This window comes from Aeromicrobium sp., assembly GCF_025965075.1.
GTDB lineage: Bacteria > Actinomycetota > Actinomycetes > Propionibacteriales > Nocardioidaceae > Aeromicrobium.
This window is the reverse complement of the sequence record NZ_JAOPXQ010000098.1, coordinates 1-41,403: the sequence shown is the minus strand read 5'-3', so window position 1 is coordinate 41,403 and position 41,403 is coordinate 1. Positions and strand designations below refer to the sequence as shown.

The window sequence follows — 41,403 nt, the reverse complement described above, 5'->3', positions numbered from 1 at the left end:
ATCTCACGCTGATGGCGGGAGCCGACGCCGTCGAGCCGCTGGGTGCCGAGGAGCCGTTCGAGGCGGTCGTCAGGGCGTACGTCGTGGGGCTGCTCACGGGGGCCAAGGGCAACACCGGCGTGATCCTCTCCCAGCTGATCCGGGCGTGCTTCCGCGACCTGGACCTGCGGGGCGGTGAGATCAGCGCGACCGACGTGGCCCGCTCCTTCGTCTCGGCGTCGGACGCGGCCTGGGCCGCCGTCGGCGCGCCCGTCGAGGGCACGATCCTCTCGGTGGCCAAGGCCGCGGCCGCGGGAGCGACCGAGGCGGCCGAGGCGGGGGTCGACGGCCGGACGGTCTTCGCCAAGGCCGCCGCCGCCGCCCGCGAGGCGCTGGCGCGCACGCCCGAGCAGATGGAGGTGCTTGCCCGGGCCGGTGTCGTCGACGCGGGTGGCCGCGCGCTGGTCGTCGTGCTCGACGCGACGGAGCAGGCGCTGACCGGCCGCCTGCCCGAACGGGTCGTGGCCTCGATCCCGGTGCCGATCCGCGCCGCGGACGACGAGCTCAGCGCTGACGGTCCGTCCTACGAGGTCATGTACCTCCTCGAGGCCGACGACGACCGGATCCCGGACCTGCGCCGTGCGCTCCTGCCGCTGGGTGACTCGCTGGTCGTCGTCGGTGGCGACCGGCTCTGGAACGTCCACGTCCACGTCGACGACGTCGGGGCGGCGATCGAGGTCGGCATCGCCGCCGGCCGGCCCTACCGGATCGCCGTGACGCACTTCGCCGACCAGATCGCCCAGGGGCCGCAGCGCGAACGGGTCGTCATCGCCGCCACCACCGGCGAGGGCCTCACGGCACTGTGCCGCGAGGCGGGGGCGACGGCGCTCGAGTTCACCCGCGAGCACCCGTTGACCGTCGCGGAGATGAGCGCGTCGCTGCGTGACGTCAACGCCGGCGAGATCATCGTGCTGCCCAACAACTCGCGCTACGTCCGCCAGTTCGAGGCCGCCGCGCAGGCGGCCCGACAGGACGGCGTACGCGTCGCGGTGATCCCGACCCTCGCCCAGGTGCAGGGGCTCGCGGCGCTGGCCGTGCACGATCCCGGCCTGGGCTTCGACGAGGTCGTCGTCGCGATGTCGAGCGCCGCGGCCAGCACGCAGCACGGTGCCGTGACGGTCGCGACGGAGGCCGGGATGACGATGGCCGGACCCGTGCGGGCCGGCGACATCCTCGGGGTCGTGGCGGGGGACTTCGCGGTCGTCGGCGACGACGTCCTGGAGGTGGCCTACGCCGTCATCGACCGGATCCTGTCCCCGGCGGGTGAGATGCTGACCGTCGTGCTGGGAGAAGGCGTCGAGGGGCTGGTCGAGGAGTCGATCTCCGCCCATCTCCGGCTGACCCGGCCCGACGTCGACCTGCTGGTCTACGACGGCGGCCAGGAGAACTATCCGTTGTTCATCGCGGTCGAGTGATGGTCGACCTCACGACCAAGCTCGTCAACATCCTCGGCGACAAGACCACCAAGCCCCTGACGGCCGCCTTCGACATGGTCGTCGTGGGTGACCTGCTGCGGCACTACCCCCGCCGCTACGCCGAGCTCGGCAAGCTGACCGACCTGTCGCAGCTCGAGGTCGGCCAGCACGTCACGATCATGGCGCGGGTCGCGTCGGTCAAGAACTTCTCCTTCGGTCCCGGTGGCAAGCGCACCCGCACCGAGGTCGTGGTGACCGACGGCACGGGCCACCTGACGTTGACCTTCTTCCAGCAGGGCTGGCGGCTCAAGTCGATGGAGCCGGGCTCGCTGGGCCTGGCGGCCGGTGTCGTCAGCGAGTTCAACCGCAAGCTGCAGCTGACCCACCCCGACTGGGAGCCCATCAAGGAGACCGACGACCCGACCGAGTCGTCCCGGCTGAGCCGCGGCATCATCCCGCTCTACCGCGCCACCGCCAAGATGCCGTCGTGGCGGATCGCCCAGTGCGTCGAGATGTGCCTCGACGCTCTCGACCCGGTCGAGGATCCGCTCCCGGCGGAGATCCGGGACGCCCGGGACTTCTTCGACCTGCCCGGCTCGCTCGAGGCCGTCCACCGTCCCCGCACGGCCAAGGACTGGCAGCGCGGCCGCGACCGGTTCCGTTTCGAGGAGGCGTTCGTCGTGCAGACCGTGTTCGCCCAGCGGCGCCACACCCTCGAGCAGGAGCGGGCCGCGGCCCGGCCCGTCGTCGCCGGTGGGCTGCGGGACCGGTTCGAGCAGCAGCTCCCGTTCGTCCTGACCGAGGGGCAGCGCACCGTCGTCGGCGAGATCGGCGCCGACCTGGCACGCACCCACCCGATGCACCGGCTGCTCCAGGGCGAGGTCGGCTCGGGCAAGACGATCGTCGCCCTGCTGGCGATGCTGCAGGTCGTTGACGCGGGAGCCCAGGCCGCCCTGCTGGCGCCGACCGAGGTCCTGGCGTCGCAGCACTACCGCGCCATCACCGCGATGCTGGGTGACCTCGCCAAGGGAGGGATGATCGGTGGCGCCGACGGCGCCACCCGGGTCCGGCTCCTGACCGGGTCGATGGGTGCCAAGGCCCGCAACGCCTCCCTGCTGGACGCCGCCTCGGGCGAGGCCGGGATCGTCATCGGCACGCACGCCCTGATCCAGGACCACGTCCAGCTCGCCGAGCTGGGCCTGCTGGTCGTCGACGAGCAGCACCGCTTCGGCGTCGAGCAGCGGGCCGCGCTGGTCGACCGCGCCGAGGTCACGCCGCACGTGCTGGTCATGACGGCCACGCCGATCCCGCGCACGATCGCGATGTCGGTGTTCGGCGACCTCGAGGTGTCGACGTTGCGCGAGCTGCCCGCCGGCCGCCAGCCCATCCAGACCACCGTCGTCCCGGCCGCCGAGCGCCCCGCCTGGCTCGACCGCGGCTGGCAGCGGGTCCGCGAGGAGGTCGCCAAGGGTCGTCAGGCGTACGTCGTGGTGTCCCGCATCGGTGACACTGCGTCCGACGGGGAGGGCTCGGAGAGCGAGACGAGCTCCCTGGTGGAGCTGCACGAGGAGCTCGTCGGCGGGGCGCTGCACGGGCTGCGGGTCGGCACGCTGCACGGACGGATGAGCCCCGACGACAAGGACGCCGCGATGAACGCGTTCGCGTCCGGTGCGCTCGACGTGCTGGTCGCGACGACCGTCGTCGAGGTCGGCGTCGACGTCCCCAACGCGACGGTCATGGTCATCATGGATGCCGACCGGTTCGGGGTCTCCCAGCTGCACCAGCTGCGTGGACGGGTCGGCCGGGGGAGCGAGGCCGGGCTGTGCCTGCTGGTCACCACCAGCGACGCGGACTCGCCGGCGCGGGAGCGGCTCGACGCGGTCGCCTCGACGACCGACGGGTTCGAGCTGTCCCGGCTCGACGTCGAGCTGCGCCGCGAGGGCGACGTCCTCGGCTCCCGGCAGTCGGGCATACGCTCCAGCCTTCGGCTGCTCTCGGTCGTCAAGGACGGCGACGTCATCGACGACGCCCGGGCCGCGGCCGATGCGCTGGTGCAGGATGATCCGACGCTGGGGTCGCACGCGGCCCTGGCCGCCGCCGTCGAGGAGCTCGAGCGGTCCGAGCAGGCCGACTACCTGGAGCGCACATGACCCGGATCATCGCGGGGACCCACGGCGGGCGTCGCATCCAGACGCCCAAGGGCGACGGGACGCGGCCGACCAGCGACCGGGTGCGCGAGGCGATGTTCTCCTCCCTGGAGTCCGAGCTGGGCGGCTTCGCCGACCTCGTCGTGCTGGACCTGTTCGCCGGCTCGGGAGCGCTGGGCCTGGAGGCGCTGTCACGGGGCGCCGCGTCCGCAACGTTCGTGGAGGCCGACGCCCGGGCCGCCGCGGTCATCAAGACCAACCTCCGCGAGCTCGGCGCCTCCGGCACGGTCGCCCGCGCCAAGGCCGAGCGGTGGATCGAGGACGACGCCGCGGACGCCTTCGACCTGGTCTTCGTCGACCCGCCCTACGCCGTGACGACTGCCGGGGTGGCGCGGCTCGTGGCCGCGATCAAGGACTCGTTCGCGACGCCGGACACGCTCTTCGTGGTCGAGCGCGCGACCCGGGACCCGTTCGAGTGGCCGGCCGGGATCGAGCCGCTCCGGGACAAGAAGTACGGCGAGACGACCCTTTGGTACGGTCGCTGACATGACCAAGGTCGTGTGTCCCGGATCCTTCGACCCCGTGACCAATGGTCACCTCGACATCGTCAACCGCGCCTCGCGCCTGTTCGACGAGGTCGTCGTCGCGGTGCTCGTCAACGAGTCCAAGACGGGACTGTTCACGGTCGAGGAGCGTCTCGACCTGCTCGACCGGGCCACCGAGCACCTGCCCAACGTGTCGACGGCCTCCTTCACGGGGCTCCTGGTCGACTTCTGCTCGACCCACGACGTGGACGCCATCGTCAAGGGCCTGCGCGCCGTCACGGACTTCGACTACGAGCTGCAGATGGCGCAGATGAACGGCAGCCTCACCGAGGTCGACACCCTGTTCATCCCCACCTCCCCGGAGTACTCCTTCCTCGCCTCCAGCCTGGTCAAGGAGGTCGCCAAGCACGGCGGCGACGTGTCGGCCCTGGTGCCCGACTTCGTCAACGCCGAGCTCAAGGCCAAGTTCGCCTGACGTGGACCGGACGGCCGAGTTCGAGGCCGAGCGGCCCAGGCTGGTCGCCATCGCGGCCCGCGTGCTGGTCGACCAGGCCGAGGCCGAGGACGTCGTGCAGCGCGCGTGGTTGCGCCTCTCCGCCTCCGACGCGGACATCGCGAGCCTCCCGGCCTGGCTCACGACCGTCACGACCCGGCTGTGCCTGGATCGCCTCCGCGCCCGCACGCCCGTCCCGGTCGAGGACGTCGGCGAGGCCGGGACGGCTCCCGACCCGGCCGACGAGGTCGCGCTCGCCGACTCCGTCGGAGCCGCGCTGGTCGTCGTGCTCGATCGACTCACGCCGGCCGAGCGGGTGGCCTTCGTGCTGCACGACAGCTTCGACATCGAGTTCGCCACGATCGCGGGGGTCCTCGACACGACGCCGGCGTCCGCCCGCAAGCTGGCGTCCCGCGCTCGGGCCAAGGTCAGCGATCCGGCGCCCGACGCCCGCCCGGCCACGTGGGAGGTCGTCGACGCGTTCATGGCGGCGGCCCGGCACGGCGACTTCTACCGCCTCATCCAGCTCCTGGCCCCCGACGCGGACGTGACGGCCGACCGGGCCGCGGTCGTGGCGGGAACGCCGGAGGCCATCCGCGGGGGACGTCAGGTCGCCGAGTTCTTCAACGGCAGCGCCCACTCGGCCCTTCCCGTGCACGTCGGCGACCGTCCGGGCGCGGCCTGGTTCCATCGCGGGGAGGCGAAGGTGGTGTTCGACTTCACGGTCGTCGACGGGGTCGTCCGCGGCATCACGTTCCGCGCCGATCCCGCGACGCTGGCGCAGGTGTCCCGGCGCGACGGCGCGAGTCCGCGCACCTGAGCCCGGCCGCTGTCACATCCGGCCGCCTCCGGACGTCAACAAGGTGTCAGCCTGGTCATCCAGGCCCCACCACCGAACGGGAGCACCGCATCATGAAGACCATGACCTGTCGACAGCTCGGAGGTCCCTGCGACCTCGAGCACCGCGGCGAGAGCGCCGATGACGTCATCAACGCCCAGGACAAGCACCTCAAGGAGGCGGAGAAGGCGGGGGACCCCGTCCACCAGGAGGCGCGTGACGCGATGAAGTCCCGGTGGCGGCACCCCAAGAAGTCTCTGGGCTGGTACCGCGACATGAAGAAGGCCTTCGCCGCCCTGCCGGAGGGTTGATCGCCCGGGCCCCGGCACTCAGTCCGGGAGCTGGGGGACTGCGAGGGGGTCCCGGGTGCCGACCTGGACCGCGCGGCGGAGCGCCGCCGAGCCGAACTTGTCCCGGACGGCGTCGATGACCGAGTCGAGCTCGGCCCCGCTCGTCACGTCGAGCGGCAGCGACAGCTGCTCGGGCTGGTCGTCCAGCGATCCGACCGACACGCCGATCAGGGTGATGCCGCGCTCCTTGATCGCACCGGCCCGGGACGCCAGGAGCAGCCGGGCGGTGTCCAGGACCGTCAGGGTGTGCGCCGTGGGTTGCGACAGCGTGTGCGAGGAGGTGGACCGGGTGAAGTCGCCGAACCGCAGCCGGATCGTCACGGTGCTGCCGGTACGCCCGGCGGCCCGCATCCGGCGCGTCACCCGGTCGACCAGCGTCAGCAGGGTCAGGTCGAGCTCGGCGGCCGAGTGCCGGCCCGATCCGATCGCGTGCTGAGCGCCCATCGACCCGTGACGCTTCCCGGTCTGCACCGGCCGAGGGTCCCGGTTGTGGGCCAGCGCGTGCAGGTGGCGGCCGGCACCCGGCCCGAGCAGCTGGACCAGCTCGACCTCGAACATCTGCGCCACGTCGCCGACGGTGTGGATGCGCGCCTCGCGCAGCTTGGCGGACGTGACCTTGCCGACACCCCACAGGCGTTCGACCGGCAGGGCGTGGAGGAACTCGAGCTCCCGCTCGACCGGCACGACCAGCAGTCCCTCCGGCTTGGAGACCGCGGAGGCGACCTTGGCGAGGTACTTCGTCCGGGCGACGCCGACCGAGATCGGCAGCCCGACCCGCTCGCGGACGTCGTCACGCAGCTGCTGGGCGATGACCGACGGGGCGCCCCGGATCCGGCGCAGGCCCCCGACCTCGAGGAACGCCTCGTCGATCGAGATGCCCTCGACGACCGGCGTGGTGTCGTGAAACACCTCGAACACCGCGCGGCTCGCCTCGGTGTAGGCGCTCATCCGCGGGGGCACGACGATCGCGTCGGGACACGCGCGGAGCGCCTGACGCCCACCCATTGCCGTCCGGACGCCGCGCGCCTTGGCCTCGTAGCTCGCCGCCAGCACGACCCCGCCGCCGACGATGACGGGCCGCCCGCGCAGCGACGGGTCGTCGCGCTGCTCGACCGACGCGTAGAACGCGTCGAGGTCGGCGTGCAGGACGGTGCCCTCGGTCATGTCGCCATGGTGTCACCGACGGCGGACAGTCGGTGTGGCCGATTGGCCTCGGCGTGGCCCGGCGGGTTACGATTTACCTCGGCCTGCTTGCAGGTCGAACTCTTGTCGTGCTCTTGGATGGATGGGTGAAAACGTGCTGTCCGGACCGCTGGTCATCGACACCCACGATATGGGTCGTCATCCCGGCACCGAACGTACGCTGCAGCTGACCATCCCGGCGCCGGCAGAGATGGGATACGACGTCTACGCCGTTCCCGAGGGTTCCACGATCGAGATCGAGCTCCGGCTCGAGGCGATCATGGAAGGGCTCCTGGCGACAGGGACCGCCTCGGCGCGGGCAGTGGGCGAGTGCGTGCGGTGCCTGGAGCCGATCGACGAAGCTGTCACCGTCGGATTCCAGGAGCTCTACCTCTTCGAAGCACCCTCCACACCGGAGGATGCGGACGAGGAGGATCATGTCCTCGAGGACGACCAGCTCGACCTCGAAATCGTCCTGCGGGACGCGGTGGTGCTCGCACTGCCGCACAACCCGTTGTGTGGTCCGGAATGTCCGGGACTGTGCCCCGAGTGCGGCGCACGGCTCGCGGATGATCCAGAGCACACACACGGTGAGGCGATCGACCCACGATGGTCGGCGCTGAGCCAGCTGGCGGAGCAACCGGTCCCGTCAGCCGACCAGTCAGAGTCGGACATCACGTCCGACGACAGCAAGGAGTAGATCGTGGCAGTCCCGAAGAGGAAGATGTCGCGCAGCAACACGCGTCACCGTCGTTCGCAGTGGAAGACCACCGCAACGGCGATCGTCGACTGCGCCAACCCTGCGTGTGACTCCAAGGTGCAGCCGCACCACGCGTGCACCAAGTGTGGACAGTACGGAGCTCGCGGCGAGCGTCGCCAGGTCCTCTGATCTCTGCCGCAGTTGACGCTGAGGCGCTCCGGGACGTCCTGGGAGTCCAGGATCTCGACCCGGAGCTGCTTCAGCACGCGCTGACGCACCGCTCATTCGCGTACGAGAACGGCGGTGTGCCCAACAACGAGCGCCTCGAGTTCCTCGGGGACTCGGTGCTCGGGCTCGTCGTCACCGACACGCTCTTCACGGGCCATCCCGACCTGCCCGAGGGGCAGCTCGCGAAGCTTCGCGCCGCCGTGGTCAGCGCCAAGGCGCTCGCCGAGGTGGCGCGCACGCTCGGCATTGGCGAGCACGTCCGGCTCGGCCGTGGCGAGGAGTCGACCGGTGGGCGCGACAAGGCCTCGATCCTGTCCGACACGGTCGAGGCGCTCCTGGGCGCGATCTACGTGCAGTTCGGCATCGAGCGCGCCGCGGAGGTCATCCACCGCGTGTTCGATCCCGTGATCGCGGTCGCCGCCGAGCTCGGTGCGGGCCTGGACTGGAAGACGTCGCTGCAGGAGATCGCCGCCAACAACAACCTCGGTGTGCCGCAGTACGTCCTGGTGGGCACCGGTCCCGACCACGACAAGAGCTTCACGGCCGAGGTCGTCGTCGGCGAGACCACCTACGGCGGCGGCGCCGGCCGCTCCAAGAAGGAAGCCGAGCAGATGGTCGCCGAGATCGCCTGGCGGGCCATCAGCACCGAGCTCGACGCCACCACCTGACCCGTGCCGGAGCTCCCCGAGGTCGAGGTCGTCCGCATCGGCATCGCCGACCACGTGGTCGGCCGCACGATCGTGGGCGTCACGGTCCACGACGTCCGGTCGCTGCGTCGCCACCTGCCCGGCCCGGCCGACTTCGGCCACCGGCTCCAAGGACGTACGGTCGTGGGCGCCGCACGGCGCGGCAAGTATCTCTGGCTGCAGCTCGATCACGGTGACGCCGTGCTGTGCCACCTCGGGATGAGCGGGCAGTTCCTGATCTCCGAGGCCGCCGCTCCGCCGCCGCGCCATCTGCGGATCGCCCTGACCCTCGACGACGGCCGGGAGCTGCGGTTCGCCGACCAGCGGATCTTCGGCGGCATGGCGTTCAGCGAGGACGGTGCCGAGCTGCCGCCGGAGATCGCGCACATCGCCCGCGACCCGCTGGACCCGTTGTTCGACGCCGCCGCGTTCTCCACCCGGATCCGGAAGCGCCAGACCGGCGTCAAGCGCGCGATCCTCGACCAGACGCTGATCTCGGGGGTCGGCAACATCTACGCCGACGAGGCCCTGTGGCGCACGCCGCTGCACTACGCCCGCAACACCCGGCACCTCCGGACCCGCGAGGTCGAGGGGCTGCTGACCCACATCGGCGAGGTCATGCGCGAGGCGTTGGCCCAGGGCGGCACGTCGTTCGACGCGCTCTACGTCAACGTCAACGGCAACAGCGGCTACTTCGACCGGTCCCTGCAGGCGTACGGGCAGGAGGGCGAGCCGTGCCAGCGGTGCGGCACCCCCATCCGCCGCGACGCGTTCATGAACCGGTCGTCGTTCTGGTGCCCGACCTGCCAGCCGCGTCCCCGCAACGGCAAGTTCTGACTCCTCAGGGTGCGTAGCGCCGCTCGACCCCTCCGGTAGATCAGCCACCAGTCCGGGCGTCGGCCCGGAACGGTCTGGCGTGGGGTGGTCGATCTGCACAGACGAGATGACGGCGCGCAGATCGTCGGGACGGGTCCGAAACGTGGCAACTGCGTGCGCCGGAGTGCGGGCGCTCGTCGCTACCCTGTGGACATGATCCTTGAGCCCATGACTGCCGAGCGGTTCGGGCCGTGGAACGACCAGCTGGTCCTCAGCTACGCCCGTGAGAAGGTCGAGTCCGGCAGCTGGCTCGAGGACGGCGCGGTCGCGCGGTCGTGCCGGGAGCAGGCGGAGCTCCTGCCCGACGGCGTCGACACCGACGGGCACGACCTCTTCGTCGGCACGGTCGACGGCGTGGAGGTCGGCGTGCTGTGGCTCTTCACGGATCCCGACCTGACCGTGCCGGAGACCTACATCTACGACATCGAGGTCCGGGCCGATCACCGTGGTCGCGGGCTGGGGCGCGAGCTCCTCGAGGCGGCCGAGGGCTGGTGCGCCGACCACAGCATCGGGGTGCTGCGGCTCCACGTGTTCGCCCACAACGAGACCGCGATCGGCCTCTACGAGACCTCGGGGTTCGGGACCACGAGCCACACGATGGCCAAGACGATCCGATGACCGACCAGCCGTACGGCGAGGAGGCGTGGGAGCGCTTCGTCGACGAGCCACCCAAGCGCTCGGGGCGTACGCCCTTCGAGCGGGACCGTGCGCGCGTCGTCCACTCCGCCGCGCTGCGCCGGCTGTCGGCCAAGACTCAGGTCATGGGTGCGGGGTTCGACGACTTCGTCCGCAACCGCCTGACCCACTCGCTCGAGGTGGCCCAGGTCGCCCGTGAGCTCGGCAAGGCGCTGGGCTGCAATCCGGACATCGTCGACTCCGCCGCGCTGGCGCACGATCTCGGGCACCCGCCGTTCGGGCACAACGGGGAGGTCGCCCTGGACGAGGCGGCGCAGGGGTGCGGCGGTTTCGAGGGCAACGCGCAGACCCTGCGGATCCTGAGCCGGCTGGAGTCCAAGGCGTTCGGCCCGGACGGTCGCAGCGTCGGGCTCAACCTGACCCGGGCGACGCTGTCGGCGTGCGTGAAGTATCCGTGGCCCCGCGGCGAGGCGCCGGACGGGAGCGCGAAGTTCGGTGCGTACTCCGACGACCGGCCGGTCTTCGACTGGCTCCGTGACGGCGCCCCACTGCGACGACGCCCGATCGAGGCGCAGGTCATGGACCTGGCCGACGACATCGCGTACTCGGTGCACGACGTCGAGGACGGTGTCGTGGGTGGCTGGTTCGAGCTGCGGGGCGGCACGCTCGACACCGCGTCGATCCGCGGGGTCGCCCGCGACTGGTACGACGACACCGCGACCGACGACCGGCTCGACGCGGCGCTCGCCCGGCTGCAGGAGATGCCGGAGTGGCCGACGACGTCGTTCGACGGCAGCCGGGCCGAGCGGGCGGTCCTCAAGAGCCTCACGAGCGCCCTGATCGGCCGCTTCGCGCACGCCGCCGAGCTCGCCACGGTCCGGACCTGGGGGTCGGGTCCGCTGACCCGGTTCGGCGCCGACCTGGAGGTCCCGGCCGAGACCCGCGACGAGATCACGGTGCTGAAGTCGATCGCGGCCCACTACGTCATGCGCTCCGACGACCGGGCCGGCCCACTGGGACGCCAGCGCGAGCTGCTGCTGGCCCTCGTCGACGTGCTCGACCGCTCGGAGGGGCGCGAGCTGGAGGCCGAGTTCGCCGAGGACTTCACCCGGGCCACCGACGACGCGGCCCGCCGCCGGGTCGTGATCGACCAGGTCGCGAGCCTGACCGACGTGTCCGCCCGGGCCTGGGCGCTACGCCTCCTGAGCTGACCCGGAGGCGGTGCGGGCCGATCGCCCGTGGTGGGCGGCGACTAACATTCACCCCATGGCCGGGCGCATCAAGGACGAGGACATCCAGCTCGTCCGCGAACGCACCCGCATCGACGAGGTCGTCGAGCAGTACGTGACCCTCAAGAACGCCGGCGGCGGCTCCCGCAAGGGGCTGTGCCCGTTCCACGACGAGAAGTCCCCGTCGTTCAACGTCCGTCCCTCGGTCGGCTCCTACCACTGCTTCGGCTGCGGTGCCGGCGGAGACGTCTTCAGGTTCGTGATGGAGATCGAGGGGCTGAGCTTCGTCGAGACGGTCGAGCGGCTGGCGGCCAAGGGCGGCATCACGCTCCGCTACGAGGAGGGTGGCACCCCCGGCCCGCGCCGTGACCCGCACCAGCGGCCGCGGCTGCTCGCCGCGCACCGCGAGGCCGGCGAGTTCTACGCCGCCGCGCTCCAGTCGTCGCCCGACGCCCAGGCCGGCCGGCAGTTCGTCCAGGACCGCGGCTTCGACCAGGCCGCCGCCGAGCGGTTCGGGATGGGCTTCGCGCCACGCGGCGGCGAGGCGCTCGTGTCCCACCTGCGCGGCAAGGGCTTCACGGAGGAGGAGCTGGTCGTCGGGGGGCTCGCCTCGCGCGGCTCCCGCGGCCTCTACGACCGGTTCCGCGGACGCCTGCTCTGGCCGATCCGGGAGATGACCGGCGAGGTCATCGGCTTCGGCGCCCGGCGCATGTTCGACGACGACCGGGTCGAGGCGAAGTACCTCAACACGTCCGAGACGCCGATCTACAAGAAGAGCCAGGTCCTCTACGGTCTCGACCTGGCCCGCCGCTCGATCTCGTCCTCGAGCCAGGCCGTCATCGTCGAGGGCTACACCGACGTCATGGCCTGCCACGAGGCCGGCGTGACGACTGCCGTCGCGACGTGCGGCACGGCGTTCGGCGAGGACCATGCGCGGGTCATGCGCCGGCTGATGCTGGACGACCAGGCGTTCCACGGCGAGGTCATCTTCACGTTCGACGGCGACGAGGCCGGCCAGCGTGCGGCCCTCAAGACGTTCAACGGCGACCAGCAGTTCGTCGCCCAGACCTATGTCGCGGTCGAGCCCCGCGGGATGGACCCGTGCGACCTGCGCCTGGCCGACGGCGACGCCGCGGTGCGCGAGCTCGTCGCGTCCCGGATCCCGCTCTACCGCTTCGTGCTCGACAACATGCTGGGCAAGTACGACCTCGACCGCGGCGACCAACGGGTCGATGCCGTCCGGGAGGCGGTCTCGCTGGCGTCCGCGATCCGCGACAAGTCCAAGGTCGACGCGCTGCTGCGGGAGATCGCCGGACGCGTCGGCACCGACATCGAGCAGGTCCGGTCCGAGCACCGCCGGCGCGCCGCCTCCGCGCCCAAGGCCGGTGCGCCCAGGACCGGTGCCCAGCAGGCCGCGGTCGCCGAGGCTGCACCGGCGGCGATCCCGTCCCCGGCGGTCAACTTCGGCCTGCCCCAGTTCGCCGACGAGCGGGAGGCGCTCAAGGCGATCGTGCAGCACCCCCACCTCGCCGCGGCGGTCGCCGAGGACCTGGACGACAACGACTTCACCCATCCCATCTCGCGGCTCCTGTGGCAGCACATCGAGAAGATGCCGTGGCCGACCGGGCCCGACACCAACTGGCTCCCGCAGCTGGCCGACAGCGTCGCCGACGAGGACGCCAAGCGCATCCTGTCGATCGCCGCGGTCGAGCCGATGCGCGCCCGGGAGGGCAACACGCCCGCCGTCGTCGCCTCGGTCGTCATCCGGCTCCAGCTGCTGACCCTCGGTCGGAGCATCGCGGACGTCAAGTCCAAGCTGCAGCGCACCAACCCGATCGAGCAGGCCGAGGTCTACAACCGGATGTTCGGCGAGCTCATCGCGCTGGAGCAGCAGTTCCGCCAGCTGCGGGACCGCTCGCTCGGCGAGGACGTCCCCAGCTGACGGTGACGCTTCCCGGCGTCCACAGCCGGGTCGTCGAGGCGACCACGTCGGCGCGAGACGGCCGAGGCTGGGGGAGTGGATGACTTCGTGCGCGACCTGCTGGCCCGCCAACCGATCGACGCGGCCGAGGAGCGGGCCCTGGCCCGGCTCGCCCGCACCGGCGACCTCGACGCCCGTGCGGAGCTCATCACGTCCGGCCTGCGGTCGGTCGCCCTCCGGGCCCGGCTGCGCGGCCTCAGTGGCGAGGAGCTCCGCGAAGCCGTCCAGTCCGGCGCGATCGGGCTGATCCGGGCGATCGACCGGTTCGATCCCGACCGTGGGGTCCGCCTGGCGACGTACGCGTGGCACTGGATCGGTGCCGAGATGCACCGGGAGGCTCTCCCGGACCTTCCGCTCGGTGACCTGGAGCCGGCCGTCGAGGACCCGGGGGTCAGTTCCACGGACCTCCTGGAGGGGCTGCCCGAGGAGCTCGCCGAGGTCGTCCGTCTGAGGTTCGGACTCGCGGGTGACACCCCGATCCCGATGTCGCGAATCGCCGTGGCACAGCACCTGGGAGTGTCCGTCGCGCAGGTCCGAACACGCGAGGGGAAGGCGATGCGACAACTCCGCAGGGGACTTGCTAAAGTTGTCGACCGTGCTCCTCCGCAGCGAGGAGCCGATCCCCCATAGCTCAATTGGCAGAGCATTCGACTGTTAATCGGAGGGTTCTTGGTTCGAGTCCAAGTGGGGGAGCAGGACCGGAACGGCGTCGACATTCGGCGCCGTTTCGTCGTTCCCGGGGCGCGCGATCGGACCGATCGTCTCGTCGCGGATGCTCGGTCGAGCGGGTACGGGTCGGATCCCGGGGTACGGGTCGGGCAGCGCCGTCGCCCGGCGGGCGCGCACCCAACGAGGGGCAACGACATGGAGACCCGATCCGGACGTCTGTCGCAGGGCCTGGCCGACGCGGGGGGCCGCGGCCTCTCCGTTGCGTTCAGCGTGGTCGGGCGGCTCCGGCCCGCCGCCAAGCCGTTGCACCCCCGAGGGACGCTCTACGGCGCCGTGGTGGAGCGTCGGGGGCTGCCGGAGCCGGTCGGCGTGCCCTGGATCGACGAGGCCGGCACGACCTCGGCCCTGGTGCGCCTGTCCCGCGCCACCGGGCTGCCTCCGGCGCTCCCGGACATCCACGGCATGGCGCTGCGCATCCCGACCGACGGAGCCCGCCACGCCGACATCCTGCTGGCGACGACGGGCCTCGGGCGACTGACCCGGTTCGTCCTGTTCCCCGCCGGCCGCGCGGACCACCAGGCGTACTCGACCCTCATCCCGTACTCCACCCGGGTCGGCCCGCTCAACCTCGCCGCGCTGCCGGTGGACGGCGAGCCGCGCACGTTCGACCTGACCTGTGCGCAGGGGCGTGGGCCGTGGACGCCGTTCGCCCGGATGACGTTGGAGGAGTCGCCGTCGACGGACTCGCCGTCGTTCGACCCGGTCCTCAACCGGCTGCCCGGGCTCGACTACTACGACTGGGCCACCCGGCTGCGGGAGCGCGCCTATCGCGGCGCCCGCCGCTCCCGGGAGCAGGACTGAGCTCACTGCCCCCAGACGAGGGAGAACACCTCGAAGGGAGCCGCATGGGTCACGCCGAGGCGTGAGCCGGTCGGCCGGGACATGCCCTCGAGGAACTCGGCCGGATCGAAGTCCGTCCAGCCGAGACCCTCGATGTACGCGCGATGGGCCGCGAGCGACGCGACGCCGCGGTCGAACGTGTCGGTCGTGTCGACGGCGTGCCGGCTGTCGGGGGAGCCAGCGGCCCAGACCTGGGTGACGCCGCCCCAGGGCTCGAGGCCGTCGACGAGCTGCTCGGGAAAGATCCACCGGTTGCCGGCGTCCGCGGCGGAGTTGAGGGCCGCGCGGCCCACCGCCATGTGGTCGGGCTGGTTGGGCATCGAGCCGCCCCAGCTCTCCCGGAAGTTGTTGGTGATGATGACCTCGGGGCGGTGCCGTCGCACGACCGCCGTGATGGCCCGACGCAGGTCGACGCCGTACTCGAGGACGCCGTCGGGCAGGCCGAGGAAGTCGACGGTCTCCACGCCGACGATCCGGCCCGACTCGAGCTGCTCGGCGACCCGGATCTCGCGGCACTCGTCCGGCGGGATGCCGTCGATCCCGGCCTCGCCGCTCGTCACCATGCAGTAGACGACCGACTTGCCCTGGTCGGTCCAGCGCGCGACCGCGGCCGCCGCTCCGAACTCGACGTCGTCCGGATGGGCCACGACGACGAGCGCGCGCTCCCAGCTCTCGTCCACTGGCTCGAGGGGTACGGGTTCCATGTGGCTAGGCTAGGCGCGCATTCCCTCGGGGAGGTAGCTCAGCTGGTTAGAGCAGGGGACTCATAATCCCTGGGTCGCGGGTTCGAGCCCCGCCCTCCCTACTGCGCGACACCCGGACCGCCGCCGGTCGGAGCCCATTCCGGTGGCGGTGCAGGGGTCGCCCTACGGGCGGAGTGGCGGTGCAGGGGTCGCCCAACGGGCGGAGTGGCGGTGCGGGGGTCGCCCTCACCCGGTCCGGTAGGTCGACTGGTGCACCGCCCCCGGCGGCGCGCGCGGTCGGAAGGGCGACTGGTGCACCGTTCCCCGCCGGGACGGGTGGAATGTCCCGGCCGCCCGGCCTGCGCCACACTGGTGCCATGCGCGACGCGGTGATCTTCGACATGGACGGCACGCTGTGCGACACCTCGGGCATCGAGCACCTCATCGAGGGTGACGACAAGGACTATCCGGCGTTCCACGGGGCATCACGCACCTGCCCGGCGCACGCCGAGGTCGTGGCGGCGGCCGTCGCCCAGCACGAGGCCGGCCGCGCGGTCCTGGTCGTGTCGTCACGGGAGTTCATCTGGCGCGACCTGACGCTCGACTGGCTGGTCGAGCACGGCGTGCCGTACGACGCGCTCTACCTGCGCATCGTGGGTGACTACCGCAAGGACGTCGTGGTCAAGAAGGACATCCTCGAGCAGATCACGGCGGACGGCTTCCACGTCCTGGAGGCGTGGGACGACAAGCCGTCGGTCATCGACCTGTGGCGCGACCACGAGATCGCCGTCCACGTCGTCGAGTGAGGCCTCAGAGACCGAACGCGCCGCGCCTCGCCTCGGGCACGAGCGCGAGGAACTCGGGGTGGTCGCGGATGACCTTGGGGACGAACGGGCAGTAGGGCAGCACCGAGCCACCCCGCGCCGCGATCTCGGTCAGCGCGCCGCTGATGAGCTGCCCACCCAGGCCCCGGCCCTCGAACTGCGGGTAGATCCGGGTGTGGGGGAGGGCGTACGCCCCACCCTCCAGGCGGTAGTCGACGAAGCCGGCGAGCTCGCCGTCGACGGTGATCTCGAACCGCGAATCGGTGGGGTTGTCCTGCACGATGGTCGTCATCCGACATGCCTCCAGGGTGGCGTGTTGTCCGCAGACGCCAACGTACGTCACAATGGTCCCAGGTGCTCCCGAGACGCTGGGGAAGGCGACACTAGGGAGGCACCGAATGAACATGTCTTCGCCGACGACCCCGACCAGGGGTGTACTTTTCGTGCACTCAGCGGCATCCGCGTTGTGCCCACACGTCGAGTGGGCCGCTGCCGGCGTGCTCGGAGGCACCCCGGACATCGCGTGGGTCCCGCAGCTGGCCGAGCCCGGCACCTACCGGGCCGAGCTGTCCTGGCAGGCGCCCGCCGGGACGGCGGCGAAGATCGCCTCCGCGCTCCGCGGCTGGGAGCAGCTGCGGTTCGAGGTCAGCGAGGAGCCGACCGCCTCGACCGAGGGGGCGCGCTACTCCTACACGCCCAGGCTCGGCATCTTCCACGCCATGACGGGGCTGCACGGGGACGTCCTGATCCCCGAGGACCGCATCAAGGCGTTCCGGGTCAAGGCCGCGCTCGGCGAGGTCGACATCGAGACGGCCCTCGACGGGCTGCTGGGCGTCGCCTGGGACGCCGAGCTCGAGCCGTTCCGCCACGCCGGCGACGGCGCACCCGTGCGCTGGCTGCACCAGGTCATCTGACCCGGGAGCGGCCCGGGAGATCCGGGACCGACCAGCCGGCGGTCAGCCGATCTCGACCTTGACCGCCGGGGTCGAGTCGCCGGTCTCGGTGTTGGTCACCCGGAACTCCCGGGCGCCCGTCCGTGACGTGTAGAGCTCGGTCTTGAACGTCCCACCGTCGCGGGTCACGGGCTGGATCGGGAAGTCGTCCCACGCCGATCCCTCGTCCTTGACCTCGACCTGCAACGCCTCGCCCTTGTCGCTGCCGGGGAAGACGCCCTCGAGGGTGAACTTCTGGCCGGGGGAGATCTGCGTGCTCGACGCCGTGATCGAGGGCTCCGGCTCACCGGCGGTCTCCGTCGGCTTGGCGGTGGGTGCCTTGGTCGTCGTCTCGGTCGGGGTGGGGGTCGTCGTGGCCGAGACGGGCGGGAGGTCGGCGGCGCTGATCCCGGTCACGCTGACGAGGGCCGCTCCGGCCACGCCGAGGACGACGCCGATGACGCCGCCGATCACGGCGAACCAGATGAAGAATCCCGTCGCCCGGCGGCGACGCTCGTGGTGATCCTCTGGGTGCACGGTCCTTGCCCTGTCGGTGGCTGCTGCTGTGTGGATGTCGGCGACCCGCGGCACGCTCGGCGTACGGGGCTGCTTCGGGCCATCATGCCTGACGACGGCGTCGATGGCGTCCTTGACCGTCACCAGCGAGTCGATCGTCTCGTCGGACAGGTGGATGTCGAACCGCCGGCCGAGCTCCTCGCCGACCTCGACGATCGTCAGGGAGTCCGTGCCGAGCTCCTTGAGCGTGGCTCCCGGCACGACCGCGTCGGCGGGACAGCCGACCACGCGGACCAGGATGTCCGTCAGCTGCTCGTGGACCGTGGTGGGGGAAGGCACCCGCCCAGTCTATCGAGGCGTGGGCGGCGTCACGGCGCCCCGACCGGGGTTCGGCACGCGCCCCGCCGAGGCCGACCCTAGGATGGGCCGATGGAGAGCCCGGGAGACGTCCAGTACGTCGTGGTGCACGGCTACCGTCGAGCGTTCCGGATCTCGGGCTCCGGCCCGGCCCTGCTGCTCCTGCACGGGCTGGCCTGCGACTCGTCCACGTGGGACGAGGTCGTGCCGGCCCTGGCCGAGCACTACACCGTCATCGCCCCGGACCTGCTCGGCCACGGCGAGTCCGACAAGCCCAACGCGGACTACTCGCTCGGCGGCTACGCCAACGGCATGCGGGACCTGCTCACGGTGCTCGGCATCGACAAGGTCACGGTCGTCGGCCACAGCTTCGGCGGGGGTGTCGCGATGCAGTTCGCCTACCAGTTCCCCGACCGGACCGAGCGGGTCGTGCTGGTGTCGACGGGGGGTCTCGGCAAGGAGGTCAGCCCGCTGATCCGCCTCCTGACGATCCCGGGCAGCGGCCTGGCCATCGCGGCGGCGACGTTCCGCCCGTGGCGCCCCGCCGTCGCCGGCGCGCTGCGGTCGCTGTCGCGGCTGCCGATCAGCGCCACGCGGGACCTCGACGAGGTGGCGCGCATCTACGAGGCGCTCGCCGATCCGGCACAGCGTACGGCCGTGCAGCGGGTCACGAGCCACGTCCTGGACTGGCGCGGGCAGTTCGTGACGATGACCGACCGCAGCTACCTCGCCCGGCTCATGCCGGTGCTGGTCATCTGGGGCCGCGAGGACATGGTCATCCCGTCCTCGCACGCCGACCTCGCGCCGACGCAGGTGTCCGACGTCCACGTGCTCCCGGACGCGGGGCACTTCCCGCACCGGGACCACCCCGAGGAGTTCTGCCGGATCGTGACGGAGTTCGTCGCGTCCACCGAGCCGGCGCACTACCACCGCGGCAGGTGGCGGGCGCTGCTGCGCCGCGGCGACACGTACGAGCTGGAGAGCGTTCCGCCGGTCGCGGTCGAGCCCGCGATCAGCTGATCGCGGCGCCGGCGACGGTCAGCGGGACCGCTCGGCCGGGACCTGACCGGGCGTCGGATCCCCGTGAGGAGCCGTCTCGGCCGCCCCGGCGGCCGCCGACACCTCCACCAGTCTGCGACGCTTCTGCCACTTGGTGTTGCCGGTGGCCCAGGCACCGATCACGACGGCGGCCCAGCCGATGAACGCGCCGGCGAAGACGTCGGCGATGTAGTGCCAGCCGAAGTAGACCGTCGCGAGCACGACCAGGCCGAGGTAGACCCAGCCGATGATCTGGATGGCCCGCTTCTGCCGGGTGGCGCGCAGGAACAGGCACGCCGACACCACGACGGACACGTGCAGCGAGGCGAAGCCGGCGATGCCGTACGTGCTGCCGCCCGAGGGGTCCTGGTAGAACCGCCCGGCCGCCCTGAACAGCGATCTCTGCAGCTGGGCGGCGCTCGTGTCGGGCAGGTCGAGGAAGCGCTGCGGCTCGTAGAACGCGGGGCCGAGCGTGGGCAGGCTGTAGTAGCTCATGACGCCGAGCACCCAGTTGAGGCTCAGCGCCGTGGCGTACCAGGCGCCCAGCGACATGTCCTTGCCCCACACGAGGAACGCGCCGAGGGTCAGCGGGATCAGCGGGAGATAGGCGACGTAGATGACCGACAGGACCTGCGCCGAGAAGCTCGTGCCGAGGAAGTCGTGCAGCAGCCGGGCCGGGTCGTGGCCGAACGACATCCAGTTGTCGAGGTCCAGCAGCTCCTTGTCGTACCGGTGGCTACGCACCTGCGGCAGGTCGCTCTTGAGGTTCCGGTAGCTGACGTAGCAGATGTAGAACGAGATCAGCCCGGCCAGGATGTTGCCGACGCGACGCCAGTTCCACTCCTCCCGCCAGATCCGGCGGATCTCGGCGAGGCAGTGGCGGATCCCGACGTTCCGGATCGCCGACGGCACGATGCCGACCGCGAAGAACAGCACGGCGATCAGCGGCAGGCGGATGTAGGCCGGCCCGAGGAATCCGTCGGGGTCACGCATTGGCACGTCGTAGTGCTGCGAGGCCCAGATGGCCGTGGCACCCACGATCGCGGAGAGACACACCGCAAAGGTGTAGGGCCAACGAAGCATGAGCGACATCCTAAGGGTCGCGACTGAGAGTCTCTTGTGAGGCCGCGGTCAGGCGTCGCCACCCTCCTGGGCCACCCCTGCGACGGCAGTCGGATCGTCGATCCGGAACCTGGTGAATGCCTGACGAGCTGTCTCCGCCGGGACGCTGCCCTTCTGCGCGAGCGTCTGCAGGACCGACACGACGATCGACTCAGCGTCGACCTGGAACGTCCGACGAGCCGCGGCGCGCGTGTCCGCGAAGCCGAAGCCGTCCGTGCCGAGCGACTGCCACGGCCCGGGCACCCAGCGGGCGATCTGGTCGGGCACGGCTCGCATGTAGTCGCTCACCGCGACCGTGACGGCGGACGTGTCCATCAGCCGGGCCGTGATGTAGGGCATCCGGCTGTACTCGCCGGGGTTGTTGAGGTTCCACTTCTCGGCGGCGACGGCGTCGCGGGCCAGCTCGTTCCACGACGTGACGGACCAGACGTCGGCGGCGACGTCGTAGTCGTTCGCCAGGATCTCCTGGGCCTTGAGCGCCCACGGGACCGAGACGCCCGACGCCATGATGCGCGCGGTCGCGTCACCACCGGTCGCCTTGCGATAGACGTACGCGCCCTTGAGGATCCCCTCGACATCGACGTCGTCCGGCTCAGCGGGCTGGTTGAAGGCCTCGTTGTAGACCGTGATGTAGAAGATGATGTCCTCGCCGTGCGGGAACGAGTCGCTCGTGCCGTACATCCGCTCGAGGCCGTACTTGACGATGTGGCTGATCTCGAAGCTGAACGCGGGGTCGTAGTGCACGACCGCCGGGTTGGTCTGCGCGATCAGCGGCGAGTGGCCGTCGGCGTGCTGCAGGCCCTCGCCGGTCAGCGTCGTCCGGCCGGCGGTGGCGCCGATCAGGAAGCCGCGGGCCAGCTGGTCGGCCATCGCCCAGATCGAGTCGGCGGTGCGCTGGAAGCCGAACATCGAGTAGAACAGGTAGACCGGGATCATCGGCTCGCCGTGTGTCGAGTACGCGCTGCCGGCCGCGATCGCCGAGGCCATGGCACCGGCCTCGCTGATGCCCTCGTGCAGGAGCTGGCCCTGGGCCGACTCCTTGTACGCCAGCAGGAGCTTGCGGTCGACCGAGTCGTACTGCTGCCCGGCCGGGTTGTAGATCTTGGCGGACGGGAACATCGAGTCCATGCCGAACGTGCGGTACTCGTCCGGCGCGATCGGGACGATCCGCGGGCCGATCTCGGGGTCCTTCATGAGATCGCGCAGGAGGCGGACGAACGCCATCGTCGTGGCGATCTGCTGCTTGCCCGAGCCCTTCTTGAGCTCGTCGAAGACCTTGTCCTCGGGCAGCTTGACACTCGTCGGGTTGACGACGCGCTTGGGCAGCGAGCCACCGAGCGCCTCCCGACGGGCCTTCATGTACTGGATCTCCTCGCTGCCCTCACCCGGGTGGTAGAACGGCGGGAGGCTGTCCCCGTCGATCTGGGCGTCGGAGATCGGGATGTTGAGCCGGTCGCGGAATCCCTTGAGGTCGTCCTTGGTGAGCTTCTTCATCTGGTGTGTGGCGTTGCGTCCCGCGAAGGACTCCAGCAGCCAGCCCTTGATGGTGTGCGCCAGGATCACGGTCGGCTGGCCGGTGTGCTTCTGCGCGGCCTCGAACGCGGCGTAGACCTTGCGGTAGTCGTGGCCACCGCGTGGGAGCCGCTCGATGTCGGCGTCGGAGAGGTGCTCGACCATCGCCCGCAGGCGCGGGTCGGGGCCGAAGAAGTGCTCACGGTTGTAGGCGCCGGTCTCGACCGAGAGGGTCTGGAACTCGCCGTCGGGCGTGCGGTTCATCTGGTTGACCAGGACGCCGTCGGAGTCGCGGGCCAGCAGGTCGTCCCACTCGCGGCCCCACACGACCTTGATGACGTTCCAGCCCGCGCCGCGGAAGTAGGACTCGAGCTCCTGGATGATCTTGCCGTTGCCGCGCACCGGACCGTCGAGCTGCTGCAGGTTGCAGTTGACGACGAACGTCAGGTTGTCGAGCTCCTCGCGGGCGGCGATGCCGATCGCGCCGAGGGACTCCGGCTCACCCATCTCGCCGTCGCCGAGGAACGTCCACACGTGCTGCTGGCTCGTGTCCTTGATGCCGCGGTTGTGCAGGTAGCGGTTGAAGCGGGCCTGGTAGATCGAGTTGATCGCGCCGAGTCCCATCGAGACCGTCGGGAACTCCCAGTAGTCGCTCATGAGCCGTGGGTGCGGGTAGGACGACAGGCCGTTGCCGGCGCCGTGGGAGTGCTCCTGGCGGAAGCGGTCGAGCTGCGTCTCGCTCAGGCCGCCCTCGAGGAACGACCGGGCGTAGATCCCGGGCGCGGCGTGTCCCTGGAAGTAGATCTGGTCGCCGCCACCGGGGTGGTCCTTGCCCTTGAAGAAGTGGTTGAAGCCGACCTCGTACAGGCTCGCGGCCGACTGGTAGGACGCGATGTGGCCGCCGACGCCGAGGCCGGGACGGTTGGCGCGCGACACCATGACGGCGGCGTTCCAGCGGATGTAGGCGCGGATGCGGCGCTCGATCGCCTCGTTGCCGGGGAACCAGGGCTCACGCTCCGGCGGGATCGTGTTGATGAAGTCGGTGCTGCGCAGCGCGGGCACCCCGACGTTCTGCTCGCGGGCACGCTCCAGCAGCTTGAGCATGACGTAGCGAGCACGGCTCCGCCCGCGGCTGTCGACCATCTCGTCGAGCGAGCTGACCCACTCTGCCGTCTCCTCCGGATCGATGTCAGGCAGTTGGGTCGGGAGACCTTCATGGATGACTGGCGGACGTTCGTGGCCGGATTGCGGCATGTTGACTCCCAAGTGTCTTGTGGACGTGTCCATCATTCCACCTCGGGTTCGCTACTGTGATACCGGCAACCGTGCTGACGAACCTACTTTTCAGTAGGTTTTCGACGAACGTAAGGGAGACATACCGGTGGACGCGGGCAAGCTGGGCTTCGGTCCTGACACCGTCATCCAGGAGCTTGGCTGGGATGAGGACGTCGACGAGGAGCTTCGTGTCGAGGTCGAGCGTCACACCGGTCACAACTTGGTGGACGGCGACCACGGCGATGATGTTGAAGGTGTCATCCTCTGGTGGCGCGACGGCGACGGTGATCTCACCGATGCGCTGGTCGACTCCCTCCAGGACCTGATCGAGGGCGGCTCGGTGTGGCTGCTCACGCCGAAGGTGGGGCGTGACAACTACGTCCCGGGCGCCGATGTGGTCGAGGCGGCGGAGATCGCGGGGTTGTCAGTCACGACGACGTCCGCGGCGACGGCCGAATGGGCTGCGACGAGACTCACGGCGCACAAGCGCTGAGGTGCCCCTACGCTGCTGGGCATGACACTCAGCATCGGAGACAAGGCACCCGACTTCACCCTCAAGAACCAGCACGGCGAGGACATCTCGCTGTCGTCGTTCCGCGGCAAGAACGTCGTGCTGGTCTTCTTCCCCTTCGCCTTCAGCGGCATCTGCACCGGTGAGCTGTGCGAGCTCCGTGACAACCTCGGTGAGTTCCAGACCGAGGACGCCGAGATCCTGGCGGTCTCGTGCGACCACTTCTTCTCCAACCGGGCCTTCGCGGAGCGGGACGGCTACACGTTCTCGGTGCTCAGCGACTTCTGGCCGCACGGCGACGTGTCGCGGGCGTACGGCACCTTCAACGACGGTGCCGGCGCGCCCAACCGCGGCACGTTCGTGATCGATCGTGAGGGCATCCTGCAGTGGCAGGTCGTCAACGGGATCGGCGAGGCGCGCGATCTCGGCGACTACCGCACCGCCCTGGCCGGCCTTTCCTGAGACAGGCCGTCCCTGAGGCGTTCCTTTCTGAGAAAAGTGCCGCACAAGGCGTTCAATCTCCGCAATTGGCTGCGCCTCGCCCCGGCGATGCGGTTTGATGAGGTTGCTGCGGCTGCCAGGGACCCGAGACCTTGGCAGTCGTGGCCTTTGCGTGGTGGGGCCCCCGAGAATTCGGGGCGAACGGCGCGACTGCGGTAACGTTTCGCCTGGTCCTGAGGGCGAATAGCTCAGTTGGTTAGAGCATCCGGTTTACACCCGGAAGGTCGGGGGTTCGAGTCCCTCTTCGCCCACCATCGACGGTTGCCCTGACTGTTCTTTGGTCGGGGCAACCGTCGATCTCGGACCGAGCACGAGAACCCCTTGGGTGGGGGTACCCCCTGCACGGAGCGCAGCGGAGTGCTTGGGGGATCGAGTCCCTCTTCGCCCACCATCGACGGTTGCCCTGACTGCTCTTTGGTCGGGGCAATCGTCGAGCTCGGACGGCCGCTCAGCGGCAGAACGCGTCGACCAGCTCGCGGACCTGCTGGAAGCCCGTCACGTGGTCCGCGTCCTTGTCCTCGCTCCGGCCGACGACCGCGACACCGTACGTCCCGTGCAGCCGTTCGTACGCCGTGCCGATGTCGCCGTCCACGAGCGCGACGACGCCCAGCCGGGTGCTCTCGGCGAACCTCACGACGAAGTCCTCCGTGCGCAGTCCTCCGACGCGCTCGACAGTGTCCTTGGCATCGTCCGACGCGTCGTCCTGGTCACACCGGGTGTCGGGAGCGACCCGGACCGTCGGCGTCTCGCCGGACCCGTCCGAGCAGGCCGCAGCGGTGGCGGCGGTCAGCACGAGTGCCGGCACGAGGAGGCGTGGTCGCATGGGATCACTGTCGCCGATCGGATGACGCGCCGCCAACGTCTGCCACGATGTTCGGCATGGACGAGGCCGAGATCGTGGCGCGGTTGCGCGCCGCCGGCAGCGTCTTCGCCGAGGACGAGGCGAGCATCCTCCTCGGGTCGGCTCCGACCCCGGACGAGCTGGAGACGAAGCTGGTGCGCCGCGTCGCCGGAGAGCCGCTCGAGGTTGTCGTGGGCTGGGCCGAGTTCTGCGGGCAGCGGATCCTGGTGGACCCCGGCGTCTTCGTGCCGCGGGTCCGCACGGGGGTGCTCGTCCGCGAGGGCCTGCGCGGGCTCGAGCCGGGGTCGGTCGTGGTCGACCTGTGCTGCGGCACCGGGGCGGTCGCCGTCGCGCTGGCGGCCCGGCTCCCGGGACTGGAGCTGTACGCCGCCGACATCGAGCCGGTCGCCGTCGCCTGCGCGCGACGCAACGTCGAGCCGCTGGGCGGGACCGTGCTGGCGGGCGACCTTCTCGACGCGCTGCCCACGACGCTGCGCGGCCGGGTCGACCTGCTGGTGGTCAACGCCCCGTACGTACCCACCGACGCGATCGCGCTGATGCCGCCGGAGGCACGGGACCACGAGCCTCGGGTCGCGCTGGACGGCGGCACGGACGGCGTCGACCTGCACCGGCGGGTCTCGGCCGCGGCGGGGGACTGGCTGGCGCCCGGCGGACGGCTGCTGGTCGAGACGAGCGTTCGACAGGCGGCGCTGACCGCGGCGGCGTTCCGCGGCGGCGGACTGGTGCCCAGGGCGGTCCGCGACGAGGACCTCGACGGCACCGCGGTCGTCGGAGGACGGGGTGTCGGCGGAGCCTGACACGATGCAGGCATGCCTTCTTCGACGACCACCGAGACCGACGCCTCCTCCGCGCTCCGCAGGCTGACCGGTCGCGACGACGCGGTCTTCCACGAGGGCCAGCTCGAGGCGATCGAGGCCCTGGTCGACGGGCACCGCCGCGCTCTCGTCGTGCAGCGCACCGGCTGGGGCAAGTCGGCGGTCTACTTCATCTCGACACTGCTGCTCCGCCAGCGCGGCGCGGGTCCGACCCTGCTGGTGTCACCGCTCCTGGCGTTGATGCGCGACCAGGTCGCGGCCGCGGAGCGAGCCGGGGTGCGGGCGGTCGCGATCAACTCCGCCAATCCGCACGAGTGGGAGCAGACGCGCGCCCGGCTCGCCGCCGACGAGGTCGACATCCTGCTGGTGTCGCCGGAGCGGCTCAACAACCCGAGGTTCCGCGACGAGCAGCTGCCGGCGCTGATCGAGCGGATGGGCATGCTGGTCGTCGACGAGGCACACTGCATCTCGGACTGGGGACACGACTTCCGCCCCGACTATCGCCGGCTCGCCGAGCTCATCGCGCAGCTGCCCCCCGACCTGCCGGTGCTGGCGACGACGGCGACCGCCAACGCGCGGGTCGTGACCGACGTCGCCGAGCAGCTCGGTGCCGTCGGCGAGGTGCTGACGATCCGCGGGTCCCTCGCACGCACGTCGCTGCGCCTCGGCGTCCTCGAGCTCGCGGGCCCGCGCGAGCGGCTCGGCTGGCTGCTGAGTCACCTGGCCGAGCTGCCCGGCAGCGGCATCATCTATGCATTGACGGTCTCCGCGGCGGAGGACACGGCCCGGCTGCTGCGCGACGGGGGCCACGCCGTCCGGGCCTACACCGGCCGCACCGACCCCGAGCAGCGTGAGCAGCTCGAGCGCCAGCTCAAGGACAACGAGATCAAGGCGCTGGTGGCGACCAGCGCGCTCGGGATGGGCTTCGACAAGCCCGATCTGGGTTTCGTCATCCACCTGGGCGCGCCGTCGTCGCCGGTCGCCTACTACCAGCAGGTCGGCCGCGCCGGCCGTGCGACGGACAACGCCGACGTGCTGCTCCTGCCGGGCCGTGAGGACCAGGACATCTGGCGCTACTTCGCGACCGCCTCGATGCCGACCGAGGAGCGGGCCGCCCAGGTCATCGGGGAGCTCCGCACCGACGAGGCCCTCTCGACCCCGGCGCTCGAGGCCCTCGTCAACATCCGTCGCACCCCGCTCGAGCTGCTGCTCAAGGTGCTCGACGTCGACGGTGCCGTCCGCCGGGTCCAGGGCGGCTGGGTCGCGACGGGACAGCCGTGGACGTACGACCGGGAGCGCTATGAGCGGATCGCCGAGGCCCGCTCGGTCGAGGCGCAGTCGATGCTGACCTACGAACGTTCCACGTCCTGCCGGATGGAGATGCTGCAGAGCGATCTCGACGACCCGACCGCGAGCCCGTGCGGCCGGTGCGACAACTGCACCGCGCCGTGGTTCCCCACTGGTGTCGACGACGCCGCTGCCGCGACCGCGTCGAGCACGCTGGACCGGGTCGGCGTCGAGATCGACCCGCGTGCGCAGTGGCCCAAGGGGTCGGTGGCCTCGGGCAACATCGCCAAGGACGAGCGGGCGGAGCCGGGCCGGGCCGTCGCCCGGCTGACGGATCTCGGCTGGGGCGGCGTGCTGCGCGAGCTGTTCGCCGCCGGCGCGCCGGACGTCCCGGTCACCGACGACCTGCTGGGGGCCTGCGTCCGGGTGCTGAAGGACTGGGGCTGGACCGAGCGGCCGGCGGCGGTCGTCAGCATCCCGTCCCGGTCCAAGCCGCAGCTCGTCGACACCCTGGCCCGGGGCATCGCCCGGATCGGCCGGCTCGAGGACCTCGGCTCGCTCGACCTTGTCGGCGACGGCCCGACCGGCGAGTCCGGCGGCAACAGCGCCTACCGGCTCGGCGGCGTGTGGGGATCGTTCGCGGTCGGCCCGGACCTCGCCGAGCGCCTCCGCGGCCTCGGCGGGGCGCCGGTCCTGCTGGTCGACGACCGGGTCGACAGCCGGTGGACGTTGACCGTCGCGGCCCGGGAGCTCCGGCGCGCCGGGTCGGGTCCCGTGCTCCCGCTGGCCCTGGCCGTCGTCGCCTGATCCGCACCGCTCACGCCCGGTCCCGGTCCCAGCTCCGGTCCGGCGAGTTGTGACAGGTCGTACGTTGGACGCATGGAGCATCGATATCTCGGCAACAGCGGTCTCAAGGTCTCGGAGATCGCCTACGGCAACTGGCTGACCCACGGATCGCAGGTCGAGGAGGACGCCGCGACCGCGTGTGTGCGGCAGGCCCTCGAGGAGGGCATCACGACCTTCGACACGGCCGACGTCTACGCCAACACGAAGGCCGAGTCGGTCCTCGGCCGCGCCCTGGCCGGCGAGCGTCGCGAGTCGGTCGAGATCCTGACCAAGGTCTACTGGCCGACCGGCCCGGGCGGACCCAACGACTCCGGCCTGTCGCGCAAGCACATCATGGAGTCGATCAACGGCTCGCTGACCCGGCTGCAGACCGACTACGTCGACCTCTACCAGGCCCACCGGTACGACATCGAGACGCCGCTCGAGGAGACGATGCAGGCTTTCGCCGATGTCGTCCGGTCCGGCAAGGCGCTCTACATCGGGGTCTCGGAGTGGACCGCCGAGCAGATCCGCGACGGCCACGCCCTCGCCCAGGACCTGGGCATCTCGCTGATCTCGAGCCAACCGCAGTACTCGATGCTGTGGCGAGTCATCGAGGACGAGGTCGTCCCGACCAGCGAGGAGCTGGGACTGGGCCAGATCGTGTGGTCACCGATCGCGCAGGGTGTGCTGACCGGCAAGTACAAGCCCGGCCAGCCGGTGCCCGAGGGCTCCCGCGCGACCGACGCGCAGGGCGGGTCCAACATGATCAGCCGCTGGCTCCGGGACGACGTGCTCGAGGCGGTCGCCCGCCTGGAGCCGATCGCGCAGGCCGCCGACGTCACGATGGCGCAGCTCGCGGTCGCCTGGGTGCTCCGGCACCCCAACGTCTCCGCGGCGATCGTCGGGGCCTCCCGCCCCGAGCAGGTCACCGACAACGCGAGGGCCTCCGGCATCACGCTGGGCGACGACGTCATGGCGGCGATCGACGACGCGCTGGGCGACGTCGTCGTGCGTGACGCCTCGCTGACGGGCCAGCAGACGCCGTCGTCGCGGCCGACCTGACCTTTCGACAAGCTCAAGGAGCGGGAGCGAATAGGCTGCCGGGCATGTCCTCGTTGCGTGATGTCGTCGCCGTGCTCGACAGCCTGTACGACCCCCGGTGGGCCGACGACTGGGACGCCGTCGGCACCGTCGCCGGCGACCCGGACGCCCCCGTCACGAAGGTCCTGCTCGCGGTCGACCCGGTCCAGGCCGTCGTGGACGAGGCCGTCGCGATCGGGGCCGACCTGGTCCTGACCCACCACCCGCTGTGGCTCAAGGGCGTCACGACCGTCGCGGCGTCCTCGCCCAAGGGTCGGGTCGTCCACACCCTGATCAGCAACGGGATCGCGCTGCACACGTGCCACACCAACGCCGACAGCCCGACGCTCGGCGTCTCGGAGTCGATGGCGTACGCCCTCGGGCTCCAGGACGTACGTCCGCTCGACCCGGACCCGCTCGACCCCGGCGAGACCACCGCCCGGGGCAGCGGCCGGATCGGCGTGCTGGCCCAGCCGACGACGGTGTCGGCGTTCGCCCAGCACGTCGCCGCCGCCCTGCCGGCCCACCACAGCGCGGTCCGGGTCGCCGGTGACCCGGACCGGCCGGTGTCGACCGTGGCCGTGTGCGGCGGGTCGGGCGACTTCCTGCTGGCGACGGCCGACGCCGCCGGCGCGGATGTCTACGTGACCTCCGACCTCCGCCACCACCCGGTCAGCGAGCACCTCGAGCGACCGGGCGCGTGCGCCGTGGTCGACGTGCCGCACTGGTCGGCGGAGTGGACCTGGCTGCCCGTCGCCGCGGAGGCGCTGACCGGGCGCCTGCCCGGGCTCGATGTCGTCGTGTCGCAGATCGTCACCGACCCGTGGACGTCGCACCTGCCATCGCAGTGAAGTTCGCGTGCGGTGAACCGCCAATCCCGGGGTCCGACCCAAGGGCAGGGCGACAGACATCATGAAGCGGGTACGGTAAGTCTGTGAAAGCCGACCCCACTGCCCAAGCCGCACTCCTGGAGCTCCAGGCCCAGGACTCGATGCTTGCCCAGCTCCAGCACCGCAAGCTCAACCTCGCCGAGCACGCGGCCATCACCGAGCTGGAGGTCCAGGTCAAGGAGCTTGACGGCCAGCGCGTCGAGCTCGACACCGAGGTGTCCGACCTGACCCGCGAGCAGAAGAAGGCCGACGCTGAGGTCGAGCTCGTGCGCAACCGGCGCACCCGCGACGAGGAGCGTCTCAACTCCGGCGCGATCACCAACCCCAAGGACCTGGAGAGCCTCCAGCACGAGCTCGTCGCCCTCGAGCGCCGCATCGGCACGCTCGAGGATGCCGAGCTCGAGGTCATGGAGAAGCTCGAGGACGCGCAGCGCCGCCTCGGTGCGGTCGAGGCCGATCTGCACAGCCTCAAGGCCGACCTGCGCGAGAAGGTCACGACGCGCGACGCCGCCGTGACGGTCATCGACGAGCAGGTCAAGGATGCCCAGGCCGAGCGCGCATCCTCCACCGAGTGGATCCCGGATGACCTGCTCGCGGTCTACGACAAGGTCCGCGCGCAGTACGGCGGACTGGGCGCCGCAGCGCTCCGCGCCCGCCGGTGCGAGGGCTGCCGCCTCGAGATCAACGGCGCCGACCTGCGCGAGCTCGGCTCGGCACCCGACGACGAGGTCCTCCGCTGCCCCGAGTGCAGCCGCATCCTGGTGCGTACGCCCGAGTCAGGGCTGTGACCTCACGCGTCATCCTCGAGGCAGACGGAGGATCACGCGGCAATCCTGGACCTGCCTCCTACGGCGCGTTGATCCGCGATGCCGGCACCGGCGTCGTCATCGCCCAGCGGGGCGAGACGATCGGCGTGGCGACCAACAACGTCGCGGAGTACTCCGGCCTGATCGCCGGGCTCGAGCTCTTCGCTGAGCACACGCCCGAGGCGACGCTCGAGGTCCGGATGGACTCCAAGCTCGTCATCGAGCAGATGGCGGGCCGCTGGCGGGTCAAGCACCCGGACATGAAGCCGCTGGCGCAGAAGGCCCGGCAGCTGGCCCCGGCCGGCGTGACCTGGACGTGGGTCCCGCGCGAGGACAACCAGGCCGCCGACGCGCTGGCCAACGCCGCCCTCGACGACCAGCGGGCCGGTGGCACGGGACGCGTCGCCGCCGCCGACTCCACGGGGAGAACGACCCCGACGGCACAGGCCACCGGCTGGAGCGCGTCGAAGGGCGAGCCCACGACCCTGGTCCTCCTGCGGCATGGGGTCACGGGCTCGACCGTGCGCAAGGTGTTCTGCGGCGGCGGGGGCGCCGACCCCGGCCTGACCGAGGCGGGGCAGGAGCAGGCGGAGCGCGCCGCGGAGTGGCTGGAGCGGCTGGGCGGTGTCGACGCGATCATCGCCTCGCCGATGCGACGGACGCAGGAGACCGCCGGCGCCGTCGGCCGGACGCTCGGCCTCGACGTGCAGACCGAGCCGGGCCTGATCGAGACCGCGTTCGGCGACTGGGACGGCAGCACGTTCGCCGAGATCCAGGAGCGCTGGCCCACCGAGATGCGCGACTGGCTGGGCTCGACCGCCGTGGCGCCACCGGGAGGAGAGGCGTTCGACCAGGTCTTCGAGCGGGTCTCCGCGACCCGCGACCGGATCCTGTCGGCGTACGCCGGGCAGACCGTCGTCGCGGTCAGCCACGTCACGCCGATCAAGATGCTGGTCCGACTGGCGCTCGACGCCCCGGCCGGCGTGATCTACAAGATGGAGCTCGCTCCCGCGTCGATCACGACGGTCCAGTGGTGGCCCGATGGGGGCTCGTCGCTGCGCAACTTCAACCTCGTCCCCTGAGCGGCGCCGTCAGCTGAGCGGCACGTCCTCGACGACGACGTCGAGGCGGCCGCCGTCGCGCTCGATGGTCCAGCCGAGATCGGCCAGTGTGGCCTGGAGGTCGTCGACGGTGCGCGGCTCGGCCCCGGCCTCGAGCAGGCCCCGGACGATGCGTCCCTTGGTGGCCTTGTTGAAGTGGCTGACGACCTTGCGGGTGCCGTTGTGCTCATGGAGCACCCGCATCGTGGCCGTCCGCTCGGCGAGCTCGACCGGGGGCTTGCCGAGCGCTGTGTAGGTGCCCGAGCGCAGGTCGACCAGCAGCCCGTCACCCGTCTCCTCGCGCATGACGCGGGGCAGGGGCGTGCGCCACCGGCCCGACACCGTGCCGAGCCGGGGCAGGGTGACCGTCCCGGAGAGGCGGTAGGCCGGGATCAGGTCGTCGGGCCGGAGCAGCCCGAACAACGCGCTGGCGATTGCGATCGACCCGTCGGCACGCTTGCGCGCGTCGTGGTCGAGGGAGGTCAGGTCGAGGGCGGAGAACAGGACCCCGGTGTAGATCGCGTCCGCCCGGGCGGTCGGCTCCTCGGTGAGGGCCGCGTTGACCGCGACGGCCCCCGCCTGGGTGGGGCCGAGGCCGAGCACGTCGGCGGCCCGCGTGGCGTTGCCCTGGCAGAGCTTGACCAGGTGGCGGAGCAGGAGCTCGCGCACCGGTGTCAGGCCGCCGAACGCCAGCGAGTCGAGGTCCAGGGGAGCCCCGGACTCCGGCCGGGTCTTGCCTTCGGACGGGGGGAGCAGGATCAGCACCCGACGACCCTACCGGCGCGCGCCCTCACCAGATGAGCGACGTCCACGCCCACAGCACCACGGTGCACAGCACGACCAGTGGGGGAGTCGTGGCGATCCCCAGCAGGTGGAACTCCCGCACGGTCGACATCGCCCGGCCGCCGGACTGGCGCCACAGCAGGTTGGCCACGGACCCGATCATCGTGAGGTTGGCGCCGACGTTGACGCCGATCAGCAGCGCCAGCACGGGGGCGGGTCCGGCGGCCGCCGCGGCGGGCAGGAGCAGCAGCGTCGCGGGCAGGTTGTTGACCAGGTTGGCAGCGACCATCGCGATCAGCGCGACCAGCAGCAGTGACCCCAGCCCGTGCCCCGACGGCATCGAGTCGTCGAACCACTCACCCATCCGGGTCGTGCCGAGCCACGCCACGATGAACGCCCAGACCAGGATGAAGGCCGACAGCGGCAGGTTCGCGGCCGCGAGCAGATCGGCCCAGGTCGTCCGGCCCCGGGCGAGGGCGTGGCCCGACAGCAGGATCGCGCCCGCCGCGGCCGGGATCCACGGGGTCGTGCCGCTCGCCAGGGCGAGCAGGACCGCGATCACGACGGCCACCGGGAACAGTGGGACCGCGTACGTCTCGGTGGGCGCCGGCGACGGCTCGCGGAGCTCGGCGGCGAACCACCGGCGCAGGATCATGTACTCCGCGGCGACGGCGACCAGCCACACCGGGAGCATCGCCCAGGTGAAGCCGACGAACGTCAGCCCGGTCGAGGCGAAGACCAGGAGGTTCGTCAGGTTGGAGACCGGCAGCAGCGTCGAGCCGGAGTTCGCGAGCCGCACCGACGCATAGGCGTACGAGCGCCGGGCCGACGCCGCGAGCAGGACCGGCGTCAGCAGCACGACCGTCGCGTCCAGGCTCAGGACGGCCGTGACCGCCGCGGCGAGTCCCACCGCCCAGGCCAGGAGCCGGGTGCTGGACCCCGCGGCGTACTGGGCCACGTGCCCACCGATGATCTCGAACAGGCCCTCGTCGGCGCACGCCTGCGCGAGCACCATCATGGCGACGAGGAAGGCGACGATCCCGGCGAGGGACCCCAGGTCGTGCGTCACGTCGGTGAACCTATCCGAACAGGCCCACGCCCTCCGCGATCAGGACCAGGCCGAACACGACGAAGGCCACCGTGGCGCCGATCTTGATGACGCGCTCGGGCAGGTGCCGGCCGAGCAGCGCGCCGACGACGATCGCCAGGGCGTCGGCGGCGACCATACCGACCGTGCTGCCGAGCCACGTGCCGAGCCAGCCCTCCTGCGTCGCCAGGGTGATCGTCGCGAGCATCGTCTTGTCGCCCAGCTCGGCGAGGAAGAAGGCGATACCGACCGCGACGATCGCCGCACCCGTGGCGCTCCTGGCCTTTCCGGCCTCCTCCTCGGTCAGCTCGTCGCCCCGCCAGGTCCACGCCGCGAACAGCAGGAACGCGACGCCGGCAACGATCGCGATGGTGCCCTGGCTGTCCTCGAAGCGGTCGCCGACGAACGCGCCGATCCCGACCGAGGCGAGGTGGACCAGGGCGGTCGCCGCGGTGATGCCGATGATGACGTCCCGCACCCGGTACCGGGTGGCGAACGTCATCGCCATCAGCTGGCTCTTGTCCCCGAGCTCGGCCACGAAGATCACGGCGGTGCTCAGCAGGAAGGCGTACACGACAAAGGCTCCTCGTCTGCCTGGACGAAGAGCCTGGGACGACGAGTCTTCGACCAGGCGCGTCAATAGACAGGTCTGGTCGAAAGTCTCGTCCGCCAGAAGGTTCTCTGGCCTGCTGCACCGGATGCTCACACGTTCGTGGGCCTCAGTATGTCGACACAGCCGTTGGGGACTACTCCCTTTCGTACGCCCAGCCTAGGGCACCCCGACCGGCTCCTGCACCACCGCCGCCATGACCTCGGTCACCCCGGGGCGATAGGATCGGACCGCGAATGAGTCGGCCGGGCGGCCGCGGCATCTTCACCGCGAGGTGGGAATGTCGAGGAAAGTCCGGACTCCGTAGAGCGACGGTGGTGGCTAACGGCCACCCACGGCGACGTGCGGGACAGTGCCACAGAAATCAGACCGCCAGCGGCCTTCGCCCGATGCGCGCGAGCTTGCTCGTGCGTGATGGCGACAGGTGCGGGTAAGGGTGAAACGGTGAGGTAAGAGCTCACCAGCGTGCCGGGTGACCGGGACGGCTAGGTAAACCCCACCGGGAGCAAGACCAAGAGGGCTCGACCGCGAGGTCGGGCCTGCGCTGACGGGCTGCTCGTCCGATGTCAGCGGGTAGGTTGCACGAGGCGTCCAGCAATGGGCGTCCCAGATGGATGGTCGCCCGGGCCCGGAGCAATCCGGGCCTGACAGGATCCGGCTTACAGGCCGGCTCATTCGCACCCTGATCGTCCGTCCTGATTGCGCCCGAGTGCGCGGGGTACGTTCGAGGCGAGGCCCCTCCCCGGAGGTGTGGCCCGCCCCAACCCCCGATATCTCAGGAGCAGACATGACTGTGCCCACGATTGCCCTCAACAACGGCAAGACGATCCCGCAGCTCGGCTTCGGCGTCTTCCAGATCGACCCTGACGAGACCAAGGACGCGACGCTCGCGGCCCTCGAGGTCGGCTACCGGCACATCGACACCGCTGAGATGTACGGCAACGAGAAGGGCGTCGGCGAGGCCGTCCGCGAGTCCGGCCTGGCGCGCGACGAGATCTTCGTGACCAGCAAGCTCAACAACGGCTTCCACGCGCACGACGACGCCCTCAAGGCGTTCGACGAGTCGCTCGACGCGCTGGGCTTCGACTACCTCGACCTGTTCCTGATCCACTGGCCGCTGCCGGGCATCGACGTGACGTTCGTCGAGACCTGGAAGGCGCTCGAGGAGGTCTACGCCAGCGGCCGGGCCCGGTCGATCGGCGTGTCGAACTTCCAGCCCAAGCACCTGCGCCGCCTGCTGCAGGAGACCGACGTCGTGCCCGCGGTCAACCAGATCGAGGTGCACCCCTTCCTGACCCAGGACGACGTCCGTGCGGCCAACGCCGAGCACGGCATCGCGACCGAGGCCTGGTCGCCGATCGCGCAGGGCCTGGTCCTGGACAACCCCACGATCACCAACATCGCGGCCGAGCACGGCAAGACGCCGGCGCAGGTCGTCCTGCGGTGGCACGTGCAGCGCGGCGACATCGTCTTCCCCAAGTCGGTGACGAAGGAGCGCGTCGAGGAGAACTTCGCGATCTTCGACTTCGAGCTGTCCGACGGCGAGATCGCCATGGTCAGCGCGCTGAACAAGGACGAGCGCACCGGCCCCAACCCGGACGAGTTCAACTACATCCCGTGACCCGTGTCCTGACGCTGCCCGGCCACGTGGTCAGGGCAGCGTCAGGATCTCAGCACCCTTGGACGTCACCAGCAGGGTGTGCTCGAACTGGGCCGTGCGCGACTTGTCCTGCGTCGTGGCGGTCCAGCCGTCGTCCCACATGTCCCACTCGATCGAGCCGAGCGTCAGCATCGGCTCGATCGTGAACGTCATGCCCGGCAGGATCACGGTGTCGTGGTCCGGGTCGTCGTAGTGCGGGATGATCAGGCCGTCGTGGAACGCCGGGCCGACGCCGTGCCCCGTGAAGTCCCGGACGACGCCGTAGCCGAACCGCTTGGCGTACGTCTCGATGACCCGGCCGATCACGTTGATCTGCCGGCCCGGCTTGACGGCGCGGATCGCCCGCATCGTGGCCTCGCGGGTCCGCTCGACCAGCAGTCGTGACTCCTGGTCGACGTCGCCGACCAGGTAGGTCTTGTTGGTGTCGCCGTGCACCTCGCCGATGTAGGCGGTGATGTCGATGTTGACGATGTCGCCGTCCTCGAGCGGGCGGTCGTCGGGGATGCCGTGGCAGATGACCTCGTTGACGCTGCTGCACAGCGACTTGGGATAGCCGCGGTAGCCCAGCGTCGACGGATAGGCGCCGTGGTCGAGCAGGAACTCGTGGCCGACCCGGTCGAGCTCGTCGGTCGTCACGCCCGGGGCGATCGCCGCCTCGACGGCGTCCAGCGCCCGGGCGGCGATCCGGCCCGCGGCCCGCATCGCCTCGATCGTCTCCGCGTCGCGGACGAAGGGCCCCTTGTAGGGCAGCGGGGCGATCTGTCCGACGTACTCGGGACGGTCGATCGAGTCGGGCACGGCGCGCTGGGCCGACACGCGGCCGGCAGTCAGGACAGTCACCCGGCGAGTTTAGTGGGCCTCGAAGCCGGGCCGGGCCGTGCCGAAGGTCATAGGCTGCAGTCATGAGCGAAGGCAAGTACTACTACTGCACCAAGCACCACACCGTCGAGGGTGAGGAGGGATGTCGCGCGGCCGACCGCCTCGGCCCCTACGACTCCGCCGCTGAGGCCTCCCGCGCCCTCGAGATCGCTGCCGAGCGCACGAAGGACTGGGACAGCGACCCGGAGTGGAACGACGACGCCCAGCCGCCCAAGGAATGAGGCGCCGCCGCCGTCGACGGGGGAGTGGACTACAGCTCGAACGGTCGGGCCCGTGGATCGGCGTCGCCGGGCTGCTGGTCGTGCTGTGGTGCACCGTCACGACCGGTCTGTTCGCCCCGTGGTGGGGGATCGTCCTGGCGTTCGTGCTGCTGATCCCGCAGGTCGTGCTGGTCGCCCGGTGGACCCGGACGCACCCGACCTGGTGCATCTGGGTCCCCGTCGTGGGTGTCTTGGCCTGGATCGCGCTGGGCTGGGTCGGCGCGACCGCATGGGACTGGAGCGCCTAGCTCCTTGAGGAGCGGTGCGCTGGCGTCCACCCACCCGCACCGGGTCAGGCAGCCCAGGCCTCTTCCTGGGCGCCAGCGCACCGCTCACCAAGGATTCAGCTCTCGAACGAGTGCTCCGGGCCGGGGAAGACGCCGGTCGCGACCTCGTCGGCATACGTCCGGGCGGCGTCGAGCATCACGGTGTGCAGATCGGCGTACTGCTTGACGAAGCGCGGCAGCCGGCCCGTGCGCAGGCCCATCATGTCGCCCCAGACCAGCACCTGGGCGTCGCAGTCGACGCCGGCGCCGATGCCGATCGTCGGGATGCGCAGCGCCTTGGTCACCTCGGCCGCGACCGGGGCGGGCACCATCTCCATCACGACGGCGAACGCGCCGGCCTCCTCGAACGCCTTGGCCTCGGCGATCAGCGTGTTGGCGGTGTCGCCGCGGCCCTGGACACGGTAGCCGCCCAGGTTGTGCTCGGACTGCGGGGTGAAGCCGATGTGCGCCATGACCGGGATGCCCGCGTCGGTCAACAGCTTGACCTGCGGCACCATCGGCAGGCCGCCCTCGAGCTTGACGGCATGGGCGTTGGCCTCCTTCATGAACCGGACGGCGGTGTGGAACGCCTGCTCGGGCGAGCCCTGGTAGGAGCCGAACGGCAGGTCGGCCACGATCAGCGCCCGGTGGGTCGACCGGGTCACCGCGCGGACCAGCGGGATGAGCTCGTCGACCGTCACGGGCAGCGAGGTCTCGTTGGCGAAGACGTTGTTCGAGGCGGAGTCGCCGACCAGCATCACCGGGATGCCGGCCTCGTCGAACGTCGCGGCGGCGTACTGGTCGTACGCCGTGAGCATCGCCCACTTGTGCCCCTCGGCCTTCCACTGCTGGAGGTGATGGGTGCGGACCTTGCGGATCGTCTCGGATCCGGTGGGCGGGGTGACGGGTCCGGTGCCGTAGGGCGCGGTCTCTTCGGGGGTGGCGTCGGCCATGGGAATTCTCCTGTTCGTCTCGCGGCTCGGGTGGAGTCCACGGATGTCTCCAGCGTGCCAGATCGACGCATCCATGACGCTGTTTGTGAAGCAAGTCACGACACATCGGTGGCAGGATCGTCACCGTGCGCCGCTCCCTCGCCCTGGTCCTCGTCATCGTTGCCGTCGTCGTCCCGGGATGTGCTCGTGGGACCGCCAGCACGGTGGACTGCCGGGAGGACTTCAGTGCGTACCACGACCAGATGGGTGAGTACGGCAATCCGGGCGGCCCGTCGCTGCCGACGCTCACGGCGCGGTGGGACTCCTTGTTCGCGGCGTTCGAACGGCTGGGCCGGAGCGCACGATCGTCCGACTGCGCCGACCTCGACCGTCTCAGCCGAACGGTCGAGAGCGTCGAGTACGTCCTGGTGACGGCCGGTGACTACGACATGGCCGAGCGGCTCGCCGGCGTCGAGGACGATCTCGCGAAGGCGCAGCGGGCCGGCCGGCTCGACCCGACGCCGGCCGACGTGGCCACCGCCATCGAGTCGATGCGCGTCGCAGCGCCGCTCGTCACGAGCGACCTGGCCGCGCCGCTGGCCGCCCTCGACCGGGCGGACCCGCTCGACACCGACGCCGTCGATGCGGCACGCGCGGCACTGACGTCCGCGGCGGAGGCCAGCCAGCCCTTCCAGGGCTGCCTCGACGCGCTCGAGTCGCTGGACGGGAACGGGCTCGGCGACTACGAGGCGACGATCGGCTGACCGTCGACCGCCGGGGTCAGAGCTTCTCCCGCCACCGGTGGGTGATCGGGACGCGGCGGTCGCGACCGAAGTTGCGACGCGACACCTTGGGTCCCGGCGGGTACTGCCGGCGCTTGTACTCGGCCCGGTCCACCAGCGTGATGACCCGCTCGACCAGTGCCGGGTCGAAGCCCTCGGCGATGACGTCGGCCGAGCCGAGGTCCCGCTCGACGTACGCGTCGAGGACCGCGTCCAGCAGGTCGTACGGGGGCAGCGAGTCCGAGTCGAGCTGCCCGGGCCGCAGCTCGGCCGACGGGGGCTTGCTGATCGTGTCCTCGGGGATCGGCGGCGTCTGGCCGAGCTCGACGGCATGCGCGTTGCGCCACGTCGCGAGCTCCCACACCAAGGTCTTGGGGACGTCCTTGATCGGCGCGTACGCCCCGACGGCGTCACCGTAGATCGTGGAGTAGCCGGTCGCGAGCTCGGACTTGTTGCCGCATGCCAGGACCAGGTGGCCGTGCTGGTTGGACAGCCCCATCCAGATCACGGCCCGGATCCGGGCCTGCAGGTTCTCCTCGGCGAGGCCGTCCAGGTGCAGGGCCTCCTGGTACGCGTCGAAGATCGGCGCGATCGGCACGGTCTGCAGCGTCAACCCGGTGCGCCGGGCCTGCTCGGCGGCATCCGACTGGGAGTGCTCGCTCGACCAGGCGCTGGGGTTGGAGACACCGAAGACGTTCTCCGGGCCGAGGGCGTCGACCGCGATCGCCGCGACCAGGGTCGAGTCGATGCCACCGGACATGCCGAACAGGACCGACCGGAACCCGTTCTTGTGCACGTAGTCCCGCAGGCCAGTGACCAGGGCGGTCCAGATCTCCTGGTGCCGGGGCATCCGTTCGGCGTGGGCGACGGGACGCGGCTCGTAGGCCGTGAACGGCTCGGCGGTGATGATGGTGCGCCTGATCGTCAGGCCGCCGAAGCGCTCGTCGGCGTCCGGCATCGTCGGTGTCGCGGCCGGCAGGTCGAGGTCGACGACGAGCAGCTCGGGGTCGAACTGGCCCGAGCGACCCAGCACCGTCCCGGCGGCGTCGACGACGATCGAGTCGCCGTCGAAGACGAGCTCGTCCTGCCCGCCGACCAGGTTGACGTACGCCAGGACGCACTCGCCCTCCTGTGCGCGACGGGAGCACAGCTCGAGGCGTACGTCGTCCTTGTCGGCCTCGTAGGGCGAGCCGTTGGGGACGACGAGCAGGGCCGCGTCGGCGGCCTTCGCCGCGGCGGACGGGCCGTCGCGCCACAGGTCCTCGCAGATCGCGAGGGCCACGTCGATGCCACCGACCTGGATGATGTTGATCGTGTCGCCCGCGACGAAGTTGCGGATCTCGTCGCCGACGCCGTAGTTCCACAGGTGGTGCTTGGCCTGGCGGGCGACGATCCGGCCGCCGTGCATCACGGCGACGGAGTTGAGCGGGGCGTTCTTGGGCACGCCGAGCGTGTCGATCGTCCCCTCGACGTGGTCGAGGAAGCCGACGACCGCGACGAGCTCGCCGCAGCCCTCGTCCTGCAGACGTACGGCCAGCTCCTCGGCCGTGGCCCGGGATGCCTCGATCAGCGAGGCGCGCATCGCCAGGTCCTCGATCGGATAGCCCGTCAGCATCATCTCGGGAAACACCACCAGGTGGGCGCCCTGGGCCACGGCGTCCTTGCAGTGCTGGACGACCAGGTCGGCGTTGCCGGCGAGGTCGCCGACCGTGGCGTTGACTTGGGCGAGGGCGAGGCGCATCTGGGGCATGGGGCGAGACTATCGGGACGCCCCCGCCCCGCTGGGCCTGACGTTTCAGCGGGGACACGCCTGGCGTGTCTGTCGAGACGTCAGGCCCAGCGGCGCGGGCGGCGGCGCGGGCAGCGAGGTGGGCTCGGAAACAATTCCGTAACAATCGGCGTGGGAGACTGAGCACATGGGAAAACAGGAAGACTTCGTCCTGCGCGCGCTCGAGGAGCGCGACGTTCGATTCGTACGTCTGTGGTTCACCGACGTCCTGGGCTCCCTGAAGTCGGTGGCCATCGCCCCGGCCGAGCTGGAGGGCGCGTTCGCCGAGGGGATCGGCTTCGACGGCTCCGCGATCGAGGGCTTCGCCCGCGTCCACGAGGCCGACATGCTCGCGATGCCCGACCCGTCCACGTTCCAGATCCTGCCGTGGCGTGGCGAGACCCCCGCGACGGCTCGCATGTTCTGCGACATCCTGATGCCCGACGGCACGCCGTCGTACGCCGATCCCCGCCACGTGCTGAAGCGCGCGCTGCAGAAGGCCGCCGAGGCCGGGTTCACGTTC

At 70.8% G+C, this 41,403-nt stretch carries 44 protein-coding genes, 3 tRNA genes and 1 other RNA gene; 35 read left to right on the top strand and 13 right to left on the bottom strand.

Annotation, left to right across the window (positions count from 1 at the left end):
• The 6 genes from JWQ91_RS06545 to JWQ91_RS06520 form a co-directional block, all read left to right on the top strand.
• Positions 1 to 1,454: DAK2 domain-containing protein (locus JWQ91_RS06545; protein ID WP_297782053.1), on the top strand; the 1,454-nt coding region annotated here is incomplete at its 5' end.
• Complete coding sequence (gene recG, locus JWQ91_RS06540) at positions 1,454 to 3,604, top strand: ATP-dependent DNA helicase RecG (protein WP_297782052.1); 2,151 nt, start codon at positions 1,454 to 1,456, stop codon at positions 3,602 to 3,604. The genes JWQ91_RS06545 and recG, both read left to right, overlap by 1 nt.
• Complete coding sequence (rsmD, locus tag JWQ91_RS06535) at positions 3,601 to 4,146, top strand: 16S rRNA (guanine(966)-N(2))-methyltransferase RsmD (protein WP_297782051.1); 546 nt, start codon at positions 3,601 to 3,603, stop codon at positions 4,144 to 4,146. Before recG ends, rsmD begins: the two co-directional genes overlap by 4 nt.
• Before the next feature lies 1 nt (position 4,147).
• Positions 4,148 to 4,621 carry a pantetheine-phosphate adenylyltransferase gene (gene coaD, locus JWQ91_RS06530; RefSeq protein ID WP_297782050.1) on the top strand — a complete coding sequence of 158 codons (474 nt, stop codon included), beginning with the start codon at positions 4,148 to 4,150 and terminating at the stop codon, positions 4,619 to 4,621.
• Position 4,622: 1 nt separating this feature from the next.
• The gene (locus JWQ91_RS06525) at positions 4,623 to 5,459 is read left to right on the top strand and encodes a sigma-70 family RNA polymerase sigma factor (RefSeq protein ID WP_297782049.1); all 837 of its coding nucleotides are present in this window, start codon (positions 4,623 to 4,625) and stop codon (positions 5,457 to 5,459) included.
• Positions 5,460 to 5,560: 101 nt separating this feature from the next.
• On the top strand, positions 5,561 to 5,788 hold the full coding sequence (locus JWQ91_RS06520; RefSeq protein ID WP_297782048.1) for a hypothetical protein: 228 nt from the start codon (positions 5,561 to 5,563) through the stop codon (positions 5,786 to 5,788).
• 18 nt (positions 5,789 to 5,806) lie between these two features.
• On the opposite strand, the gene dinB is transcribed toward JWQ91_RS06520, so the two are convergent.
• A complete protein-coding gene (gene dinB / locus JWQ91_RS06515) occupies positions 5,807 to 6,991 on the bottom strand; it encodes a DNA polymerase IV (protein ID WP_297782047.1) in 1,185 nt (394 codons plus the stop codon).
• Between the two features lie 121 nt (positions 6,992 to 7,112).
• Here dinB and JWQ91_RS06510 point away from each other — a divergent pair, with 121 nt between their 5' ends.
• The 10 genes from JWQ91_RS06510 to JWQ91_RS06465 all read left to right on the top strand — a co-directional run bounded on the left by JWQ91_RS06510 (position 7,113) and on the right by JWQ91_RS06465 (position 14,875).
• Entirely contained in the window at positions 7,113 to 7,709 is a 597-nt protein-coding gene (locus JWQ91_RS06510; RefSeq protein ID WP_297782046.1) for a DUF177 domain-containing protein, read from the top strand.
• A gap of 3 nt (positions 7,710 to 7,712) precedes the next feature.
• Complete coding sequence (gene rpmF, locus JWQ91_RS06505; RefSeq protein ID WP_056607529.1) at positions 7,713 to 7,898, top strand: 50S ribosomal protein L32; 186 nt, start codon at positions 7,713 to 7,715, stop codon at positions 7,896 to 7,898.
• A gap of 38 nt (positions 7,899 to 7,936) precedes the next feature.
• Positions 7,937 to 8,605: a ribonuclease III gene (rnc, locus tag JWQ91_RS06500; RefSeq protein WP_297782055.1), complete on the top strand. Its 669-nt coding sequence runs from the start codon at positions 7,937 to 7,939 to the stop codon at positions 8,603 to 8,605.
• 3 nt (positions 8,606 to 8,608) lie between these two features.
• Positions 8,609 to 9,460: a bifunctional DNA-formamidopyrimidine glycosylase/DNA-(apurinic or apyrimidinic site) lyase gene (gene mutM, locus JWQ91_RS06495; RefSeq protein ID WP_297782045.1), complete on the top strand. Its 852-nt coding sequence runs from the start codon at positions 8,609 to 8,611 to the stop codon at positions 9,458 to 9,460.
• A 192-nt stretch (positions 9,461 to 9,652) separates the two neighbouring features.
• Positions 9,653 to 10,117 (top strand): GNAT family N-acetyltransferase, encoded by a 465-nt coding sequence (locus tag JWQ91_RS06490; RefSeq protein WP_297782044.1) that lies wholly within the window; start codon positions 9,653 to 9,655, stop codon positions 10,115 to 10,117.
• Complete coding sequence (locus JWQ91_RS06485; protein ID WP_297782043.1) at positions 10,114 to 11,346, top strand: deoxyguanosinetriphosphate triphosphohydrolase; 1,233 nt, start codon at positions 10,114 to 10,116, stop codon at positions 11,344 to 11,346. The genes JWQ91_RS06490 and JWQ91_RS06485 overlap by 4 nt, the downstream gene beginning before the upstream one ends.
• 55 nt (positions 11,347 to 11,401) lie before the next feature.
• The gene (gene dnaG / locus JWQ91_RS06480) at positions 11,402 to 13,306 is read left to right on the top strand and encodes a DNA primase (RefSeq protein ID WP_297782042.1); all 1,905 of its coding nucleotides are present in this window, start codon (positions 11,402 to 11,404) and stop codon (positions 13,304 to 13,306) included.
• Positions 13,307 to 13,381: 75 nt separating this feature from the next.
• Positions 13,382 to 13,975 carry a sigma factor gene (locus JWQ91_RS06475; protein ID WP_297782041.1) on the top strand — a complete coding sequence of 198 codons (594 nt, stop codon included), beginning with the start codon at positions 13,382 to 13,384 and terminating at the stop codon, positions 13,973 to 13,975.
• A tRNA-Asn gene (locus tag JWQ91_RS06470) sits at positions 13,966 to 14,038 on the top strand. The genes JWQ91_RS06475 and JWQ91_RS06470 overlap by 10 nt, the downstream gene beginning before the upstream one ends.
• A 171-nt stretch (positions 14,039 to 14,209) precedes the next feature.
• Positions 14,210 to 14,875 (top strand): hypothetical protein, encoded by a 666-nt coding sequence (locus JWQ91_RS06465; RefSeq protein WP_297782040.1) that lies wholly within the window; start codon positions 14,210 to 14,212, stop codon positions 14,873 to 14,875.
• 2 nt (positions 14,876 to 14,877) lie between these two features.
• Here JWQ91_RS06465 and JWQ91_RS06460 read toward each other — a convergent pair whose 3' ends face one another.
• Positions 14,878 to 15,618 carry a PIG-L deacetylase family protein gene (locus JWQ91_RS06460; protein ID WP_297782039.1) on the bottom strand — a complete coding sequence of 247 codons (741 nt, stop codon included), beginning with the start codon at positions 15,616 to 15,618 and terminating at the stop codon, positions 14,878 to 14,880.
• Between the two features lie 27 nt (positions 15,619 to 15,645).
• Here JWQ91_RS06460 and JWQ91_RS06455 point away from each other — a divergent pair.
• Together JWQ91_RS06455 and JWQ91_RS06450 are read left to right on the top strand one after the other, a co-directional pair.
• A tRNA-Met gene (locus JWQ91_RS06455) sits at positions 15,646 to 15,719 on the top strand.
• Between the two features lie 255 nt (positions 15,720 to 15,974).
• On the top strand, positions 15,975 to 16,403 hold the full coding sequence (locus JWQ91_RS06450; protein ID WP_297782038.1) for an HAD family acid phosphatase: 429 nt from the start codon (positions 15,975 to 15,977) through the stop codon (positions 16,401 to 16,403).
• Positions 16,404 to 16,407: 4 nt separating this feature from the next.
• Here the strand turns inward: JWQ91_RS06450 and JWQ91_RS06445 are convergent, their stop codons facing one another.
• Complete coding sequence (locus JWQ91_RS06445; protein ID WP_297782037.1) at positions 16,408 to 16,713, bottom strand: GNAT family N-acetyltransferase; 306 nt, start codon at positions 16,711 to 16,713, stop codon at positions 16,408 to 16,410.
• 112 nt (positions 16,714 to 16,825) lie between these two features.
• On the opposite strand from JWQ91_RS06445, the gene JWQ91_RS06440 reads away from it, so the two are divergent.
• Positions 16,826 to 17,335 (top strand): DUF3145 domain-containing protein, encoded by a 510-nt coding sequence (locus tag JWQ91_RS06440; RefSeq protein WP_297782054.1) that lies wholly within the window; start codon positions 16,826 to 16,828, stop codon positions 17,333 to 17,335.
• A 42-nt stretch (positions 17,336 to 17,377) separates the two neighbouring features.
• Here the strand turns inward: JWQ91_RS06440 and JWQ91_RS06435 are convergent, their stop codons facing one another.
• A complete protein-coding gene (locus JWQ91_RS06435; RefSeq protein ID WP_297782036.1) occupies positions 17,378 to 18,208 on the bottom strand; it encodes a phosphopantetheine-binding protein in 831 nt (276 codons plus the stop codon).
• 90 nt (positions 18,209 to 18,298) lie between these two features.
• On the opposite strand from JWQ91_RS06435, the gene JWQ91_RS06430 reads away from it, so the two are divergent.
• On the top strand, positions 18,299 to 19,246 hold the full coding sequence (locus JWQ91_RS06430; protein ID WP_297782035.1) for an alpha/beta fold hydrolase: 948 nt from the start codon (positions 18,299 to 18,301) through the stop codon (positions 19,244 to 19,246).
• 18 nt (positions 19,247 to 19,264) lie between these two features.
• On the opposite strand, the gene JWQ91_RS06425 is transcribed toward JWQ91_RS06430, so the two are convergent.
• Positions 19,265 to 20,347 (bottom strand): phosphatase PAP2 family protein, encoded by a 1,083-nt coding sequence (locus tag JWQ91_RS06425; RefSeq protein WP_297782034.1) that lies wholly within the window; start codon positions 20,345 to 20,347, stop codon positions 19,265 to 19,267.
• A 48-nt stretch (positions 20,348 to 20,395) separates the two neighbouring features.
• The gene (gene aceE / locus JWQ91_RS06420; RefSeq protein WP_297782033.1) at positions 20,396 to 23,152 is read right to left on the bottom strand and encodes a pyruvate dehydrogenase (acetyl-transferring), homodimeric type; all 2,757 of its coding nucleotides are present in this window, start codon (positions 23,150 to 23,152) and stop codon (positions 20,396 to 20,398) included.
• Positions 23,153 to 23,279: 127 nt separating this feature from the next.
• Here aceE and JWQ91_RS06415 point away from each other — a divergent pair, with 127 nt between their 5' ends.
• From JWQ91_RS06415 to JWQ91_RS06405, 3 genes are all read left to right on the top strand, one after another.
• A complete protein-coding gene (locus JWQ91_RS06415) occupies positions 23,280 to 23,666 on the top strand; it encodes a DUF3052 domain-containing protein (RefSeq protein WP_297782032.1) in 387 nt (128 codons plus the stop codon).
• Between the two features lie 21 nt (positions 23,667 to 23,687).
• Entirely contained in the window at positions 23,688 to 24,146 is a 459-nt protein-coding gene (locus JWQ91_RS06410) for a peroxiredoxin (RefSeq protein WP_297782031.1), read from the top strand.
• A 216-nt stretch (positions 24,147 to 24,362) separates the two neighbouring features.
• Positions 24,363 to 24,439, top strand: a tRNA-Val gene (locus tag JWQ91_RS06405).
• Positions 24,440 to 24,633: 194 nt separating this feature from the next.
• Here JWQ91_RS06405 and JWQ91_RS06400 read toward each other — a convergent pair.
• Positions 24,634 to 25,008 carry a hypothetical protein gene (locus tag JWQ91_RS06400; protein ID WP_297782030.1) on the bottom strand — a complete coding sequence of 125 codons (375 nt, stop codon included), beginning with the start codon at positions 25,006 to 25,008 and terminating at the stop codon, positions 24,634 to 24,636.
• 56 nt (positions 25,009 to 25,064) lie between these two features.
• On the opposite strand from JWQ91_RS06400, the gene JWQ91_RS06395 reads away from it, so the two are divergent.
• The 6 genes from JWQ91_RS06395 (at position 25,065) to JWQ91_RS06370 (ending at position 31,835) form a co-directional block, all read left to right on the top strand.
• On the top strand, positions 25,065 to 25,844 hold the full coding sequence (locus JWQ91_RS06395; protein ID WP_297782029.1) for a putative protein N(5)-glutamine methyltransferase: 780 nt from the start codon (positions 25,065 to 25,067) through the stop codon (positions 25,842 to 25,844).
• Positions 25,845 to 25,856: 12 nt separating this feature from the next.
• A complete protein-coding gene (locus JWQ91_RS06390) occupies positions 25,857 to 27,956 on the top strand; it encodes a RecQ family ATP-dependent DNA helicase (protein WP_297782028.1) in 2,100 nt (699 codons plus the stop codon).
• 72 nt (positions 27,957 to 28,028) lie between these two features.
• A complete protein-coding gene (locus JWQ91_RS06385) occupies positions 28,029 to 29,039 on the top strand; it encodes an aldo/keto reductase family protein (RefSeq protein WP_297782027.1) in 1,011 nt (336 codons plus the stop codon).
• A gap of 44 nt (positions 29,040 to 29,083) precedes the next feature.
• A complete protein-coding gene (locus tag JWQ91_RS06380; RefSeq protein WP_297782026.1) occupies positions 29,084 to 29,908 on the top strand; it encodes a Nif3-like dinuclear metal center hexameric protein in 825 nt (274 codons plus the stop codon).
• Between the two features lie 83 nt (positions 29,909 to 29,991).
• Positions 29,992 to 30,735: a C4-type zinc ribbon domain-containing protein gene (locus tag JWQ91_RS06375; RefSeq protein WP_297782025.1), complete on the top strand. Its 744-nt coding sequence runs from the start codon at positions 29,992 to 29,994 to the stop codon at positions 30,733 to 30,735.
• Positions 30,732 to 31,835 (top strand): bifunctional RNase H/acid phosphatase, encoded by a 1,104-nt coding sequence (locus JWQ91_RS06370; RefSeq protein WP_297782024.1) that lies wholly within the window; start codon positions 30,732 to 30,734, stop codon positions 31,833 to 31,835. Before JWQ91_RS06375 ends, JWQ91_RS06370 begins: the two co-directional genes overlap by 4 nt.
• 9 nt (positions 31,836 to 31,844) lie before the next feature.
• On the opposite strand, the gene JWQ91_RS06365 is transcribed toward JWQ91_RS06370, so the two are convergent.
• Genes JWQ91_RS06365 through JWQ91_RS06355 form a run of 3 tightly spaced genes read right to left on the bottom strand, consistent with a single transcriptional unit; the run spans position 31,845 to position 34,297 of the window.
• Positions 31,845 to 32,618, bottom strand: a complete 774-nt coding sequence (locus JWQ91_RS06365; RefSeq protein ID WP_297782023.1) for a peroxide stress protein YaaA — start codon at positions 32,616 to 32,618, stop codon at positions 31,845 to 31,847.
• Positions 32,619 to 32,643: 25 nt separating this feature from the next.
• Positions 32,644 to 33,705 (bottom strand): SLC13 family permease, encoded by a 1,062-nt coding sequence (locus tag JWQ91_RS06360; RefSeq protein ID WP_297782022.1) that lies wholly within the window; start codon positions 33,703 to 33,705, stop codon positions 32,644 to 32,646.
• Positions 33,706 to 33,715: 10 nt separating this feature from the next.
• On the bottom strand, positions 33,716 to 34,297 hold the full coding sequence (locus tag JWQ91_RS06355; RefSeq protein ID WP_297782021.1) for a TMEM165/GDT1 family protein: 582 nt from the start codon (positions 34,295 to 34,297) through the stop codon (positions 33,716 to 33,718).
• Positions 34,298 to 34,570: 273 nt separating this feature from the next.
• Here JWQ91_RS06355 and rnpB point away from each other — a divergent pair.
• Together rnpB and JWQ91_RS06345 are read left to right on the top strand one after the other, a co-directional pair.
• Positions 34,571 to 35,011: RNase P RNA component class A (gene rnpB, locus JWQ91_RS06350), an RNA gene on the top strand.
• Between the two features lie 109 nt (positions 35,012 to 35,120).
• Positions 35,121 to 35,954 carry an aldo/keto reductase gene (locus JWQ91_RS06345; protein ID WP_297782020.1) on the top strand — a complete coding sequence of 278 codons (834 nt, stop codon included), beginning with the start codon at positions 35,121 to 35,123 and terminating at the stop codon, positions 35,952 to 35,954.
• A gap of 30 nt (positions 35,955 to 35,984) precedes the next feature.
• On the opposite strand, the gene map is transcribed toward JWQ91_RS06345, so the two are convergent.
• Entirely contained in the window at positions 35,985 to 36,833 is an 849-nt protein-coding gene (gene map / locus JWQ91_RS06340) for a type I methionyl aminopeptidase (protein ID WP_297782019.1), read from the bottom strand.
• Between the two features lie 62 nt (positions 36,834 to 36,895).
• Here map and JWQ91_RS06335 point away from each other — a divergent pair, with 62 nt between their 5' ends.
• The gene (locus JWQ91_RS06335) at positions 36,896 to 37,093 is read left to right on the top strand and encodes a hypothetical protein (protein ID WP_297782018.1); all 198 of its coding nucleotides are present in this window, start codon (positions 36,896 to 36,898) and stop codon (positions 37,091 to 37,093) included.
• Positions 37,090 to 37,380 carry a hypothetical protein gene (locus JWQ91_RS06330; RefSeq protein ID WP_297782017.1) on the top strand — a complete coding sequence of 97 codons (291 nt, stop codon included), beginning with the start codon at positions 37,090 to 37,092 and terminating at the stop codon, positions 37,378 to 37,380. The genes JWQ91_RS06335 and JWQ91_RS06330 overlap by 4 nt, the downstream gene beginning before the upstream one ends.
• 95 nt (positions 37,381 to 37,475) lie before the next feature.
• Here JWQ91_RS06330 and panB read toward each other — a convergent pair whose 3' ends face one another.
• Complete coding sequence (gene panB, locus JWQ91_RS06325) at positions 37,476 to 38,351, bottom strand: 3-methyl-2-oxobutanoate hydroxymethyltransferase (RefSeq protein WP_297782016.1); 876 nt, start codon at positions 38,349 to 38,351, stop codon at positions 37,476 to 37,478.
• A 125-nt stretch (positions 38,352 to 38,476) separates the two neighbouring features.
• Between panB and JWQ91_RS06320 the strand changes: the two genes are divergently transcribed.
• The gene (locus tag JWQ91_RS06320) at positions 38,477 to 39,094 is read left to right on the top strand and encodes a hypothetical protein (RefSeq protein WP_297782015.1); all 618 of its coding nucleotides are present in this window, start codon (positions 38,477 to 38,479) and stop codon (positions 39,092 to 39,094) included.
• 16 nt (positions 39,095 to 39,110) lie between these two features.
• On the opposite strand, the gene JWQ91_RS06315 is transcribed toward JWQ91_RS06320, so the two are convergent.
• Complete coding sequence (locus tag JWQ91_RS06315) at positions 39,111 to 40,862, bottom strand: NAD+ synthase (protein ID WP_297782014.1); 1,752 nt, start codon at positions 40,860 to 40,862, stop codon at positions 39,111 to 39,113.
• A 166-nt stretch (positions 40,863 to 41,028) separates the two neighbouring features.
• Between JWQ91_RS06315 and JWQ91_RS06310 the strand changes: the two genes are divergently transcribed.
• The coding region (locus tag JWQ91_RS06310) for a glutamine synthetase beta-grasp domain-containing protein (protein ID WP_297782013.1) at positions 41,029 to 41,403 on the top strand (375 nt) is incomplete at its 3' end.

Excerpts from the sequence above, each read along its gene's own strand:
- JWQ91_RS06450 (WP_297782038.1), top strand. The coding sequence starts at position 15,975 with ATGCGCGACGCGGTGATCTTCGACATGGACGGCACGCTGTGCGACACC.
- JWQ91_RS06440 (WP_297782054.1), top strand. The coding sequence starts at position 16,826 with ATGTCTTCGCCGACGACCCCGACCAGGGGTGTACTTTTCGTGCACTCA.
- JWQ91_RS06520 (WP_297782048.1), top strand. The coding sequence starts at position 5,561 with ATGACCTGTCGACAGCTCGGAGGTCCCTGCGACCTCGAGCACCGCGGC.
- JWQ91_RS06390 (WP_297782028.1), top strand. The coding sequence starts at position 25,857 with ATGCCTTCTTCGACGACCACCGAGACCGACGCCTCCTCCGCGCTCCGC.
- JWQ91_RS06485 (WP_297782043.1), top strand. The coding sequence starts at position 10,114 with ATGACCGACCAGCCGTACGGCGAGGAGGCGTGGGAGCGCTTCGTCGAC.
- recG (WP_297782052.1), top strand. The coding sequence starts at position 1,454 with ATGGTCGACCTCACGACCAAGCTCGTCAACATCCTCGGCGACAAGACC.
- JWQ91_RS06465 (WP_297782040.1), top strand. The coding sequence starts at position 14,210 with ATGGAGACCCGATCCGGACGTCTGTCGCAGGGCCTGGCCGACGCGGGG.
- JWQ91_RS06410 (WP_297782031.1), top strand. The coding sequence starts at position 23,688 with ATGACACTCAGCATCGGAGACAAGGCACCCGACTTCACCCTCAAGAAC.
- JWQ91_RS06425 (WP_297782034.1), bottom strand. The coding sequence starts at position 20,347 with ATGCTTCGTTGGCCCTACACCTTTGCGGTGTGTCTCTCCGCGATCGTG.
- JWQ91_RS06345 (WP_297782020.1), top strand. The coding sequence starts at position 35,121 with ATGACTGTGCCCACGATTGCCCTCAACAACGGCAAGACGATCCCGCAG.
- JWQ91_RS06330 (WP_297782017.1), top strand. The coding sequence starts at position 37,090 with ATGAGGCGCCGCCGCCGTCGACGGGGGAGTGGACTACAGCTCGAACGG.
- JWQ91_RS06400 (WP_297782030.1), bottom strand. The coding sequence starts at position 25,008 with ATGCGACCACGCCTCCTCGTGCCGGCACTCGTGCTGACCGCCGCCACC.
- coaD (WP_297782050.1), top strand. The coding sequence starts at position 4,148 with ATGACCAAGGTCGTGTGTCCCGGATCCTTCGACCCCGTGACCAATGGT.
- JWQ91_RS06385 (WP_297782027.1), top strand. The coding sequence starts at position 28,029 with ATGGAGCATCGATATCTCGGCAACAGCGGTCTCAAGGTCTCGGAGATC.
- panB (WP_297782016.1), bottom strand. The coding sequence starts at position 38,351 with ATGGCCGACGCCACCCCCGAAGAGACCGCGCCCTACGGCACCGGACCC.
- dnaG (WP_297782042.1), top strand. The coding sequence starts at position 11,402 with ATGGCCGGGCGCATCAAGGACGAGGACATCCAGCTCGTCCGCGAACGC.
- JWQ91_RS06460 (WP_297782039.1), bottom strand. The coding sequence starts at position 15,618 with ATGGAACCCGTACCCCTCGAGCCAGTGGACGAGAGCTGGGAGCGCGCG.
- JWQ91_RS06490 (WP_297782044.1), top strand. The coding sequence starts at position 9,653 with ATGATCCTTGAGCCCATGACTGCCGAGCGGTTCGGGCCGTGGAACGAC.
- dinB (WP_297782047.1), bottom strand. The coding sequence starts at position 6,991 with ATGACCGAGGGCACCGTCCTGCACGCCGACCTCGACGCGTTCTACGCG.
- JWQ91_RS06315 (WP_297782014.1), bottom strand. The coding sequence starts at position 40,862 with ATGCCCCAGATGCGCCTCGCCCTCGCCCAAGTCAACGCCACGGTCGGC.
- JWQ91_RS06335 (WP_297782018.1), top strand. The coding sequence starts at position 36,896 with ATGAGCGAAGGCAAGTACTACTACTGCACCAAGCACCACACCGTCGAG.
- JWQ91_RS06430 (WP_297782035.1), top strand. The coding sequence starts at position 18,299 with ATGGAGAGCCCGGGAGACGTCCAGTACGTCGTGGTGCACGGCTACCGT.
- JWQ91_RS06445 (WP_297782037.1), bottom strand. The coding sequence starts at position 16,713 with ATGACGACCATCGTGCAGGACAACCCCACCGATTCGCGGTTCGAGATC.
- JWQ91_RS06510 (WP_297782046.1), top strand. The coding sequence starts at position 7,113 with ATGGGTGAAAACGTGCTGTCCGGACCGCTGGTCATCGACACCCACGAT.
- aceE (WP_297782033.1), bottom strand. The coding sequence starts at position 23,152 with ATGCCGCAATCCGGCCACGAACGTCCGCCAGTCATCCATGAAGGTCTC.
- JWQ91_RS06395 (WP_297782029.1), top strand. The coding sequence starts at position 25,065 with ATGGACGAGGCCGAGATCGTGGCGCGGTTGCGCGCCGCCGGCAGCGTC.
- JWQ91_RS06380 (WP_297782026.1), top strand. The coding sequence starts at position 29,084 with ATGTCCTCGTTGCGTGATGTCGTCGCCGTGCTCGACAGCCTGTACGAC.
- rsmD (WP_297782051.1), top strand. The coding sequence starts at position 3,601 with ATGACCCGGATCATCGCGGGGACCCACGGCGGGCGTCGCATCCAGACG.